53 protein-coding genes and 3 tRNA genes (1 of these 56 cut by a window edge) are annotated in these 56,275 nt (G+C 70.3%); 49 read left to right on the forward strand and 7 right to left on the reverse strand.

The genetic code is table 11. The features are described 5' to 3' along the window. Window positions 1-207: 207 nt before the first annotated feature. Window positions 208-282, reverse strand: a tRNA-Val gene (locus ACLFRB_RS02105). A 101-nt stretch (window positions 283-383) separates the two neighbouring features. On the opposite strand from ACLFRB_RS02105, the gene ACLFRB_RS02110 reads away from it, so the two are divergent. Beyond that, window positions 384-1,082, forward strand: a complete 699-nt coding sequence (locus ACLFRB_RS02110) for a uracil-DNA glycosylase family protein (RefSeq protein ID WP_411067409.1) — start codon at window positions 384-386, stop codon at window positions 1,080-1,082. 7 nt (window positions 1,083-1,089) lie between these two features. Here ACLFRB_RS02110 and ACLFRB_RS02115 read toward each other — a convergent pair whose 3' ends face one another. Both ACLFRB_RS02115 and ACLFRB_RS02120 read right to left on the reverse strand, forming a co-directional pair. Next, window positions 1,090-2,364 (reverse strand): HlyC/CorC family transporter, encoded by a 1,275-nt coding sequence (locus ACLFRB_RS02115; protein WP_411067347.1) that lies wholly within the window; start codon window positions 2,362-2,364, stop codon window positions 1,090-1,092. A gap of 24 nt (window positions 2,365-2,388) precedes the next feature. Beyond that, window positions 2,389-3,204 (reverse strand): inner membrane protein YpjD, encoded by an 816-nt coding sequence (locus tag ACLFRB_RS02120; RefSeq protein WP_411067348.1) that lies wholly within the window; start codon window positions 3,202-3,204, stop codon window positions 2,389-2,391. A 136-nt stretch (window positions 3,205-3,340) separates the two neighbouring features. On the opposite strand from ACLFRB_RS02120, the gene ffh reads away from it, so the two are divergent. The 8 genes from ffh (at window position 3,341) to xerD (ending at window position 9,994) form a co-directional block, all read left to right on the forward strand. Then, window positions 3,341-4,702, forward strand: coding sequence for a signal recognition particle protein (gene ffh / locus ACLFRB_RS02125; RefSeq protein ID WP_411067349.1), 1,362 nt, complete (start codon window positions 3,341-3,343; stop codon window positions 4,700-4,702). A 65-nt stretch (window positions 4,703-4,767) separates the two neighbouring features. Next, window positions 4,768-5,013: a 30S ribosomal protein S16 gene (gene rpsP, locus ACLFRB_RS02130; protein ID WP_411067350.1), complete on the forward strand. Its 246-nt coding sequence runs from the start codon at window positions 4,768-4,770 to the stop codon at window positions 5,011-5,013. A gap of 5 nt (window positions 5,014-5,018) precedes the next feature. After that, window positions 5,019-5,561 (forward strand): ribosome maturation factor RimM, encoded by a 543-nt coding sequence (gene rimM / locus ACLFRB_RS02135; RefSeq protein ID WP_411067351.1) that lies wholly within the window; start codon window positions 5,019-5,021, stop codon window positions 5,559-5,561. Between the two features lie 14 nt (window positions 5,562-5,575). Then, window positions 5,576-6,355, forward strand: a complete 780-nt coding sequence (gene trmD / locus ACLFRB_RS02140; protein ID WP_411067352.1) for a tRNA (guanosine(37)-N1)-methyltransferase TrmD — start codon at window positions 5,576-5,578, stop codon at window positions 6,353-6,355. Window positions 6,356-6,414: 59 nt separating this feature from the next. Continuing rightward, window positions 6,415-6,768 (forward strand): 50S ribosomal protein L19, encoded by a 354-nt coding sequence (gene rplS / locus ACLFRB_RS02145; RefSeq protein WP_411067353.1) that lies wholly within the window; start codon window positions 6,415-6,417, stop codon window positions 6,766-6,768. A 110-nt stretch (window positions 6,769-6,878) separates the two neighbouring features. Beyond that, window positions 6,879-8,606 (forward strand): tetratricopeptide repeat protein, encoded by a 1,728-nt coding sequence (locus ACLFRB_RS02150; RefSeq protein ID WP_411067354.1) that lies wholly within the window; start codon window positions 6,879-6,881, stop codon window positions 8,604-8,606. Further along, on the forward strand, window positions 8,587-9,093 hold the full coding sequence (locus tag ACLFRB_RS02155; RefSeq protein ID WP_411067355.1) for a methylated-DNA--[protein]-cysteine S-methyltransferase: 507 nt from the start codon (window positions 8,587-8,589) through the stop codon (window positions 9,091-9,093). Before ACLFRB_RS02150 ends, ACLFRB_RS02155 begins: the two co-directional genes overlap by 20 nt. Beyond that, window positions 9,083-9,994 (forward strand): site-specific tyrosine recombinase XerD, encoded by a 912-nt coding sequence (xerD, locus tag ACLFRB_RS02160; protein WP_411067356.1) that lies wholly within the window; start codon window positions 9,083-9,085, stop codon window positions 9,992-9,994. Before ACLFRB_RS02155 ends, xerD begins: the two co-directional genes overlap by 11 nt. A 47-nt stretch (window positions 9,995-10,041) precedes the next feature. Here the strand turns inward: xerD and ACLFRB_RS02165 are convergent. Further along, window positions 10,042-10,117 (reverse strand) — tRNA-Glu (locus ACLFRB_RS02165). 171 nt (window positions 10,118-10,288) lie between these two features. Between ACLFRB_RS02165 and pcnB the strand changes: the two genes are divergently transcribed. The 7 genes from pcnB to ACLFRB_RS02200 are packed head-to-tail and all read left to right on the forward strand — an operon-like array spanning window position 10,289 to window position 18,540. Then, window positions 10,289-11,605: a polynucleotide adenylyltransferase PcnB gene (gene pcnB, locus ACLFRB_RS02170; protein WP_411067357.1), complete on the forward strand. Its 1,317-nt coding sequence runs from the start codon at window positions 10,289-10,291 to the stop codon at window positions 11,603-11,605. Between the two features lie 18 nt (window positions 11,606-11,623). After that, complete coding sequence (locus ACLFRB_RS02175) at window positions 11,624-14,272, forward strand: CBS domain-containing protein (RefSeq protein WP_411067358.1); 2,649 nt, start codon at window positions 11,624-11,626, stop codon at window positions 14,270-14,272. Continuing rightward, window positions 14,265-14,792, forward strand: coding sequence for a 2-amino-4-hydroxy-6-hydroxymethyldihydropteridine diphosphokinase (gene folK / locus ACLFRB_RS02180; protein ID WP_411067359.1), 528 nt, complete (start codon window positions 14,265-14,267; stop codon window positions 14,790-14,792). Before ACLFRB_RS02175 ends, folK begins: the two co-directional genes overlap by 8 nt. Then, window positions 14,789-15,589: a 3-methyl-2-oxobutanoate hydroxymethyltransferase gene (gene panB / locus ACLFRB_RS02185; protein ID WP_411067360.1), complete on the forward strand. Its 801-nt coding sequence runs from the start codon at window positions 14,789-14,791 to the stop codon at window positions 15,587-15,589. Before folK ends, panB begins: the two co-directional genes overlap by 4 nt. Before the next feature lie 13 nt (window positions 15,590-15,602). After that, a complete protein-coding gene (gene panC / locus ACLFRB_RS02190) occupies window positions 15,603-16,469 on the forward strand; it encodes a pantoate--beta-alanine ligase (protein WP_411067361.1) in 867 nt (288 codons plus the stop codon). A gap of 6 nt (window positions 16,470-16,475) precedes the next feature. Further along, entirely contained in the window at window positions 16,476-16,853 is a 378-nt protein-coding gene (gene panD / locus ACLFRB_RS02195) for an aspartate 1-decarboxylase (protein WP_411067362.1), read from the forward strand. A 49-nt stretch (window positions 16,854-16,902) separates the two neighbouring features. Next, entirely contained in the window at window positions 16,903-18,540 is a 1,638-nt protein-coding gene (locus ACLFRB_RS02200) for an acetolactate synthase large subunit (RefSeq protein WP_411067363.1), read from the forward strand. A gap of 86 nt (window positions 18,541-18,626) precedes the next feature. Here the strand turns inward: ACLFRB_RS02200 and ACLFRB_RS02205 are convergent. Continuing rightward, window positions 18,627-18,713, reverse strand: a tRNA-Leu gene (locus ACLFRB_RS02205). A gap of 122 nt (window positions 18,714-18,835) precedes the next feature. Between ACLFRB_RS02205 and yajC the strand changes: the two genes are divergently transcribed. From yajC to secF, 3 genes are read left to right on the forward strand one after another with little or no spacing between them, the layout of a single operon-like run. Beyond that, the gene (yajC, locus tag ACLFRB_RS02210; RefSeq protein WP_411067364.1) at window positions 18,836-19,174 is read left to right on the forward strand and encodes a preprotein translocase subunit YajC; all 339 of its coding nucleotides are present in this window, start codon (window positions 18,836-18,838) and stop codon (window positions 19,172-19,174) included. Window positions 19,175-19,183: 9 nt separating this feature from the next. Then, a complete protein-coding gene (gene secD / locus ACLFRB_RS02215; protein ID WP_411067365.1) occupies window positions 19,184-20,995 on the forward strand; it encodes a protein translocase subunit SecD in 1,812 nt (603 codons plus the stop codon). Between the two features lie 3 nt (window positions 20,996-20,998). Further along, entirely contained in the window at window positions 20,999-21,952 is a 954-nt protein-coding gene (secF, locus tag ACLFRB_RS02220) for a protein translocase subunit SecF (RefSeq protein WP_411067366.1), read from the forward strand. A gap of 111 nt (window positions 21,953-22,063) precedes the next feature. Here secF and ACLFRB_RS02225 read toward each other — a convergent pair whose 3' ends face one another. Continuing rightward, a complete protein-coding gene (locus tag ACLFRB_RS02225; protein WP_411067367.1) occupies window positions 22,064-22,264 on the reverse strand; it encodes a DUF2905 domain-containing protein in 201 nt (66 codons plus the stop codon). Window positions 22,265-22,368: 104 nt separating this feature from the next. Continuing rightward, on the reverse strand, window positions 22,369-22,722 hold the full coding sequence (locus ACLFRB_RS02230) for a 4a-hydroxytetrahydrobiopterin dehydratase (RefSeq protein WP_411067368.1): 354 nt from the start codon (window positions 22,720-22,722) through the stop codon (window positions 22,369-22,371). A 138-nt stretch (window positions 22,723-22,860) separates the two neighbouring features. On the opposite strand from ACLFRB_RS02230, the gene ACLFRB_RS02235 reads away from it, so the two are divergent. The 30 genes from ACLFRB_RS02235 to ACLFRB_RS02380 form a co-directional block, all read left to right on the forward strand. Continuing rightward, window positions 22,861-24,387 carry an NAD(P)H-hydrate dehydratase gene (locus ACLFRB_RS02235; protein WP_411067369.1) on the forward strand — a complete coding sequence of 509 codons (1,527 nt, stop codon included), beginning with the start codon at window positions 22,861-22,863 and terminating at the stop codon, window positions 24,385-24,387. 12 nt (window positions 24,388-24,399) lie between these two features. After that, window positions 24,400-24,858 carry a CBS domain-containing protein gene (locus ACLFRB_RS02240; RefSeq protein ID WP_411067370.1) on the forward strand — a complete coding sequence of 153 codons (459 nt, stop codon included), beginning with the start codon at window positions 24,400-24,402 and terminating at the stop codon, window positions 24,856-24,858. Window positions 24,859-24,863: 5 nt separating this feature from the next. After that, the gene (tsaE, locus tag ACLFRB_RS02245; protein WP_411067371.1) at window positions 24,864-25,349 is read left to right on the forward strand and encodes a tRNA (adenosine(37)-N6)-threonylcarbamoyltransferase complex ATPase subunit type 1 TsaE; all 486 of its coding nucleotides are present in this window, start codon (window positions 24,864-24,866) and stop codon (window positions 25,347-25,349) included. Window positions 25,350-25,443: 94 nt separating this feature from the next. Beyond that, window positions 25,444-26,649 (forward strand): N-acetylmuramoyl-L-alanine amidase, encoded by a 1,206-nt coding sequence (locus ACLFRB_RS02250; RefSeq protein ID WP_411067372.1) that lies wholly within the window; start codon window positions 25,444-25,446, stop codon window positions 26,647-26,649. Between the two features lie 96 nt (window positions 26,650-26,745). Next, window positions 26,746-28,581, forward strand: coding sequence for a DNA mismatch repair endonuclease MutL (mutL, locus tag ACLFRB_RS02255; protein WP_411067373.1), 1,836 nt, complete (start codon window positions 26,746-26,748; stop codon window positions 28,579-28,581). A gap of 2 nt (window positions 28,582-28,583) precedes the next feature. Then, window positions 28,584-29,522, forward strand: coding sequence for a tRNA (adenosine(37)-N6)-dimethylallyltransferase MiaA (gene miaA / locus ACLFRB_RS02260; protein WP_411067374.1), 939 nt, complete (start codon window positions 28,584-28,586; stop codon window positions 29,520-29,522). Window positions 29,523-29,611: 89 nt separating this feature from the next. Continuing rightward, complete coding sequence (hflK, locus tag ACLFRB_RS02265) at window positions 29,612-30,877, forward strand: FtsH protease activity modulator HflK (RefSeq protein WP_411067375.1); 1,266 nt, start codon at window positions 29,612-29,614, stop codon at window positions 30,875-30,877. Next, window positions 30,874-31,749: a protease modulator HflC gene (gene hflC / locus ACLFRB_RS02270; protein ID WP_411067376.1), complete on the forward strand. Its 876-nt coding sequence runs from the start codon at window positions 30,874-30,876 to the stop codon at window positions 31,747-31,749. The genes hflK and hflC overlap by 4 nt, the downstream gene beginning before the upstream one ends. Window positions 31,750-31,761: 12 nt before the next feature. Next, window positions 31,762-31,956, forward strand: a complete 195-nt coding sequence (locus ACLFRB_RS02275; protein ID WP_411067377.1) for a DUF2065 domain-containing protein — start codon at window positions 31,762-31,764, stop codon at window positions 31,954-31,956. Between the two features lie 103 nt (window positions 31,957-32,059). Continuing rightward, window positions 32,060-33,781, forward strand: a complete 1,722-nt coding sequence (locus tag ACLFRB_RS02280) for a GspE/PulE family protein (RefSeq protein ID WP_411067378.1) — start codon at window positions 32,060-32,062, stop codon at window positions 33,779-33,781. Between the two features lie 45 nt (window positions 33,782-33,826). Further along, entirely contained in the window at window positions 33,827-35,002 is a 1,176-nt protein-coding gene (locus tag ACLFRB_RS02285) for a type II secretion system F family protein (protein WP_411067379.1), read from the forward strand. A 1-nt stretch (window position 35,003) separates the two neighbouring features. Beyond that, window positions 35,004-37,019, forward strand: a complete 2,016-nt coding sequence (locus ACLFRB_RS02290) for an O-antigen ligase family protein (protein ID WP_411067380.1) — start codon at window positions 35,004-35,006, stop codon at window positions 37,017-37,019. Next, window positions 37,006-37,383 (forward strand): hypothetical protein, encoded by a 378-nt coding sequence (locus ACLFRB_RS02295; protein WP_411067381.1) that lies wholly within the window; start codon window positions 37,006-37,008, stop codon window positions 37,381-37,383. Before ACLFRB_RS02290 ends, ACLFRB_RS02295 begins: the two co-directional genes overlap by 14 nt. Before the next feature lie 122 nt (window positions 37,384-37,505). Further along, the gene (locus ACLFRB_RS02300) at window positions 37,506-37,937 is read left to right on the forward strand and encodes a Tfp pilus assembly protein FimT/FimU (RefSeq protein WP_411067382.1); all 432 of its coding nucleotides are present in this window, start codon (window positions 37,506-37,508) and stop codon (window positions 37,935-37,937) included. 114 nt (window positions 37,938-38,051) lie between these two features. Then, window positions 38,052-38,588 carry a GspH/FimT family pseudopilin gene (locus ACLFRB_RS02305; RefSeq protein WP_411067383.1) on the forward strand — a complete coding sequence of 179 codons (537 nt, stop codon included), beginning with the start codon at window positions 38,052-38,054 and terminating at the stop codon, window positions 38,586-38,588. Continuing rightward, window positions 38,581-39,141: a prepilin-type N-terminal cleavage/methylation domain-containing protein gene (locus ACLFRB_RS02310; RefSeq protein WP_411067410.1), complete on the forward strand. Its 561-nt coding sequence runs from the start codon at window positions 38,581-38,583 to the stop codon at window positions 39,139-39,141. The genes ACLFRB_RS02305 and ACLFRB_RS02310 overlap by 8 nt, the downstream gene beginning before the upstream one ends. Window positions 39,142-39,143: 2 nt before the next feature. Next, window positions 39,144-39,989, forward strand: a complete 846-nt coding sequence (locus ACLFRB_RS02315; protein ID WP_411067384.1) for a prepilin-type N-terminal cleavage/methylation domain-containing protein — start codon at window positions 39,144-39,146, stop codon at window positions 39,987-39,989. Further along, window positions 39,979-40,422, forward strand: a complete 444-nt coding sequence (locus ACLFRB_RS02320) for a hypothetical protein (RefSeq protein WP_411067385.1) — start codon at window positions 39,979-39,981, stop codon at window positions 40,420-40,422. Before ACLFRB_RS02315 ends, ACLFRB_RS02320 begins: the two co-directional genes overlap by 11 nt. Before the next feature lie 295 nt (window positions 40,423-40,717). Further along, a complete protein-coding gene (locus ACLFRB_RS02325) occupies window positions 40,718-42,463 on the forward strand; it encodes a DUF6701 domain-containing protein (protein ID WP_411067386.1) in 1,746 nt (581 codons plus the stop codon). Window positions 42,464-42,630: 167 nt separating this feature from the next. Beyond that, on the forward strand, window positions 42,631-43,722 hold the full coding sequence (gene pilM / locus ACLFRB_RS02330; protein ID WP_411067387.1) for a pilus assembly protein PilM: 1,092 nt from the start codon (window positions 42,631-42,633) through the stop codon (window positions 43,720-43,722). Continuing rightward, the gene (locus tag ACLFRB_RS02335) at window positions 43,700-44,338 is read left to right on the forward strand and encodes a hypothetical protein (protein ID WP_411067388.1); all 639 of its coding nucleotides are present in this window, start codon (window positions 43,700-43,702) and stop codon (window positions 44,336-44,338) included. The genes pilM and ACLFRB_RS02335 overlap by 23 nt, the downstream gene beginning before the upstream one ends. Further along, window positions 44,338-45,006 carry a type II secretion system protein GspM gene (gspM, locus tag ACLFRB_RS02340; protein WP_411067389.1) on the forward strand — a complete coding sequence of 223 codons (669 nt, stop codon included), beginning with the start codon at window positions 44,338-44,340 and terminating at the stop codon, window positions 45,004-45,006. Before ACLFRB_RS02335 ends, gspM begins: the two co-directional genes overlap by 1 nt. A gap of 363 nt (window positions 45,007-45,369) precedes the next feature. Further along, on the forward strand, window positions 45,370-47,055 hold the full coding sequence (gene mshL, locus ACLFRB_RS02345; RefSeq protein WP_411067390.1) for a pilus (MSHA type) biogenesis protein MshL: 1,686 nt from the start codon (window positions 45,370-45,372) through the stop codon (window positions 47,053-47,055). 31 nt (window positions 47,056-47,086) lie between these two features. After that, window positions 47,087-47,977, forward strand: coding sequence for an ExeA family protein (locus tag ACLFRB_RS02350; protein WP_411067391.1), 891 nt, complete (start codon window positions 47,087-47,089; stop codon window positions 47,975-47,977). A gap of 288 nt (window positions 47,978-48,265) precedes the next feature. Continuing rightward, window positions 48,266-49,468, forward strand: a complete 1,203-nt coding sequence (locus tag ACLFRB_RS02355; RefSeq protein WP_411067392.1) for an ATP phosphoribosyltransferase regulatory subunit — start codon at window positions 48,266-48,268, stop codon at window positions 49,466-49,468. Window positions 49,469-49,485: 17 nt separating this feature from the next. Beyond that, a complete protein-coding gene (locus tag ACLFRB_RS02360) occupies window positions 49,486-50,781 on the forward strand; it encodes an adenylosuccinate synthase (RefSeq protein WP_411067393.1) in 1,296 nt (431 codons plus the stop codon). A 360-nt stretch (window positions 50,782-51,141) separates the two neighbouring features. Beyond that, window positions 51,142-53,379, forward strand: coding sequence for a ribonuclease R (gene rnr / locus ACLFRB_RS02365; RefSeq protein ID WP_411067394.1), 2,238 nt, complete (start codon window positions 51,142-51,144; stop codon window positions 53,377-53,379). A gap of 12 nt (window positions 53,380-53,391) precedes the next feature. Then, window positions 53,392-54,822 carry a cardiolipin synthase gene (cls, locus tag ACLFRB_RS02370; protein WP_411067395.1) on the forward strand — a complete coding sequence of 477 codons (1,431 nt, stop codon included), beginning with the start codon at window positions 53,392-53,394 and terminating at the stop codon, window positions 54,820-54,822. Next, the gene (gene rlmB / locus ACLFRB_RS02375; protein ID WP_411067396.1) at window positions 54,819-55,577 is read left to right on the forward strand and encodes a 23S rRNA (guanosine(2251)-2'-O)-methyltransferase RlmB; all 759 of its coding nucleotides are present in this window, start codon (window positions 54,819-54,821) and stop codon (window positions 55,575-55,577) included. The genes cls and rlmB overlap by 4 nt, the downstream gene beginning before the upstream one ends. 164 nt (window positions 55,578-55,741) lie before the next feature. Beyond that, on the forward strand, window positions 55,742-56,275 hold the 5' portion of the coding sequence (locus ACLFRB_RS02380; protein WP_411067397.1) for an ATP-grasp domain-containing protein. The gene runs 774 nt beyond the window's last position; the window shows 534 of its 1,308 coding nt (coding positions 1-534); the start codon lies at window positions 55,742-55,744; its stop codon lies beyond the right edge, outside the window.

Consider the following 56,275-nt stretch of genomic DNA (forward strand, 5'->3'; position numbering starts at 1 on the left):
CCTAGCCGGCCCCTGACGCAAAAAAGCCCGCCAGGGATTCCTGGCGGGCTTTTTTTATGCGGGCGCCCAGGGCGGGAGCCGGGCGGAACCTTTTCAGCCTGTTTCCTGGATTCCGTGCAACTGTGACCTGACTGTGACCTGATCGGTCTGAAGGCTGGTTGCCGGCTAGAGGGAGGTTTCCCAACACCCTGAAAACAGGCCATTTTTTGGTGGGCGGAGCTGGGATCGAACCAGCGACCCCTGCCGTGTGAAGGCAGTGCTCTCCCGCTGAGCTATCCGCCCAAAGAAGGCAGTATTCTGCCTGTGTTAGGATACGCAGGTCAACCCTTCGGACCGAGGAAACTGTCTTGGACGCCCGCAGCCAGCGGATCTATCTGAGCGCCATGGGGATCTCGCTTTACCGGCGCCGCGGCCGGCCGGGGGCCCCGGACAACCCTGACGCATCGGCCACGGAGCCGCCCACTCCGCTCCGGGGGGAGGAAGAGGGCGGCTTGGTCACCCCGGCCCCCGAGGCGGGTGGGGACGCCCTGGTGGCCCTGCGGGAGGAGGTGGCGGGGTGCACGGCCTGTTCCCTCCACGAGACCCGCACGCAGACGGTGTTCGGGGTGGGCGACCCCCGGGCCCGGGTCATGTTCGTGGGGGAGGCCCCGGGCGGGGAGGAGGACCGCCGGGGCGAGCCCTTCGTGGGGCGTGCGGGCCAGCTCCTGGACGCCATGCTGGCGGCCCTGGACCTGGACCTGGACCGGAAGGAAGGCGGCGTCTTCATCGCCAACGTGCTCAAGTGCCGTCCCCCCAACAACCGCGACCCCAAGCCCGAGGAGGTAGCCCAGTGCGCGGGGTATCTGCGTAGGCAGATCGAGCTGGTCCAGCCGCGCGTCCTGGTGGCCCTGGGGCGGGTGGCGGCCCAGCAGCTGCTGGACTCGCAGCAGCCGCTCGCCCGGCTGCGCGGCGAGGAGCACCACTTCCACGAAACCCCGGTCCTGGTGACCTACCACCCGGCTTATCTGCTCCGGAACCCCGCCGACAAGGCCAAGGCCTGGGAGGACCTCAAGGCGGTCCGGCGGCGGGCGGCAAAGGCCTGACCGCCGCCTAGTCCACCCAGCCCCGTTCCGCGTCGTCCGGGTATACCCGCACCACGGTCACGGTCTGCTGGCGGGTCTTGACCACCTCCATGGGGTGGCCGCCCACCTTGAGGCTGGTGTTCTCGCTGGGGATGGCCTCCAGCTCCTCGATGACCAGGCCGGCGAGGGTGCGGGGGCCGTCGGTGGGCAGATCCCACCCCAGCTGGCGATTGAGGTCGCGTACCTCGATCTGAGCGTCCACCAGCAGGCTGCCGTCCTTCTGCGGGCGGATGCCGCGCATGGGCAGGTCGTGCTCGTCCTGGATCTCGCCGACGATCTCCTCGAGGATGTCCTCGAGGGTGACCAGTCCCACTACGTCCCCGTACTCGTCCACCACCAGGCCCAGGTGCTGGCGGCGCCGCTGGAACTGGATCAGCTGGTCCTGAAGCGGCGTGGTGGCCGGGATGAAGTAGGGCTCCCGCACGAGGCCGGCGATGGTCTCCCGGGAAGGCTCGCCCTCCATGTCGTTCAACTGAAGCAGATCCTTGCCGTGGATGACCCCCACGATGTGGTCCGGGTCCCGCCGGTAGACGGGGAAGCGGGTGTGGGGCGAGGCCCGGAACTGGGCCAGGATCTCCTGCCAGTCCGCGTCGATGTTGATGGTGGCCATCTCGGTGCGGGGGACCATGACGTCCTCCACCGTCACCCGCGACAGCTCGAAGACGTTGAGCAGCATGCGCTGGCGGCGGGTGGAGAGCAGGGCGCTCTCCTCGACGATGACGGTGCGCAGCTCCTCCTCGCTCAAGCTGGTGCGCGCCGGTCCCTGGGTCAGCCGCAGGGCGTGCAGCAGGGTGTTGGCCACGGCGTTGATGGCCACCACCAGGGGATAGAAAACGAGGAGGAGGGGCCGGAGCACGGGCGCCGCCACGAAGGCCAGGCGCTCCGGATAGGTGGCCGCCAGGGTCTTGGGGGCCAGCTCGGAGAAGATCAGGACCACCACCGTGAGGATGACGGTGGAGAGGAAGAGGCCCGCCTCGCCGAGCAGATGGATGGCGATGATGGAGGAGACGCTCGCCGAGGCGATGTTGACGAAGTTGTTGCCGAGCAGGATCACCCCGATGAGCCGGTCAGGGCGCTCCAGCAGGCGGGCGGCGATGCGGGCCCCTCGGTGGCCCTGCTCCGCGCGGTGCCGCAGGCGGTACTTGTTGAGGGCCATCATGGCCGTCTCGGAGCCGGAGAAGAACCCCGAGAGGGCCAGCAGAACGCCCAGCAGGAGGAATAAAGTGCCTAGGGAGGTGTCCATTAGTGGGATAGCGGCCTTTTTGCTCTAGGCCTTGAGCTCGAGGATGAAGCGCACGCCGAAGTAGGCGAGCAGGAGCAGGCCGTAGCCGGCGAGCGTCCAGCGGACCGCGGTGCGCCCGCGCCAGCCGTAGTGGCTGTGGCCCCAGAGCAGGAGGGCGAACACCGCCCAAGCGATGAGGCTAAGCACCGTCTTGTGGTCGAAGGTGAAGGGCCGGTCGAAAATCTGCTCGGAGAAGATCACTCCGGTCAGCACCACCAGGGTAAGGAGGCCGAAGCCGATCCGCAGCAGGTGGAAGAGCAAACGCTCCATGGGCTGCAGGGGCGGCAGGATGCGGCTCAGCAGGCCGGTCCGCTTGCGGCGGAGCTGACGCTCCTGGGCCCCGAGCAGGACGGCCTGGACCGCGGCGATGGTCAGGGTGCCGTAAGCCAGCAGGGACAGGGTCAGGTGGCCGAGCAGGGCGGGCTGGCTCACGTCGATGCGGAGGGCGTGGCCGTTGGGAGCGAGGATCTCCACCCCCATGACCACCGCCGCCAGGGGGAACAAGACCAGACCGAAGAGGTCGATCTTCAGGAACGGCACGGCGAGCAGGAACTGCAGGACCGCCAGCCAGGTGAACAGCGACACGGCGTAGGCGAGCCCGAGATTCAGGGTCCCCCCGCCGGTGACTACCTGGCCGCCCACGGCCACGGTGTGGAGGATCAAGCCCGCCGCCCCCAGCCACAGGGCCGGGGCGAGGCTGTGGTGGCCGCGCTGGCGGACGGCCACCCACCCCTGGACGGTGGCGGCGGCGTAGCCAAGCGCGGCGAGGATCTGCAGCCAGAAGATGACCGCTGGGTTCATGGGATATGGTTACGCGAGGTCTGGATGGTCCCCTCGACCGTAGCGGCTGGGGGATCCTATCCGTTGGTTCCTGAGTGGATCCACCGTAAAATACGACGGTTTCGGCGCGAACTCAAATACGGAAGCGGCCAATACTATGTTCGAGAATCTTTCCGACCGACTGCAGGGCGTCTTCAAGGACCTCAAGGGCCAGGGCAAGCTGACGGAGAAGAACGTCTCCGACGCCCTGCGGCAGGTGCGCATCGCCCTGCTGGAGGCGGACGTCTCGCTGCCCGTGGCCAAGGCCTTCATCGAACGGGTGCGCGAGCGCGCGGTCGGTCAGGAGGTGCTGAACAGCCTGACCCCCGGGCAGGCGGTGGTGGGCGTGGTCAAGGAAGAGCTGGAGCATCTCCTGGGCGACGAGAACGACAGCCTGAACCTGGCGGTGCGCCCGCCGGCGGTGGTGCTCATGGCCGGCCTGCAGGGCTCCGGCAAGACCACCACCGTGGCCAAGCTGGCCCGCTACCTGCGCGAGCGGGAGAAAAAGGACGTGGTGGTCACCAGCGCGGACGTCTATCGCCCCGCCGCCATCGACCAGCTGGAGACCCTGGCCGGGGAGGTGGGGGCCACCTTCGTGCCCAGCGAGAGCAGCGAGGACCCCAAGGCCATCGCCGAGCGGGCGGTGGAGCAGGCGCGCATCCGCAGCGCCGACGTGGTGATCGTCGACACCGCCGGCCGGCTGCACATCGACGAGGACCTCATGCAGGAGATCCAGGGCCTCCAGACCGCCCTGGAGCCCGCCGAGACCCTGCTAGTGGCCGACGCCATGACCGGCCAGGACGCCGTGCAGACCGCCGAGGCCTTCAACGACGCCCTCGATCTCACCGGCGTGGTGCTCACCAAGACCGACGGCGACGCCCGCGGCGGCGCGGCGCTGTCCATCCGTCACGTCACCGGAAAGCCCATCAAGTTCCTGGGCGTGGGCGAGAAGACCGAGGCCCTGGAGCCCTTCCACCCGGACCGGCTCGCCTCGCGGATCCTCGGCATGGGCGACGTGCTGTCGCTGGTGGAGGAGGCTCAGCGCACCGCCGACGAGGACCAGGCGCAGAAGCTGGAGAAGCAGCTCAAGTCCGGCAAGGGCATAACCCTCGCCGACTTCCAGGATCAACTGCGTCAGATCAAGCGCATGGGCGGGCTCACCAGCATCCTCGACAAGCTGCCCGGCGGCGAGAAGCTCGCCGGCGGCGCGGCCGGCCTGGACGAGACCCAGATCAATCGCATGGAGGCCATCATCAACTCCATGACCCCGTGGGAGCGCCGCCACTCGGACGCCATCAAGGCCAGCCGCAAGCGGCGCATCGCTAGCGGCAGCGGTACCTCGGTGCAGGAGGTTAACCGCCTGCTCAAGCAGTTCGCCCAGATGCAGAAGGCCATGAAGCAGATGAAGAAGAAGGGCGGCATGAAGAAGATGATGGCCCAGATGGGTGGCGGCGGGGGCGACCAAGGCTTTCCGTTCTAGGCCAAATCCGGTATATTTCCGCGTTTTCACACGGTCCGAAGTAGTTCCTCAGGAGTCGAGACTCTATGGTCACTATCCGTTTCGCCCGCGGGGGCGCCAAGAAGAAGCCGTTCTACCAGATCGTCGTTACCGAGCACGCCAGCGCGCGTGACGGCAACTTCATCGAGCGCCTCGGCTACTACAATCCCACCTCCAAGTCCAAGGACTACAAGCTGGATGTGGAGCGGACCAAGGTGTGGCTCGAGAACGGTGCCCAGGTCTCCGGCTCCGTGAAGGGCCTGCTGCGCAAGGAAGGCCTGACCACCGCCTAACGATCATGGTCCGGGCCGAGCCTTCCCCGCGGGATTCCGCCGCCGACGCCGACTGGGTGACGGTGGGACGGATCCACGGCCTCTATGGCGTACACGGGGGGGTGCGGCTGTACTCCTACCTGGATCGGCCGGCGGATCTGTTGCGCTTCGATCATCTCTGGCTTTTGTTGGAGACGGGGCGGGAACGACGCCGGATCCACGACCGGGAGGAGAAGGGGCCCCGCTTGGTGGCCCGTATCGAGGGGGTGGACGGGCGGGAGGCCGCCCGGGCGCTTCTGGGCACCCCGCTGCAGGTGCCCCGGGCGGAGCTGGGCGGCGCCAGCGCGCCCGGGGAGTACCTCTGGGCCGATCTGCTCGGGCTGCCCGTCGAAACGATGGACGGCGTTCCGCTGGGCGCGGTGGACAGCCTGATCGAGACCGGGGCCAACGACGTGCTGGTGGTGGCGGGGCCCGACCGGGAGCGCCTGATCCCCTTCACCGAGGAGGCGGTCCCCGAGGTGGACCTGGCGGGGGGCCGGATCCGCGTGGACTGGGACCCCGATTTCTAGATTCCGGAGTCGCGGTGCGCTTCCATGTCCTGACCCTGTTCCCGGGGCTGTTCGAGGCGGTCCTTTCCTACGGCGTCCTGGGCCGGGCCGTGGAGCAGGGGCATCTGGGGCTCGAGCTGACCGACATCCGGGACTTCTCCCAGGACCGGCATCGGACCGTGGACGACCGGCCCTTCGGAGGCGGCCCCGGCATGGTCATGCGGCCCGAGGTGGCCGCGGCGGCCGTGGATCACGCCCGGGCCCGGATGCCGGCGGAGGCGCCGGTGGTGTACCTCTCCCCGCAGGGGGATGCCCTCGACCACCAGAAGGTGGCCGAGCTGGCCGCCCTGCCGGGTCTAACCCTGCTCTGCGGCCGCTACGAGGGCATCGACGAGCGGGCCCTGGAGAGCCGGGTGGACCGGGAGCTGTCCATCGGCGACTACGTGCTCTCCGGAGGCGAGCTAGCGGCGCTGGTGGTGATCGACGCCGTCTCCCGGCTGCAGCCGGAGGTGCTGGGCGAGCCCGCCTCGGCGGCGGAGGACAGCTTCGTCGAGGGTTTGCTGGACTGTCCGCACTACACCCGGCCCCAGGCGTTCGAGGGCCGGGCGGTTCCCGAAGTGCTGCTGTCGGGGGACCATGGTCGCATCCGGCAGTGGCGGCGGCAGCAGGCCCTGGCCCGGACCTGGGAGCGCCGGCCGGACCTCCTGCGGGAGCGCGGCCTCTCGGGGCCGGAGCGGAACCTTTTGCGCGAATACATACGGGAGGCCGGCGGCGACCCCGCCGCCCTGGACGAGCTTCCAGGCCGGGAGGAGTGAGGCGCCCGGATCCCCTGTCCGAAACGTTTTGGCCCGAATCCAGGAAGGGAGCAAGGACCATGTCCGACATCATCCAAGAGCTTGAGCGCGAGCAGATGAAGACCGATATCCCCGATTTCGGTCCGGGAGACACCGTGCGGGTGCATACCCGGGTGGTGGAAGGGAACCGGGAGCGGGTGCAGGCCTTCGAGGGCGTGGTCCTGGCCTACCGCAAGCGCGGCCTGCATTCCGCCATCACCGTTCGCAAGGTCTCCTACGGCGAGCCCGTGGAGCGGGTCTTTCCCCTGCACTCCCCGCGCATCGAGAAGATCGAGGTGCAGCGGCGCGGCCGCGTCCGGCAGGCCAAGCTGTACTACCTGCGCGAGCGCGAGGGCAAGGCGGCCCGCATCCCCGAGAAGCGGACCGTCAAGTAAGCGGACGTCTCGTGCGGGTATGGATCTCCGGTTCCGGGCGGGTGCCCGCTCGGCGCAGGCTGGGGACGGCGCGGCCCGGTAACGCGGAGGGTGGCCCTCCGCGTTTTTTTGTGGCCTGCGCCCTGGTGGTGGCGGGCATGGTGCCGGGGCTCGGCGGTTCCGGCGTGGCGTCCGCTGCCGATCTGGATGCCGCGGCCAGTCAGGTGGCCTCCGGGCTGGGCGGCCTCGCCCTGGAGACCCTGGCCGAGGAGCCGCCGGAGCCCGGGGAGGCCTCCTGGGAGCGCTGGGCCCGCCTGCGCGTCCGCGCCCTTCGCCAGCAGGGGGCGGTGGAGGAGCTCGCCCGGTTTTCCGAATCCGTGCCCGATTCCGCGACTTCAGAGTACGACCGCTGGGTGCGTCAGCAGGCGGCCGAGGCGGAGCTGGAAACCGGTTCGCCCGCCCAGGCCCGGCGCCGCCTGGTACGCCTGTTGGCCGCCTATCCCGAGGCCCCTGAAGTGCAGCGATGGCTGCGGCAGATCTACCGGACCTTTGCCGCGGAGGGGCGCTGGGAGGACGCGGCCACGGCCCTGCGGCGTCATCGGCAGGCGGAAGGGTCCGATTCCCCGGAGGAGGCTGCTGAGGCCAACGAACAGGCCCGCATCCTTATGCGGGCCGGGGACAAGGAAGACGCCCTTGCCCTGCTGGGCGAGGACCCTAGGGATGCGGAGGGCCGGACCCTCCGCATCCGGCTGCTCGCCTCCCTCGATCGGAAAGGGGATGCCTACGAGGAGGCCCGGGCCTGGGCCGAGGAATCCGCAAATCCGCAGGCGGGGCGGGCCTGGCGGCTGGTGGCGGACCTGGCTGGCGAGCAAGAGGGCTTGGACGTACGCGTGGCGGCCCTGGAACGGGCCCTGCAGGAAGGGGCGCCCCGGTCCGCAGCCGTGGTGGAGCGCACCTGGGAGGCCTACCTGCGGCTCGGTGAGCTCCTGGGGAGCGAGGAGGATCTGCCGCCGGGGGAGGACGCCGCCTGGATCGAGCGGGCCGATGCGCTCGGCGGTCCGGAAGGGCGGGCCCTGCTGGCCCGCGTGGCCCTGCTGGGGAGCTCCTCGGAGGCCCGGGCGGAGGCTCGCCTCGGCCTGGCCCGGGAGCTGGAGGATGCTGAGCGGGGGGGAGCCGCCTCGCTGCTTTACCGGGAGGGTCCGGCTTTCGAAGGTGGCGAGGCGCTCTCTCCATTGGTGCAGGTCCATCTGGGCCAAATCGCCCAAGGCGAAAAGCGGTTCGAGGACGCCCTGTACTGGATGAACCGGGTCGAGGATCTGCCCGATGAGGTCAAGCCGGCCCCCTGGTGGCTGACCCGGGCCCGATTGCGCGTCCAGCTGGGCCGGTACGCGGCGGGGGCCGCGGACCTGAAGAGGGTCCTCGACGAGCCCGATCGCCTGAGAGATTCCCAGTTCCGGCAGCGGTTCCTCCAGGTGGCCTTCGACCTCCAGCAGGCGGAACGCTACGACACCGCCCTGGAGGTGTTCCGGGGGGTCTACGACGCCGTGGAGGAGGACAAGGCGCGGCGCGAGCTGCTCTACTGGATGGGGGAATGCCGGGCGGGTCTGGGCGAGCACCAGCAGGCCGCGGACCTCTTCCTGCGCTCCGCCGCCCACCGGCCGGGCAGCGTGGCGGACCGCTGGGGCCGCACGGCGCGCTTCCAGGCGGCCCGGTCCCTTGCCAAGGCCGACTATACCGAGGAGGCCCGCCGGCTGTTCCGAAACCTGCTGGGCGGCGGCACGGACAGCCAGGATCGGGCCATCCAGCGCCGGCTGAACCGTCTCACGGGGGATACGGCCGATGCCCCCGGAAGTCCCTGAACCCCAAACGATCCTCCCCACCCCCGTAGGCTCCCTCCTCATCCACGGGGAGCCTCGGGGCATTTCCCGCATACGCTGGCTCCCCGGGGAGCCGGCCGCTCCGCCGCCGGTCGCCGGTACTCCCCCGATCCTGGACCGGACCCGCGTCGCCCTGGAGGCCTACCTCCGCGATCCCCGCACCCTTCCGGCCGGCGTGCCCCTGGCCCCCGTGCCCGCCACTCCCCATCAGCTCCGGGTCTGGCGGGCCATGCGGGCCATTCCCCCCGGGCGGCCTCTGACCTACGGCCAGCTGGCCGCCCTGCTGGGAAGCTCGCCCCGGGCGGTGGGCAATGCCGCCGCGGCCAACCCCTGGCCCCTGCTGGTGCCCTGCCACCGCGTCGTCGGTCGTGGGGGGGCCGGGGGCTATCTGGGCGAGGCCGAGGGGGCGGGCCCCCGGATCAAGCGCTGGCTCCTGGAGCGGGAGGGGTGGCGGGCCGATGGCGGCTGAGTCCCGGACGGGACAGCCCGGCGGGGGGCTGGTGGAGCGGTTCCTCGACCGCCTGTGGCTGGAGGCCGGTCTTTCGGACAACACCCTGGTGGCCTACGACCGCGACCTGCGGCGCTTCGCGGAATGGCTGGGGGAGGGAACCCCCCTGGACCGGGTGCGGCGGGAGCAGGTGCTCGGCTTCCTGGCCATGCAGATGCGGTCCGGCGTGAAGCCGCGCACCATCGCCCGGAGGCTCTCCAGCCTGCGGCGCTTCTACCGCCACCTCCTGGACGAGGGGCGCATTCACGAGGATCCCTGCCGGGAGGTGGAGCCGCCCCGGCTCGACGCGCGCCTGCCCAATACCCTAACGGAGGCGGAGGTGGAGGCCCTGCTTGGCGCCCCCGATCCCGCCGATCCCCTGGGGATGCGGGATCGCGCCATGCTGGAGGTGATGTACGCCACCGGCCTGCGGGTGTCGGAGCTGGTGGATCTGGCCCTTGGCCGGCTCCGCCAGGACGCCGGCTACGTGCTGGTCACGGGCAAGGGCGGCAAGCAGCGTCTGGTGCCCCTCGGCGAGGAGGCCCTGGGGTGGCTGGGCCGGTATCTGGACCACGCCCGGCCCGCCCTCCTGGAGGGCCGGACCAGCGACCGGGTGTTCGTGTCGCGCCGCGGGGGCGGGCTGACCCGTCAGGCCGTCTGGTACCGGATCCGGAAATACGCCCGGGAGCTGGGCATCGAAAAGCCTTTGTCCCCCCACACCCTGCGCCACTCCTTCGCCACCCACCTGTTGAACCACGGCATGGATCTGCGGTCTCTACAGATGTTGCTGGGGCACAGCGACCTTTCCACCACGCAGATCTACACGCACGTGGCGCGGGAACGGCTCAAGTCCCTGCACGCCAGCCATCATCCCCGGGGCTGAGACGAAAAAAGCCCCGGCGGTTGCCGGGGCTTCAATCTGCGCTTGGATGGCGCTCCCAAGGGGACTCGAACCCCTGTCTTCGGCGTGAGAGGCCGACGTCCTAGACCGCTAGACGATGGGAGCGTCGCAATGCGTGGGGAAGTATACTCAGAAGGCCTCGGGTCTTCAACCCTTTCGGGGGTCCGGAGGGCGGATTTTCCGCCCAGATTTTACGTTTCCCCTTCGCTCGGCTACCCTTTGACCATGACATATTTGCCCCATCCAGAAAACCCGGATGCGCCTATCGAGTTGCAGATGAACCAAAGCTCCGCCGCTCATTCCCCGACCGCGGACGCCGGGGGCCGGGACCCCGTCATTCCCCGCCCGGAGCACGAGGTCTCCCGCCAGCAGATCTGCCCCAACGCCCTCAAGGTCCTCTACCGGCTGCACGGCAAAGGCTATGGCGCTTATCTGGTCGGCGGCAGCGTCCGCGACCTCCTTTTGGGTCGCGAGCCCAAGGACTTCGATATCGCCACCGACGCCCGGCCCGAGGAGGTGCGGGAAGTCTTCCGCAACTGCCGGCTGATCGGGCGGCGCTTCCGCCTCGCCCACGTGCACTTCAAGGGCGACATCGTGGAGGTGGCCACCTTCCGGGGCTCCGGTTCGGACGCCAACGGGGAAGGGAAGGTGCGCACCGAGGAGGGCCTCATCCTCCGGGACAACGTCTACGGCACCCTGGAGGAGGACGCCTTCCGCCGCGACTTCACCGTGAACGCCCTGTACTACAACATCGACGACTTCTCGGTGGTGGACTACGTGGGCGGCCTGGAGGACCTGCGCGCCGGGCGGCTGCGCCTGATCGGTGACCCGGAGACCCGCTACTGCGAGGATCCGGTGCGCATGCTGCGGGCGGTGCGCTTCGCCGCCAAGCTGGGCTTCTTCATCGAGGCGGCCACCGCCGCGCCCATCACCCGCATGAGCCATCTGCTGGAGGACGTCCCCGCGGCGCGCCTGTTCGAGGAGGTGAACAAGCTCTTCCTCTCGGGCACCAGCGTGGCCGCCTACCAGCTCCTGCGCCGCTTCCGGCTCTTCGAGCGGGTCTTCCCCGAGACCGCGGACCTGCTCGCGGAGGAGGAGAACAACTTTCCCCACACCTTCCTCACCCACGTCTTCGAGGACACCGACCGCCGGGTAACGGACGACCTCCCGGTGACTCCCGCCTTCCTGTTCGCGGCCCTGCTCTGGCATCCCCTGCAGCGGGAGCGGGCCGTCCTGGAGGAGGAGGGGTATCCCCCGGAGGACGCCATGCAGAAGGCCGCCGGCCGCGTGCTGCGCCGGCAGACCCGCCAGGTGGCCCTGCCCAAGCGGTTCGCCGAGGGGGTACGCGAGATCTGGGCCCTGCAGGGGCGCATGGAGCGCAGCCGCGGCAAGCGGGCCCTGCGCCTGCTGGGTCACCCCCGCTTCCGCGCCGGTTTCGACTTCCTGGCCCTGCGCGGCCGCTCCGGCGAGGCGGATCCGGAGCTGGTGCGCTGGTGGAAGGACCTGATGGACGCCCCCGAGTCGCAGCGGCCCAAAATGGTGGGCCTCAAGGGGGGTGGCTCCAACCGCAACGGCAACCGGCAGTCCGCCTAACCCGGCCGGTCCCCCGTCATGCCCCGTCAGCGCCCCGCCACGGTGGCCACCAGCCACCCCAACGCCGATCTCGACGCGGTGGGCTCCATGGTGGCGGCCACCCGTCTGGTGGAGGGGGCCGTCCCGGTGCTGGCGCACGGCGCCGAGCCCGCCGCGAGCTGGCTGCTGGGCCGCCTGGGGGACGAGGCGCCCCGGGTCCTGGACGCCCGGGAGGTGGATTCGGAGGCCATCCGGACGCTGGTGGTTGTGGACACCCGGGATCTGGACCACCTGGGGCCCTTCGCCGGGGTGGCCCGGGACCCGGGCCGCCGTCTGGTGGTCTTTGATCACCACGGTGGGGGGGAGCTGCCCGCCCACGCCGAGGTGGCGGCCATCGAGGCCGGTTCCAATACCGCCGGCATGGTGGAGCGGCTGCGGGGGCAGGGCGCGACCCTGACCCCCGCCGAGGCCACGGTGCTTGCCGCCGGGGTCTACGAGGACACCGGCATGCTGACCTTCGCCGGGGTCACGGCGGCGGATTTCGAGGCCGCCCGCTGGCTCCGCGAGCAGGGGGCGGACCTGCCCCTCGTCGGCCGGCTCCTGCGCCAGGAGCTCTCCCCGGCCCAGATCCACCTCCTCGACCAGCTGCTGGAGGGGGCCCAGCCCGTCTCCGGCCTGCGCCCCGCCGTTCTCCTCTCCGCCGTGCGAGACGAGGAGGAGGTGCAGGATGCCGCCAACGTGGTGCAGCGGTTCATGGACAGCGTGGAGGCGGCGGCCTTCTTCGCCCTCATCCAGCAGGGGAGCCGGGTCTTCGTCATTGCTCGCGCCCGGTCCGACGGCCCCGATGTGGGGCAGGTGCTGGGCGAGCTGGGCGGGGGCGGCCATGCCCACGCCGCCTCCGCCTCCCTGCCGGGCGTGCCCCTGGCCGAGGCCCGGGAGCGGCTCGTGGAGGTGCTGCGTCGGCAGTACGGGCACCCGCACACCGTGGGCGAGCTGGCCACCCGGCAGGTGCACAGCCTGGCCGCCGACCAGACCGTGGCCGCGGCCGCCGCGCGGCTGGGCCGGTACCCCCTGGCCCGGATGCCGGTTGTGGACGCCGAGGGCCGGCCGGTGGGCTGGGTGGACCAGGCCATGCTGGCCCGGGCCCGGGCCCACGGCCTGGGCGAGCAGCCCCTCCCCGAATACGCGGCGCCCCTGCCGGCGCTCGCCCCCGACGACTCCATCCACGCCGCGGAGGGCTGGATCCTTGACCGGGACTACCCCATGGTGGCGGTGGTGGAGGAGGAGCGGCTGGTCGGGGTGCTAACCCGCTCCGACCTGATCCGCAGCTGGCGGGAAGAGAGCCCCGAGCTGCCGGAGCCTCTGGCCTCCGGCGGGCACGGGGGAAGCCGCCGCAACCTGGCCGGGCGCCTGCGGGAGATGCTGCCGGAGCGGACCGTGGGCGCCCTGCAACGGCTGGGGGAGCTGGCCGCCGAGGCGGGAGGGCGGGCCTTCCTTGTGGGCGGATTGGTGCGGGACCTTATCCTCCATCGCGCCAACACCGACGTGGACGTGGTGGTGGAGGGCGACGCCATCGCCGTGGGGAAACGCTTCGCCGAGGAGGCGGGCTGGCACCTGCACGCCCACCAGCGCTTCGGCACCGCCGTCTTGGTGGGGCCCGGGGGCCAGCGCCTCGACCTGGCCTCCTCCCGCATCGAGCACTACCCCTATCCGGCCGCCCTGCCGGAGGTGGAGACCGGCTCCATCAAGGCGGACCTGTTCCGGCGCGATTTCACCATCAACGCCCTGGCGGTGGAGCTCGAGGGCCCGCGCTTCGGGCGCCTGCTGGACCTGTTCGGCGGCCTGCAGGACATCCGGCAGGGCACCATCCGCGTCCTGCACAGCCTGTCCTTCGTGGAGGATCCCACCCGCATTCTGCGGGCGGTGCGCTTCGAGGCCGAGCTCGGCTTCCACATCGACGCCCAGAGCCTGCGCCTGATCCGCAACGCGGTGGACCTGGATCTGCCGGCCCGGCTGTCGGGGCACCGCCTGTTCCGGGAGCTCCGCTACCTCCTGGAAGCCCCGCGGGCGGTGGAGGGGGTGCGTCGCCTGGGGGAGCTGGGCATGCTGCGCTTCGTCCATCCCTCCCTGGAAGGCGAGCGGGAGGCCGTGGCCCAGCGGCTGGAGGAGGGCAGGGAGGTGCTGGACTGGCACCGCCTCCTCTACCGCGACGAAGCGCCGGCGCCCTGGAAGGTGATGACCCTGCTGCTGCTCTGGAAGCTGGGGCCGGAGGCCCTGCGCGACGTGCTGCTGGGCTTCGAGGTGCGGGCCCGCGACGCGGAGCGCCTGGCCGAGGACCGCGGCCGGGCCGCGGCCTTCGAGCGGCAGGTGGTCGAGGGGCGGCTGTCCCCGGAGGATTCCGGGGCGCTCTTCGATCGCCTGGAGGCCCTCTCCCTGGAAGGGGTGCTGGGCCTGATGGCGGCCACCGGTCACGGCGGGGTGCGCGCGGCGGTGAGCCGGTACGTGCAGCACCTCCGGGGGATCCGGAGCGCCCTCACCGGGGCGGACCTGATCGAGCTGGGCGTGCCCAAGGGCCCGGAGGTGGGCCGATGGCTGCAGGCCCTGGCGCGGGCGCGGGCAGCGGGGAAGGTGGCAACCGCGGAGGAGGAGCGGGACCGGGTTCGTGCGGGAGGGGCCGGCGATGGCTGAGGTCTTCGTGGGGCTGGGCAGCAACCAGGGCGACTCCCGCGAGCTTCTGCGTCGGGGCCTGGAGCGGCTGGAGGCCGTCGTGCCGGGGAATCTGGCCCGGGTGAGCTCCCTTTACCGGACCGGGCCCGTGGGCTACACTCAACAGCCCGATTTTCTCAACGCCGTAGCCCTGTTCCGTGGTGAGCCGCTGCCCGAGGCATGGCTGCAGCGGCTGTTGGACGTGGAGGCCGAGCTGGGGCGCCGGCGGGACGGGCCGCGCTGGGGTCCGCGCCGCCTGGATCTGGACCTTTTGGCGGTGGATGCCCGCACCATGGAGACCGCAGCCCTGACCCTTCCCCATCCCCGCCTCCGGGAGCGCCGGTTCGTGCTGGTTCCCTGGGCCGAGATCGCCCCGGATTTCCGCCTACCCGACGGGGAGCGCATCGCCGATCTGGAACGGGCCTGCAAGGATGCGGGGCGCGTCGAGGCGGTGGAAGGTCCGGAGTGGGCGGGGAGACCCCCGGAGAATGGCCGAGGATGAGCGCGCTAACCGTAGACGGGCTGCACAAGAGCGGCGGCGACCGGGAGCCTCTGGTGGCCGTCACCGCCTATGACTACACCTTCGCCCGCCTGGCGGACGAGGCGGGGGTGGACATCCTGCTGGTGGGCGATTCCCTGGGCATGGTGGTTCAGGGGGAGGCCACCACGCTCCCCGTGACCCTGGACCACATGGTCTACCATACGCGCTGCGTGAGCCGCGGGCGCTCCCGGGCCCTGGTGGTGGCCGACCTGCCGTTCCGGGCCTACAAGGCCAGCCCCGCCCAGGCCCTGGACAGCGCCGCCCGGCTCATGGCCGAGGGCGGCTGCGAGATGGTCAAGCTGGAGGGCGGCCGGGCCATGGTGGAGACCGTGGCCTTCCTCCAGGAGCGCGACATCCCCGTCATGGGGCATCTGGGGCTGACCCCCCAGTCCGTCCACCAGCTCGGCGGCTACCGGGTGCAGGGCCGCAGCCCCGATCGGGCCGCCGCCCTGGTGGAGGAGGCCTTGGACCTGGAGCGGGCCGGGGCCCGGGCCCTGGTGCTGGAGGCGGTGCCCCGCGATCTGGCCCGCCGGGTGACCGAATCCGTGGGCATCCCCGTCATCGGCATCGGCGCGGGCCCGGATTGCGACGGCCAGGTGCTGGTGCTCCAGGATGTCCTGGGGCTGTTCGAGGGCTTTCAGCCGCGCTTCGCCAAGCGCTACATGGACGGGGCCGGGGCGGTGCGCGACGCCCTGGGCGGCTTCTGCCGCGAGGTGCGCAGCGGCGCCTTCCCCGCCGATGAGCACAGCTTCGAGTAGCCCCGGCCCGTCCATGTACACCACCTACACCGTTGCACAGCTCGGGGAGGTCCTGGCGGGCTACCGCCGCGCGGGCGACCGGGTGGCCCTGGTGCCCACCATGGGCAACCTCCACGCCGGGCACATGGCCCTGGTGGAGCGGGCCCGGGAGCTGGCCGAGCGGGTGGTGGTGTCCGTCTACGTCAATCCCACCCAGTTCGGCCCCGGCGAGGACTTCGAGGACTACCCGCGCACCTTCGAGGCGGACCGGGAGCGCCTGCTCGCCGCGGGAGCGGACGTCCTGTTCGCGCCGTCCACCGCGGAGATGTACCCCGACGGCCCCACGGCGGTGACGGTGTCGGTGGACCGGGTGACGGAGGGCCTGTGCGGCGCCGGCCGCCCGGGACACTTCGACGGGGTGGCCACCATCGTCACCAAGCTGCTGTGCGCCGCGCGTCCCGACTGCGCCGTGTTCGGCAAGAAGGACTACCAGCAGTGGGTGGTGGTGCGCCGGCTGGCGCGGAACCTGCTGCTGGACGTGGCCATCGAGGCGGCGCCCGTCGTCCGCGAGGCGGACGGCCTGGCCCTGAGCTCCCGCAACGCCTACCTGGACCCCGCCGAGCGCCGGACCGCGCCCTGCCTGTACCGCTCCCTGCGAGAGGCGGTGCGGGCGGCGGGGGCCGGGGGCCGGAATCCGCGGGAGCTGGAGGGTCAGGCGTGGCGGCTCCTTGAGGAATGCGGCCTGGAGCCGGAGTACGTGGAGGTCCGGCGGCGGGACGACCTGGCGGAGGTCACGGACCTGGGCGGGCCCCGGGTCCTGCTGGCCGCCGCCCACCTGGGGGGCACCCGTCTGATCGACAACCTGGAATTCGGTCCGTCCGACGGCACGTTGGAGGAATAGGGGACCATGCAGCTGACCCTGCTGAAGAGCAAGATCCATCGCGCCACCGTAACCGACGCCAACCTCGACTACGAAGGCAGCTGCGCGATTGACGCGGACCTGCTTGAGGCCAGCGGCCTGCGTGAGTACGAGCGGGTGGAGATATACAATGTCACCAATGGCGAGCGATTCGCCACCTACGCCATCCGCGGGGAGCGGGGCTCGGGCGTCATCTCCATGAACGGCGCCGCGGCCCACAAGGCCTCCGTGGGGGATCTGGTGATACTTTGCGCATACGCCGGGCTGGCGGAGGAAGAGGCCGAGGAGCACCAGCCGCGGATCGTCTGGGTGGACGAGCGGAACCGGATCCGCCGCACCTCCGGAGTTCCCGGGCGGGCCGCCTGAGACGCCTCCCTCGACGGCCGGGCCGGCGGCGGACAATGGATAGGCCCCGATGAACAGCGCCGAATGCCTGGTCACGTGTCTCGAGAACGAAAATACGCGCTTTGTCTTCGGCCTGCCGGGCGAGGAGACCCTGGCCCTCTACGAGGCCCTCCGGGAGAGCCCCATCCGGGTGGTCACCTGCCGGCACGAGCAGGGAGCGGCCTTCATGGCGGACGTCCACGGCCGCCTCACCGGGCAGCCGGGGGTCTGCGTATCCACCCTGGGGCCCGGGGCCACGAACCTGATCACGGGGGTGGCCGACGCGGACCTGGACCGGGCCCCCCTGGTGGCCATCACCGGCCAGGCCAGCCTCGACCGCACCCACAAGGAATCCCACCAGTACCTGGACCTGGTCGCCCTGTTCCGCCCCATCACCAAATGGAACGCCCAGATCAAGCGGGGCGAGGTGGTGCCGGAGATGGTGCGCCATGCCTTCCGCGAGGCCGCCCTGGAGAAGCCCGGGGCCACCCACCTGGACCTGCCCGAGGACGTGGCCGATGCCCCCGTACGTGCCGACGCCACGCCCCTGCCTTCCCAGCCCCTGCCCCGGCCCGAGCCGCCCATGCCGGAGCTGGAGCAGGCCGCCGATTTCCTGTCCCGCAGCCGCAACGCCCTGATCCTGGCCGGCAACGGCGTGATCCGCGCGGGCGCCTCCGACGCCCTGCGCTACTTCGCCCGCAGCCTGAACATCCCGGTGGCCCACACCTTCATGGCCAAGGGCGTGTTCCCGTACAACGATCCCCTCGCCATCATGACCGCCGGCATCCAGGCGCGGGACTACGTGGCGTGCGGCTTCGAAGCCGCCGACGCCATCGTCTGCGTGGGCTACGACGCCACCGAGTACGCCCCCAAGAGCTGGAATCCCAACCGCGAAAAGCCCATCCTGCACATCGCCCAGACCCCGGCGGAGCTGGATTCCCACTACACCACCGAGGTGGAGGTGGTGGGGGATCTGGAAAGCGCCCTGAACTACCTGGCGGAGGCGGTGGCCCCGCGCGCCGACAACATCATTCCCCAGCTCCACGATCCGGTGATGCGGGAGCTGCGCGCCCACAACGAGGACACCTCGGTGCCCTTCAAGCCCCAGCGGGTGCTGTGGGACCTGCACCGGGTGCTCGATCCGCGCGACATCGTGGTCTCCGACGTGGGGGCGCACAAGGTCTGGGTGGCGCGCATGTTCCCGTCCTCGGTGCCCAACACCTGCTTGATCAGCAACGGCTTCGCCTCCATGGGGATCGCCCTGCCGGGCGCCATCGCCGCCAAGCTCACCCGTCCCGAGCGCCGGGTGGTGGCCGTGGCCGGGGACGGCGGCGCGCTGATGAACATCCAGGAGCTGGAGACGGCGGTGCGGCTGGGCACGCCCTTCGTGCTGCTGGTGTTCGCCGACGGCATGTACGGGCTGATCGAGTGGAAGCAGCAGCGCCGCTACGGCCACTCCACGGAGGTGGGGTTCGGCAATCCGGACTGGGTGCGGCTGGCGGAGAGCTTCGGCGCGCTGGGGGCGCGGGTCACCACCAGCGAGGAGCTGCGTCCGGCCCTGCAGTGGGCCGTGGACCAGGACCGGCCGGTGATCCTGGAGGTGCCCATCGACGCCCGGGAGAACCTCAAGCTCACCGAGCAGCTCGGTGAGCTGGTCTGCCCGATCTAGCCGGGAGCTTGCGCCTGCGGCGAAGGGCGGGCGCACGATGCGAGGGCGGGCCCGCCCGGGATCCCGGGCGGAGGCGCTTTCGAAGGTGGTACCGGGGGCCGGACTCGAACCGGCACGGGCTAGCGCCCAGCAGATTTTGAGTCTGCCGCGTCTACCAATTTCGCCACCCCGGCATGGGACGGCATTCTAGCACCCCCTCCGCAACGAGAGCCAGCCGGGCGCCAGGAAGGATTTGGAATCCGGGGCGTCGACCGCTACCATTGCCCGCTTGAGCGAACCAGCTAAGGAGTCGTCCATGGCGCAGACTTTCCAGTGGATCGGTACGGCCCACGCCCAGGCGGGCGGCGCCGCGGAGGGCCCCGGCTTCGTGGCCACCCTGGTGCCCCTGATCCTCATCTTCGTCATCTTCTACCTGCTGATCATCCGGCCGCAGAGCAAGCGGATGAAGCAGCACCGGGAGATGGTCCAGAACCTCGAGAAGGGCGACGAGGTGATCACCGGCGGCGGCTTCTACGGACGCGTGGTGCGGGTCAACGACGACACGGTGACCGTTGAGCTCGCCGAAGGGGTGCGGGTCAAGTCCCAGCGGGAGAGCATCCAGACCGTACTGCCCAAAGGCACCCTCAAGGACTGACCGCCCGTCATGAACCGATATCCCCTATGGAAGTACGCGGTAATCGCCGGCGCCATCCTGCTGGCGATCCTGTATGCCATCCCCACCTTCTACGGCACCGACCCCGGCCTCCTGGTGAGCTCCACCCAGGGCCAGTCCCGGGACGTGGATCTGGAGGAAGTGAAGGGCGCCCTCGACGACTCCGGTGTGGAATACCAGGGCATCCTGCGTCATGACCGGGGCGTGGCGGTACGTTTCGACGAGCGCGAGAGGCGCGAGGAGGCCCGGGACCTCCTCCGGGAGCGGCTCGACGACCATGCGGTGGGGCCCATGCGCCTGTCCGCGGTGCCCGGCTGGCTCCAGGCAATGGGTGGCAAGACCATGGCCCTGGGCCTGGACCTGCGCGGCGGGGTGCACCTCGTCATGGAGGTGGAGGTGGCCAAGGCCGTCGAGCGGGCCTACGAACGCTACGTGGATGACCTGCGCACGGCCTTCCGCGAGGCGGAGATCCGCTATCGCGATGTTCAGCTGGTGGAATCGGAAGAGGACACCCACCTCCGGCTCAAATTCGACAGTCCCGCGGAGGCCGAGAAGGCCGAGGATGTCGTCGGGAATCAGTACCGGGAGCTGAGCCTGTCCCCCAGCGAGCGCGGGGGCGAGTTCCTGCAGGCGCGGGTTACCTCCGAGGAGCGCAGTCGGCTCCAGGAGTGGGCGCTGGAGCAGAGCATCACCACCATGCGAACCCGCGTGAACCAGCTCGGCGTCTCCGAGCCGGTGATCCAGCAGCAGGGCGAGGATCGGGTGGTGGTCCAGCTGCCGGGCATCCAGGACACCGCGCGCGCCAAGGAGGTGGTGGGCTCAACCGCCCAGCTCGAGTTCAAGCTGGTGGACGAGGAGAACAGCGTAGAAAAGGCCCTCGATGAGGGAGCGCCGCCCGGCTCCGACATCTACTACGGCCGCCAGGAGGGCCAGCCCTTCCTGCTCGAAAAGCGGACCGCCCTGTCCGGGGAGTTCATTACCGACGCCCGGTCCGGGTTCAGTCAGCAGGACAACCAGCCGCTGGTGCACGTGAGCTTCGATTCCCGGGGCGCCCGCCTGTTCGGCCGCCTCACCGGGGACAACGTGGGGCAGCGCATGGCCATCCTCCTGGACGAGGAGGTGATCACCGCACCGGAGATCCAGGAGCGGATCGGCGGCGGCCGGGCCCAGATCACCGGCATGGAGAACTCCGAAGAGGCCCACGACGTGGCCCTGATGCTGCGGGCCGGGGCCTTGCCGGCACCGGCCCATGTGGTGGAGGAGCGCACGGTGGGGCCGACCCTGGGCCAGGACTCCATCGAGCAGGGCTTCAACTCCATCGTCATCGGCTTCCTGCTGGTGGTGGCCTTCATGGCCGTGTACTACCGCCTGTTCGGCCTGGTGGCGGACGTGGCCCTGGTCCTCAATCTGGTGTTCATTGTGGCCGTCATGTCCCTGTTGCAGGCGACCCTGACCCTGCCCGGCATCGCCGGCATCGTGCTTACGGTGGGCATGGCCGTGGACGCCAACACATTGATCTTCGAGCGCATCCGCGAGGAGGTGCGGGTGGGCAATACGCCCCACGCGGCCATCAACGCCGGCTACGGCAAGGCACTGTCCACCATCGCCGACGCCAACATCACCACCCTGATCGCGGCCCTGGTGCTGTTCCAGTTCGGCAGCGGCCCGGTGAAGGGCTTCGCCGTGACCCTGTCGGTGGGCATCCTCACCTCCATGTTCACCGCCATCATGGTGACCCGGGCCATCATCAATCCGTCCGTGGGCCGGCGCCGGCTCGCGCGGCTATCCATCGGGGAGGGCTGAGCCATGCACCTGGTACCCCAGGACACCCACATCCCCTTCCTCGGGCATCGCCGCAAGGCCTTTGCCTTCTCCCTTCTGCTCTTGCTGGTGGCCGTTGGCAGCCTGCTGATACGCGGCCTGAACTTCGGCATCGACTTCACCGGCGGCACCCTGGTGGAGGTGGGCTACAGCCAGGAGGTCTCGGTGGCGGAGGTGCGGGAGGACCTGCACGCGGCCGGGATCGACCGGGTCATCGTGCAGACCTTCGGGGCCCCCGAGGACATCCTGGTGCGGGTCCCCACCACCCAGGGCCGGGACTCGGGCACGGTCTCCAACGAGGTCCTCGAGGCCCTGCGTACCGGGGCCTCCGAGGGGGTCTCGGTGGAGATGCGCCGGGTGGAGTTCGTGGGCCCGCAGGTGGGGGAGGAGCTGACTCAGCAGGGCCTCCTGGCCCTGCTCTACGCCCTGATCGGCATCCTGATCTACGTTTCCTGGCGCTTCGAGCTGCGCTTCGCCGTGGGCAGCGTGGCCGCCCTGCTGCACGACGTCCTGATCACCCTGGGGGTGTTCTCCCTCACCGGCCTGGAGTTCGACCTGCCCGTGGTGGCGGCCATTCTGGCGGTGATCGGTTACAGCCTCAACGACACCATCGTGGTGTTCGACCGGATTCGCGAGAACCTGCGCAAGATGCGCAAGGCGGGGACCGAGGAGGTGATGAACGCCAGCGTCAACCAGACCCTGGCCCGGACGGTGGTTACCTCCTTGACCACCCTGCTGGTGCTGCTCAGCCTGTTCTTCCTGGGCGGTCCCGTGATCCACGGCTTCGCCGCCGCCCTGATCGCCGGCGTGCTCATCGGCACCTACTCCTCGGTCTTTGTGGGCGCGCCCCTGGCGCTGGTCCTCGGGGTGACCCGGAGCGACATGATGAGCCGCAAGCCCCGCGAGGAGCCGGAGGCCGGGGAGGTGCACGGCCCCTGAGCCGCCCGCCGTCCGCGTCCCATCGGGCCGTCCCTCCGGGGGCGGCCTTTTTTCGCTTCGCGGCCGGGACCGGCCATCATCCCCTCGCCGTCGCCGGGCGCTCGGGGTGTCCTATTTCCGGAACAGCCAGATCACCAGGCTGATCAGCAGGCTGATGAGGATGGAGGTGGTGAGGGGGAAGTAGAAGTGAAAGTTGTCCCGCTGGATGACGATGTCGCCCGGCAGGCGTCCCAGCCCCGACTTCTGGAGCAGGGGCCAGAGCAGTCCCAGGACGATGAGGACGATTCCGAGTACGATCAGGACGCGCGACATCCGGCTCCGCTCCTTGGCAGGGGTGGGGAGGAAATGTAGATGGGGCCGGAGGGTCCGTTTGGCAAGGGCGGGGAAGGGAGCCGGATGGGCGCGGGCTGGCCCTCTCAGGAGCGCAGGGCGTCGATCTTGGCGGCGAGGATGAAGTCGTTCTCGGAGAGGCCGCCGATGGCGTGGGTGGTCAGGCGGACCACCACCTTGCCGTAGCCCACCTCCAGGTCCGGGTGGTGGTTCTCCTCCTCCGCGACGTCCTTGATGCGGTTGACGAAGTCCACCGCCTCCACGAAGTTCTTGAGCTTGAAGCCCTTCTTGAGCTGGCGCTCGTCGGCGGTTACGGTCCAGGGGTTCTTCTGGGCCTCGGGGGAGGCGTTGAGCTCCTGGAGCAGGGACTGGGCCTCCTCGCCGGAGAGGGGCGGGGTGCCGCCCTCGCACGGGGCGCAACGTTTATCGGTCAATTCCATGGGGTCGGCTCCGTCGGGGTTGTCCGGCCGGGCGTACCGGCCAGGGTCCGTTGTATCCTGAAACAGGTATCATCGGCCCGGAGGCGGGTCAAACCGGGCCCCTTGCCGGCCCGGTGCCCAGCAGGCGAGGTATGGCGCATGGAAGATCGTCTCTACACCGCCGAGGAGGTGCGTCGCCTGGATCGCGCGGCCATGGACGCCGGCATCCCGGGTCTGGTGCTCATGGAGCGGGCCGGGGAGGGGGTGGTGGACGCCATCGCTGGCCGCTGGCCGCGGACCGGCGCGCTCCGCGTGGTGGTCCTGGCCGGTGGCGGCAACAACGGCGGGGACGGCTACGTGGTGGCGCGCCGGCTGCGCGAGCGGGGCTGCCGGGTGGACCTGATCGCCGCCTCGGACCCCGACGGCTTGCGCGGGGACGCGGCCCAGGCGGCCCGGCGCTGGCGGGAAGGGGGCGGCGAGGTCCTGCCGGCCACTGCCTCCCCGGCCGGGTACGACCTGGTGGTGGATGCCCTGCTGGGAACGGGTCTGGACCGGGAGGTCCGGTCCCCCTACCGGGGGCTCATCGAGGCGGTGAACGCCGACCCCGCTCCGGTGGTGGCCGTGGACGTCCCCTCCGGGCTCAACGCCGACACCGGGCAGGCGCTGGGTGCGGCCGTCCGGGCCGAGCTGACCGTGACCTTCGTGGGCCTGAAGCGGGGACTGTTCACCGGCGAGGGGCCCGGCACCGCCGGGGAGCTGCGCTTCGAGGGGCTGGGGATTCCCGAGGCTGTCCGGGCCGCCCGGCACCCCCCGGGCCGCCGCCTGAGCGCCGATACCGTACGGCTCGCCCCGCGTCCCGGAAACGCCCACAAGGGGGATTTCGGTCGGGTGGGGGTGATCGGCGGGGCCGCCGGGACCACCGGCGCCGCGGTCATGGCCGGCTGGTCGGCCCTGCGGGGCGGGGCCGGGTGGGTGGTATGCTGCCTGCCGGGGGAGGTTTGCCCGCAGGCGACGGCGGTCCGCCCGGAGCTGATGGCCGCGGCCTGGGACCCGGATGCGGGGCTGCCCGCGTCCGTCACCGCCCGGCCCGGGGTCCTGGCGGTGGGGCCGGGGATGGGGCGCTCCGCCCAGGCCCGCACCCTGCTGGAACAGGCCCTGGAGCAGCCCGTCCCGGTGGTGGTGGATGCCGACGGCCTGAACCTCCTTGCCGACCACCCCCACCTGGCCGAGGCCGCGGCCGGGCGGGAAGCGCCCACGGTGCTCACCCCCCACCCCGGGGAAGCCGCGCGGCTCCTCGGGACGGAGCCCGGCCGGGTGCAGGCGGACCGCTTCGAGGCCGCCCGGCGGATCGCGGAACGCTACGCCGCCGTGTGCTGCCTGAAGGGGGCCGGAACCATTGTCCAGGCCCCGGAGGGCCGCTACGCCGTGAGCACCACGGGCAACCCGGGAATGGCCATGGCCGGCCAGGGGGACGTCCTGACCGGGGTCGTGGCCGCCCGGCTGGCGGCGGAACGGTCCGAGCCCTTCCAGGCGGCCTGCCGCGCCGTCTGGGCCCATGGACGGGCCGCCGACCGGGTGGCGAGGGAGCGCGGCCCCTTCGGTTACACCGCCACGGAATGCGCCGATGCGCTGCCCGGGGTCTGGGCGGAGCTGACCGCTCCGGCCCGCCCGGCGGCCAACAACTAGAACGGAGAGAGCATGCCCAAAGCACGCGAGATCATGACCCCGGATCCGGTATCGGTCACCGAGGACACCGGAGTCCAGGAGGTGGCCGATCTGCTGCTGGAAACGCAGCACCACGGGGTCCCGGTGGTGGACGAGGACAACCGCCTGGTGGGTCTGGTCACCGATTCGGACCTGGTGGACAGCAACAAGCGCATCCATCTGCCCACCATGATCACCATCCTCGACACCCTGATTCCCATCTCCGGGGTCAAGCAGTACGAGGAGGACCTGCGCAAGGCCACCGCCACCACCGCCGGGGACCTGTGCACCCGGGACGTGGACTACGTGACCCCCGAGGCCGACCTCTCCGAGGTGGCCACCCTCCTGTCCGAGCACCACATCCACATCGTCCCCGTGCTCGATGAGGACCAGAAGCTCCTCGGGGTCGTCACCAACACCGACATTATCCGGGCCCTCAGCCACCGGGGATAGCCGCCTTGGAAGCGGAGCGCCGCATCGAGGGGGAACAAGCCCAGGAGGCGCTGGGGGAGCATCTGGCCGCCTCCCTGCGCCCCGGCATGGTCATCCACCTGCGCGGGGAGATCGGCGCGGGCAAGACCACCCTCGTGCGCGGACTGCTGCGCGGACTGGGGGTGGAGGGTCCCATCAAGAGTCCCACCTATACGCTGGTGGAACCGTACGAAGGGTACGCCGGCCCCGTTTACCATTTTGATCTGTATCGGCTGTCCGACCCCGAAGAGTTGCAATTTTTCGGGGCGGAGGAGTACTTTTGTCCGAGATGCATTTGTATCTTGGAATGGGCGGAACGGGCTGGGAATGTCCTGCCCCCTCCGGACGCAATTATTGAAACCAGCTACCTGGATGCCGAGGGCCGGAGGATCCGGTTGAAGGCGGGATCCGACGCTGGGCGCTCCCTGGTCGAGGGATTCACCGGCTATGGCGGGGATACCGATGCGGATTAAGATTCAGGGCCGTTTCCTGGGGATGGCCCTTATAATGGTAATTCTTTTCCCGTGGTCCCTTGCCGCTAGCGCAAATACCGTAAGGGATATCCGGATGTGGACGGCCCCGGACCATACCCGGGTGGTCCTGGACCTGGACGGCCAGGTGGACCATCGGCTGTTCCGCCTTAAGGACCCTGACCGGGTGGTGGTGGACCTGGAAGGGGTCGAGAACGAGGCGGACGCCAAGGGCCTGGACCTCCCCGACCCTGTCCTCGATGCCGTTCGCACCGGCCAGCCGGAAAGCGACACACTCCGCGTGGTGATGGACCTGCGTCAGGAAGTCAAGCCCAAGACCTTCCAGCTCGAAGCGCACGGCCGTCACGGCCATCGGCTGGTGATCGACCTCTACCGCGAGGAGGGAGGGGAGCACCCGGTGGCCGAGGCCCGGGAGCGCACCCGCGCGGACGAGGTGCTGGTGGCCGTGGACGCCGGGCACGGCGGCGAGGATCCCGGAGCCATCGGGCCCGGCGGGGTGCAGGAAAAGGACGTGGTGCTCGAGATCGCCAAGCGAGTGGCGAAAAAGCTCGATGAGAAGCCCGGGATCCGGACCTTCCTTGTCCGGGATGGGGACTATTTTGTCGAGCTGGAAGAGCGGACGAAGATGGCCCGCGAGGCCAATGCGGACCTGTTCTTGTCCGTCCACGCGGATGCCTTCCACAATCCCGATGCCCAGGGCGCATCCGTGTATGCCCTTTCGCGCAAGGGGGCTTCTGACGAGGCGGCGGCATGGCTGGCGCGCAGCGAGAACAAGGCCGATCTGGCCGGCGGGGTGGATCTGGGGCAGGTGGACGAGGTGGTGGCCTCGGTGCTCCTCGACCTGTCGCAGACGGCCACCATCAGCGACAGCCTGGACTTGGGAACGGGGATTCTGGACCAGCTGGACGGCCTGACCCGGTTGCACAGCGACGAGGTGGGCCAGGCCCCGTTCCGGGTCCTGAAGTCCCCGGATGTCCCGTCCCTTCTCATCGAGGCCGGCTTCATCTCCAATCGGGAGGAGGCCCGGCGCCTGCAGAGCGGGCAATACCAGAAGCGCATCGCCCGTGCGGTGGCCAACGGCAGCTCCCGCTTCCTGAAGGAACGGGACATGCGGCCGACGGTCGCCAGCGGGGAGGGTTCCGCCATCGAATACACGGTGCAGGAGGGAGACACCCTCTGGTCCATCGCCGAGCAGCACCAGACGAGCGTTTCGACCATCAAGGAGGCCAACGACCTCCAGGGCTCCACGGTCCTCGTTGGGAAGGTGCTGGAGATCCCCTGAGGGAGTAGAATGGCGCCTCCAGAGGGGCGCCACCCTGCAAGCCCACGGTGCCTTACGAGCCCACGGTCCCCGGACCCCTTCCCCGAATGTCCCCTTATGTCCATACGCCAGCTGCCTGAGCACCTTGCCAACCAGATCGCGGCCGGGGAGGTCGTGGAACGGCCGGCCTCCGTGGTCAAGGAACTGGTGGAGAACAGCCTGGACGCGGGCGCCGACCGCATCGCCATCGAGGTGGAGCAGGGCGGCGGGAAGCTGATCCGCGTGCGGGACAACGGGCAGGGCATGGACCCCGAGGACGCCCCCCGGGCCCTGGCCCCGCACGCTACCAGCAAGCTCCGGGACGTGGCGGATCTGAGCCGGATCGCCACCCTCGGTTTCCGGGGTGAGGCCCTGCCGAGCATCGCCTCCGTGTCGCGCCTGACGCTCACCACCCGCGAGGCCCGACGGGAGGAGGGCGTGAAGGTGGCCCCGGGAGCGGACGGGCTGGAGGTGGTGCCCGCGGCCCATCCGCCGGGCACCACCGTGGAGGTCCGGGACCTGTTCCACAACACCCCCGCCCGGCGCAAGTTCCTGCGCACCGAGAAGACCGAGCTCAGCCACGTGGTGGAGGCGGTCCGGCGCGCCGCCCTGGGCGCCATGGACACGGCCTTCACCCTGTCCCACAACGGCCGCAGCCACTTCCAGCTGCCGGCGGTGGAGACCTGGGACGACGCGGAGCGCCGGGTGGGGCGTCTGCTGGGGGAGCCATTCGCCGACAACGCGGTGCACCTGGTGCAGGACAGCGGCGACGGCCTGCGGCTGTCGGGCTGGGTCATCCTCCCCACCGCCGCCCGGGGGAAGCGGGACCAGCAGTACTTCTTCGTGAACCGGCGTCCGGTGCGGGACCGGCTGCTGGGCCATGCCGTGGCGGAGGCGTACCGGGACGTGCTCTACCAGGATCGGCACCCCGCCTACGCCCTGTTCCTGGAGGTGGATCCCGCGGAGGTGGACGTCAACGTCCACCCCACCAAGCACGAGGTGCGCTTCTCCGACGGCCGGCGCATCCACGCCTTCATCCGCCACGCCGTGGAGGAGGCCCTGGGGGCGGTGCGGCCCGGGGAGCCCACGGCCCGGCGGGAGCCGACGGCAAGCGTGCCGTCGCCGGGCCCCGCCGGCGGCGGGGCCGGGCGCCCGGGACCCGCCGGCCCCGCTCCGGCGGGTGGGCAGGTCCGGCTGGGCCTGCGGGAGGCGCCCGCCGCCTACGCGGAGCTTTACGGGAGCGCCGCCGGTCCGGTCGGGGAGGAGGCCCCGGTGGAGACGCCCGACGAGGAGCCGGGTGCGACCGGAGAGGCGGGGGAAACGGGCGGGACGCCGCCCCTCGGACACGCCCTGGCCCAGATCCACGGGGCCTTCATCCTCGCCCAGACCGAGAACGGGGTGGTGCTGGTGGACCAGCACGCCGCCCACGAGCGAATCACCTACGAGCGCCTGAAGCGGGCCTACCAGGAGGACGGGGTGGAGCGCCAGGCGCTGCTGGTGCCGGTGGCCGTCAACCTTGCCGAGCGGCACATGGTCCTGCTGGAGGAGGAGGCCGGGACCCTGGAGCGCCTCGGCTTCCGGGTGGATCCCGCCGGGCCACGCCGCGCCCTGATCCGGGAGGCCCCGGCCATGCTTGCGGAGGCCGACCTGGGGCTCCTCCTGGAGCGGACGCTGGACACCCTGGCCCGGTACGGCTCCGGGGCCCCCGTGGCCGAGGCGGCCAACGAGGTGCTCGCGGAGATGGGCTGCCACGGCTCCGTGCGGGTCAACCGGCGCCTCACCCGCGAGGAGATGGACGCCCTCCTTCGGGACCTGGAGCGCACCGAGCGGGGGGGACAGTGCAACCACGGCCGCCCCACCTACGTCCACCTGTCCATGCAGGCCCTGGACCGCTTCTTCCTGCGCGGGGAATAGCGGTGGGGGAGCGCTGCGCGCTGTTCCTCATGGGCCCTACCGCCGTCGGCAAGACCGATCTGGCCCTGGCCATCGCCGACGAGTTCCCGGTGGCCCTGATCAATGCCGATTCCGCCCAGGTGTACCGGGGCATGGACGTGGGCACCGCCAAGCCCTCCCCGGAGGTGCGGGCCCGGTATCCGCACGCCCTGATGGATTTCCGCGATCCGGCCGAGCCCTTCTCGGCGGGGGAGTACGCGCGGGCGGCCCGGCGCGAAGCGGAGGCGTGCCTGGGCCGGGGCCGGGTGCCGCTGCTCGTGGGCGGGACCGGCCTGTACTTCCGCGCCTTCGCCGAGGGCCTGGCGGAGCTGCCCACCGCGAATCGAGAGCTGCGGGACCGGCTGCGGTCGGAGGCCGAGCACGAGGGGTGGCCCGCCCTGCACGAGCGCCTGCGGCGTCTGGACCCGCAGGCCGCGGGCCGGATCCATCCCCGCGATGGCCAGCGCATCCTGCGTGCCCTGGAGGTCTGCGAAGCCACGGGGCGCCCCCTTTCGGAGCTCCAGAGGGAGGAAGGCCTTCCCTCTGCGGATTTTCCCATCCTGCGCCTGGCCCTGTGGCGGCCCCGGGAGGAGCTGTGGCGGCGCATCGAGGCGCGCTTCCGGGCCATGCTGGAAGGGGGGCTCGAGGAGGAGGTCCGCGCCCTGGTGCAGGCCGGGGTGGATCCGGACGCGCCCGCCCTGCGCTCCGTGGGCTATCGGCAGGTGCGCGAACATCTGGAGGGGCGGCGAAGCCGCGAGGAGCTTCTGGAGGCGGGTGTCGTGGCCACCCGGCGGCTGGCCAAGCGCCAGCTCACCTGGCTGCGGCGCGAGCCGGGGGTGGAATGGTACCGTCCCGAGGAGCGGGAGGCGGTGCTGGAGCGGGTACGCGAGTTCCTGCGTCCCCTGGGCTGGACAGGCCGGTGAGAAGGCTTGTCCTGTGCCCATTTCCCCCCTAAACTGCCCGTTTCCACGGTAACTGCAATGCACTTGACGGCCACTTCAGGAGGGCGAACGTGGCATGGAATGAGCCCGGCGGCCCCAACAAGGGAAACGACAAGAACCCCTGGGGGCAATGGGGCGGAGGCGGCAGCGGTGGCGGCGGCGGCCAGCAGCCCCCCGACCTCGATGAGATCATCCGCAAGCTCAAGGCCAAGTTCGGCGGCTCCTCCGGAGGTGGTGGGGGCGGCATCCTCGGCGGCGGTGGCCCGGGGTTCAGCGGCCGCGGCATCGCCATCGTGGTCGGCATCGCCCTGCTGTTGTGGCTGGCCAGCGGCATCTATGTGGTGAACCCCGACGAGCAGGGCGTGGTGAAGCGGTTCGGCAAGCACACCATCTCCACCGAGCCGGGCCTCCATTATCACCTGCCGTGGCCCATCGAATCCGTCCACACCCCCAAGGTCACCCAGGTGCGCCGCATCGAGGTGGGCTTCCGGGACCGCCCGGGCCGTGAGGAATCCATGCACATCCCCAAGGAAGCCCTGATGCTCACCGGGGACGAGGCCATCGTGGATCTGCAGTTCGCCGTGCAGTACCACATCTCCGATGCGGCCAAGTACCTCTTCGAGGTCAGCGACCCCGATGGGGCCGTCCGCGCCGCCGCCGAGACGGCCATCCGCGAGGTGGTGGGCCAGCGGCCCATCGACGACGTCCTCACCCAGGCCCGAGCCGAGGTGGCCCAGGAGACCTTGGACCTGATGCAGTCCATCCTTGACCACTACAACACCGGCCTGCAGGTGGACGATCTCGCCCTGCAGAGCGCCCAGGCGCCTGACCCGGTGCGGGCGGCATTCCGCGACGTGATCAGCGCCCGGGAGGACCGCACCCGTGCCGTGAACGAGGCCCAGGCATACTCCAACGACATCCTGCCCCGGGCCCGCGGACGCGGCGAGCGGATCCTCCAGGAGGCCGAAGGCTACCGGGCCCGCATCGTGAAAGCCGCTCAGGGTAGCGCCTCCCGTTTCCGGGACGTCTTCGAGGAGTACCAGAACGCTCCCGAAGTCACCAGCCGGCGCCTGTACCTGGAGACCATGGAACAGGTCCTGGAGCGTAGCGAGAAGGTGATGGTGGATATCCCCGAATCCGGCAATCTGCTCTATTTGCCCATCCAGGAGGTGCTGAAGCAGCGCAAGAGTGATTCCGGCAAGGAACAGGGCGGGGGGGCCGAAAAGGCCGATCAGGACGCCGGAGAGGACGACGGCCGGGAGACCCAGCGTACGGAACAGGTCCGGGAGAAGTTTGAACGACGTCTCGAGCGCATCCAGGAGGGAGAGAGCCGATGAACCGCATAGTCGGAATCGCCATCGCCGTGGTTCTGGTGCTCGGGGCCATCACGGCGGCCTTCTCCCTCTTCACGGTGGACGAGACCGAGTCCGCGGTGGTCCTGCAGTTCGGTGAGCCGCGGGCCTCCGTGACCGAGCCCGGGCTGAACGTCAAGCGGCCCTTCGTCCAGAACGTCAAGTACTTCGACGCACGCGTCCTGGACTTCGACGACGAGGCGCGAACCTACGTCACCAGCGACAAGAAGAACCTCATCATCGACTCCTACGCCAAGTGGCGAATCGACGACCCCCTTCGGTTCTACGTCAGCGTGACCAACCAGATGACGGCCCAAAGCCGGCTGGGGGACCTGATCCGTTCCCAGCTGCGCGAGGAGATCGGCCGGCGGGACCTCCAGCAGACGGTATCCGGCGAGCGCCGGCAGGTGATGGAGAACCTCACCAAGGTGGTGAGCGAGCAGGCGGAGAAACTGGGCATCGAGGTGCTCGACATCCGCATCAAGCGGACCGACCTGCCGGAGGAGAACGAGCAGGCCGTCTACGACCGCATGGCCACCGAGCGCGAGCGGGAGGCCCGCGAGTACCGGGCGGAGGGCGCCGAGCAGGCCGAGGAGGTGATGGCCAAGGCCGATCGCGAGCGCGAGGAGATCCTCGCCGAGGCCCGGCGCGAGGCGGAAGAGGTAATGGGCCGGGCGGACGCCGAGGCCACCGAGGTCTACAACTCCGCTTATACCAAGTCGCCGGAGTTCTTCGCCCTCTACCGCTCCCTGCAGAGCTACGAGAAGGCCTTCGACGACGGCGAGCTGATGCTGCTCAGTCCGGAGTCGGAGTTCTTCCGCTACTTCCAACAGTCGGAGGCGACGGAAACGGAATAAGAAGCTCGCACCGTGTGGCAGGAGCTGCTGTCGGCGATCGCGCTGGTGATGATCCTGGAGGGGCTGCCGTACTTCATCAGCCCCTCCGCCATGCGCCAGGCTCTGGCCCGGATCTTCACGTTGCCGGATCACGTCCTGCGGGGCGCCGGGCTGACCTTCATGGTTCTCGGTGTTCTCCTTCTGTTCCTGGTTCGCCGGACATTGTAGCCCCTGGAACCACAAGGGCATCGAGATAAGCCACTAGCCTTCGGAAGGGGGGTCCGATGGGGCTTCCATGGACACCACCATCCGTTCGTGAGGGCACGTTCCCGTGGCGAAGCTCAAGAAAATCCGTCTGGGCGACCTGCTGGTCAAGCACGGCGTCCTCTCCGAGGCCCAGCTCGGGGAAGCACTCCGCATCCAGCAGGAAAGCGGCAAGAAGCTCGGCGAGATCCTGGTTGAGCAGGGCCTGATCAGCGAGGAGGATCTGCTGGAGCTCCTCGCCGACCAGCTCGACGTGGAGGTCGTCGATCTCGGCCAGTACAGGGTGGATCCCGATGCCGCCCATGCCCTCTCGGAGTCCCTGGCCCGCCGGTTTCGGGCCCTCCCCCTCAAGCGCAAATCCGACGGCACCTATCAGGTGGCCATGGCCGATCCCACCGACGTCATGGCGTTGGACCACCTCGAGCAGTTCCTGGGCGCGGAGGTGGAGCCGGCGGTAGTGTCGGAGGCGGCGCTGCTACGGGCGCTGGACCGCGTGTACACCCGAAGCCACGAGATGAGCTCCCTGGCCGACGAGATCGACGCGGAACTGGGGGACGATTCTCAGCGCGGCCTCCCCGAGGTGGACCCGGGGTCCGAGGAGGCCCCGGTGGCCCGGCTCATCAACAGCCTGTTCACCCAGGCCGTGCGGATGGGGACCTCGGACATCCATGTGGAGCCCGACGAAAACTCCCTGCTGATCCGCTGCCGGATCGACGGGGTGCTGCAGGAGCGGATGCGGGCCGAGCGGCAGGTGGCGGAAACGGTGGTCTCGCGGCTGAAGCTGATGGCCGAGCTCGACATCGCCGAGCGCCGCCTCCCCCAGGACGGCCGCTTCCGGATCACGGTGAAGGGCCACCGCATCGACGTCCGGTTGTCCACCATGCCCACCCAGAACGGCGAGGCCGCCGTCATGCGCCTCCTCGATCAGTCCGCGGGCCTCATCGGGCTGGAGGAGCTGGGCATGGAGGAAGATGTCCGCCGTCGTTTCGAGCGCCTCGTGCGGGTCCCCCACGGCATGGTGCTTGTGACCGGCCCCACCGGCTCCGGCAAGACCACCACCCTGTATGCCGCCCTGAACCGGATCAACGACACCGGGCAGAAGATCATCACGGTGGAGGATCCGGTGGAGTACCGGCTGCCCCTGGTCAGTCAGGTCCAGGTGAATCCCCGCATCGATCTCACCTTCGCCCGCGTTTTGCGCTCCATCCTGCGCCAGGATCCGGACACCGTCATGGTGGGGGAGATCCGGGACCAGGAGACGGGCAGCATCGCCATCCGGGCCGCCCTGACCGGTCACCTGGTGTTCTCCACCCTCCATACCAACGACGCCCCGGGCACGGTCACCCGCCTGATCGACATGGGCCTGGAGCCCTTCCTGGTGGCCTCCAGCCTCCGCGGCGTGGTGGCCCAGCGCCTGGTGCGCCGCATCTGCCCGACCTGCAAGGTGGAGCACCGGCCTTCCCCGACGGTCCTCCAGGGGCTGGGTCTGGACCCCGTCGAGGCCGAGGGTACCGTCTTCTATCGCGGGGAGGGCTGCGCGGAATGCAACAACACGGGCTTCCGAGGCCGGGTGGGGATCTACGAGCTGATGGAAGTGGACGCCGGGGTGCGTGAGGCCATCGGTCGCAACGATCGCGCGGAGGTGGAGCGCGCCCTGGAGGCCCAGGAGGCCCACCGCACCCTGCGCGAGTCGGGCCTCGAGAAGGTCCGGGCCGGCGTCACCAGCCTGGAGGAGGTGCTGCGGGTCACCGCGGAGGACCAGGAATACGCCCATCTGGGTACGCCCTGAATGCCGACCTTCCGCTATCGGGCCAAAAACGCCCAGGGACAAGACTTGACCGGCACCCTGGAGGCCGAATCCCCCCAGGACGCGGCCGCGCGGCTTTCGGCCGACCACGCCGTTCCCCTGGAGATCGTCGAAGCGCGTGGGGGGCAGGGTCCGGATCGTACGGCCCTGCGGGATCGCCTGTTCCCCCGTAAGGTCCCCCTGGAGGCACTGATCCTCTTCAGCCGCCAGATGGCCACCCTGCTGCGGGCGGGGGTGCCCCTGCTGCGGGCCCTGGCGGGGCAGGTGGAGTCGGTGCCCAATCCGCGCCTGGGCGAGGTCCTGCAGGGGGTGCGGGAGACGGTGGAGGCCGGCCGGACCCTGGGCGACGGTCTGGAGCGGTATCCCGATGTCTTCCCCGAGCTCTTCGTGCACATGGTGAGCGTCGGGGAGGCGAGCGGCGAGCTTGCGGAGGCCTTCGAGCGGCTCGCCGGCTATCTGGAGCACGAGAAGGACACCCGCGACCGGGCCAAGCAGGCCCTGCGCTATCCGGCCATGGTGGTGACGGCCATCGCGGTGGCCCTGGTGGTCCTCAACGTGGTGGTCATCCCCAAGTTCGTGAGCCTGTTCGCCGATCTGGACACCGAGCTGCCCCTTCCCACCCGGCTCCTGATCGGCTTCTCCGACTTCACCCGCAGCCACGGGTGGCTGGTGGCCCTGCTCGCCATCGCCGCCGTCCTCGCCTTCCGCCGCTACATCGCCACGGAGCGGGGCCGGCGCCAATGGGACCGCTGGAAGCTGCGTCTGCCGGTGGTGGGGGACATCCTCTACAAGGTGGCCATGGCCCGCTTCACCCGTACCTTCGCCACCACGGTCGCCGCCGGGGTGCCGGTGGTGGAGGGGCTGACGGTTGCCGGCCGCGCCGTGGGGAACCGCTATGTGGAGGAGCGCGTGACGGCCATGCGGGCGGGGGTGGAGCGGGGCGACTCCCTGCACCGCGCCGCCCGGCGGGAAGGGCTGTTTCCCCTGACGGTGCTGCAGATGATCGAGGTGGGCGAGGAGGCCGGGGCCGTGGACGAGATGATGGACCGGGTGGCCGACTACCACGAGCGGGAGGCGGATCTGCGCATCGATACCCTGTCGAGCCTCATCGAGCCGGTGCTCATCGCCGTCATCGGCGCCATGGTCCTGGTGCTGGCCCTGGGGGTGTTCCTGCCCATGTGGGACATGGCGGCGGTTCTCTAGCGTGGGGGGAGGGAGCGACGCAGCGGCCGCGAGCCGTAATGCCGGCGCCCTGGGCGCCCGCGGGGTGCTCGTCCTGGGCCTGCTGGGGGCCGCCTTCGGGCTGGCCCTGTTCTTCAACGGCCTCCACATCCCGCTGCTGGCCGCCAGCGGCGTCCTGCTGGTGGCCGCCCTGGCCGTGGCCCTGGGCCAGGGCATCCACGCCGGCTGGCGGGTTCCGCGCTCGCCCGCCGCTGGGTGGCTGGTGGCGTGGTGGGTCTTCCTGGCGGTCAGCCTGGCGTGGTCCACCGTGGTCTACACCAGCAGCCTCTACTACTGGTGGCTGAGCGCCCTGCCCCTGACGTTTTACGCCCTGGTTCTGGCGCCGCGCCCGCAGGCCTGGGCCCGGACGGCCCTGACGGGCTACCTCCTCGCCGCCGGGGGCCTCGCCCTGTGGGCGCTGGTGCAGTTCTTCGCTCTGCCGGACACCTACGGCTACCGGGCCCACCACCCCCTGATCAACCCCAACAATCTCGCTGGCCTGCTCAACCTGGCCCTGCTGCCGGCGGTGGCCGGGTACCTGCGCACCGGCGATTCCCGCGCGGCCGCCTGGCGGCTGGGCGGCGTCCTGCTGCTGCTGGCCGGGGTGGTGGCCACTCAGAGCCGGGGCGGCTACGTGGGGCTGGGGCTGGGCCTCCTGGTGCTGCTGGCGGCGTGCCGCGGGGCCCCGGGGGCGGCCTGGCCGCGCCTGGCGGCGCTGGCCCTGGGCGGCGGCGCCGTTTTCGCCTTCATGAACGCCTGGGCGGGCGGGGAGGTGGGGCAGCGCCTGGAGACCCTGGGGGCGGCTGGGGCGCAGACCAGCCTCCTGACCCGCTTCGCCATCTGGGAGGGGACCTGGCACATGGTCCTCGACCGGCCCTGGCTGGGCTTCGGCCTGGGCACCTTCTTCCTCTTCTATCCCCGCTACCGGCTGCCCGCTGACGGCGGTTCGGGGGGCTACTACGCCCACATGGACCCCTTGCAGCTCTGGGCCGAGGTGGGGATCGGCGGGCCGGCGCTGCTCTACCTGTTCCTGACCGCGGTGCTGGTGCAGACGGTGCGGGCGGTCCGCGCGGAGGGTGTCGGGCCCGCCGGGCGCCTGCGGGTCCTCGGGCCCTTCGCCGGTCTGCTGGCGGTGGCCGTGCACACCCACATCACCTTCCACCTCTACATCCTGCCCCTTTTGATCGCCGCCGGCGTGGTCCTCGCCGCCTGGCAGGTGCAGTGCGAGGCGGCCCGGGGCCGGCAGCGGGCGTTGGTGCGGCTGCCGCGGGGCGCCCATCCGCGCGTCTGGCGGGCGGTGCTGGCGGGCGTGGTCGCCCTGGTGGTGCTGGACTTGGGCGCGGCGGCTGCCGGCGACCGGTTCATCCGCTGGGGGAAGGCGGCGGTGGAAGCCGGCGACACCGACGCGGCCCTGTCGCATTTCCACAATGCCCGGGCCGTGATCCCCAACAGCGACACCCCCTGGGCGCTGGGCGCCGAGATCCGTCTGGCCGCCCTGGGGACACCCCAGACCGCCTTGGACGCCGACCAGCGCCGGACCATCTACGGCGAAGCCCACCACCACCTCGACCGGGCCCAGGTCCGCAACCCGGCCCGGGCCCGGCTGGACCACCTGCGGGCCCGGCTCTACCTGGCCGCCCCGGAGGGTGTCGAGGAGGCGCCCAGCCGGCGGGCCGAGGACGCCTTCCGCCGAGCCCTGGCCAAGGACCCGAGGCTGGTGAAGGCCCGGCAGGGTTTGGCCGAGCTGCTGCTAGGCGACGGCCGCGAAAAGGCGGCCCGGGCGGTGCTGGAGGAAGGGCTGCAGTGGCCGTACCCGGGCCCGCGTGGACTGGCCCTCTATCTGCGCGCGGGAGAGCTGCGGGAGCGGGCGGGCGACGCCGCGGGCGCCCTGACCCTGGCCCGCTCGGCCCTGGAACGGATTCCGGCGGAGGCCGGAGAGGCCCGGTCCACCCTCCGGGCCCGGATCCGCGAGCTGGAGGCCGGGCTTGGAGCGCCTTGATCGGCGGTCCCATAGCGCACGTGCCCTGGAATGGGCCCTGGTGCTGCTGTTCATCCTCATCCTGAGCGGGGTGGTGCTGGATCGCTACGAGGCCCTGGAGGAGCGGAGCCTGGCCACGGTGGCCCGCCACGAGCACCGCCTCCTTGAGCTGCGCATCCAGATCCACCGCTACCGGCACGGCGAGTGGCCCGGGAGCCTGCGCGAGGTGCTGGGCGAGGATCCCCGAGACACCATCGGCGGCGCCCTGGAACCCCGGCGGGACGTCCTGGTGGACGACCGGGGCCGGGTGCTGGACCCCTTCGGTCGCCCCTACCGCTACGACCCGGAAAGCGGCGAGCTGGCCGCGCCCCGGGCCCCTGAATGACCCCTCCGCGTTTGACGTCTTTTGACAAACGCGATTTAATCTGTCCGCAATTCGAAGTGTTCTACGGGACGGCGGGGGGGCGATCCCGTTCCAAAGCGACGCGCGAAAGGAGCGGAGAGCCCATGCAAAAGGGACATGGGGGGTTTACCCTCATCGAGCTGGTGGTGGTGATCGTGATCCTGGGCATTCTGGCCGCGGCGGCCCTGCCCCGGTTCGTGGATCTGACCGATGACGCCGAAGAGGCCGCCGCTGAGGGCCTGAAGGGTTCCTTGGCGAGTGGGGTCAACATGGTCCGGAGCAAGGCCATGGCGCAGGGGAAATCGGGTGGGAGCTATCAGTCGGTGACCATCGACGGTACCTCCGTCGCCATCAACGATTCGGGCTGGCCATACAGAGATTCTACCAACCTGCTCGACGCCCTGATCCAGGAGCGCCCGGAAGGATGGTCTGTCAATCAAGAATCGACCAAGGACGGAAAAGGTATTTATTACAAGGATCCCTGGAAGATCGAATACGACCCGAACAACGGGAGCGTGTCCATCACCGAGTCCTGAAGGGCTTGGTTCTCAATTGAAAAGAGGGGGCCGAAAGGCCCTCTCTTTTTTTGAAAACAGGATTCCCCGTCTCCTATCCCTTTTTGGCTCAGGATTCAGGACGAAGGAGCTCAATTGGCCGTTCCCTGGAGCGCGAAACGAGGGATCCCCTCCGCGCAATATGGCTCCGGGCGCACCGAAGCGGGCTTCACCCTGGTGGAACTGGCGGCGGTCCTGGTGATCCTCGGCGTTCTGGCGGCGGTGCTGTTGCCGCGCATGCCGGGGTTGGGCGGTTTCCAGGTGCGGGCCGGGGGCGACCGGCTGGCTTCCGGGCTGCACTTCGCCCACCAGCAGGCCATGTCCCGGGCGCGCTTCGTCCGGGTCCAGCCCGGGGAGCCCGAGCCGGGGGCGTTCCGAATCGAGCGGTGCGCGGGCGCGGCGAAGCGTCCCGCCGACTGCGCCTGGGAGACGCTTTCGCCGCCCGACGCCGCGGGCGCGGACTGGACCCTGGGGCCCGGCCTGGCCTTCGGCGCGGCGGACCCGGTGTACTTCGATCCCCTCGGCCGCAGCGTGGACGCGGACGGAGGGGTAACCGATCGGAGTCTGTCGGCGGGCGGGGGCCGGGTGGCCGTGACCGTCCTCGGCGAGACCGGCCATGTCCGGGATGGCTAGGCCGGAGGCGGGCTTGACCCTGGTGGAGCTGGTGGTGGCCATGGTGGTCATCGCCGTGGGCGCCACCGCCGTGCTCCTGCTGCTCGGCCAGGGCTTCCGCTCCAGCCCCGACCCCCAGCTGCGCATCAAGGCGGTGGAGCTGGGCCAGTCCTACATGGAGGAGGCCTTCACCAAGGCCTGGGACGAGGCCACGCCCCCCGGCGGCGGCTGCGTAGACGCCGGCGACACCGCCTGCCCCGGGGGGCCGGCGGCGGTCTGTCCCGGTTCCTGCGGTCGCGATGGCGGCGAAGATCGCGGTACGGAGAACGACGTGGACGACTTCCACGGCCTCGCGGAGGGGGAGGCCTGCGGCCACGCCGCCCCCCTGCGCGATGCCTCCGGCAACAAGCGTCCCGGGCGCTACGCCGGCTACTGCGTGGAGATCTCCGTGGCCACGGGGGTGGGGGACGAGTTGCCGGATGTGGCCGCCGACGACGCCAAGCGTCTGGACGTTACGGTCACCGATCCGCGCGGGCTGGCCACCACCTTCACCGCCTACCGGTTGAACTTCTAGCCATGCCCGCCGCGCGCGAGACCGATCCCCGCGGCTTCACCCTGGTGGAGCTGGTGGTGGTCGTGGTGCTGGTGGGGATCCTGGGCTACGTGGGGGTTACCCTCCTCGGGGGCATGGTCCGAGGCTACACCGACGCCGGGGCTCGGCAGGAGCTGGCGGGAACCGGCCGGATGGCCGTTGAGCGGGCGGTCCGCGAGGTGCGGCGCGGCGTTCCCGGCTCCTTCCGCTGCGATGACGGCGCCTGCGACGGGGCGGGGCGCATGAGCTTCCTTTCCGCCGGCGCGGGGGGGCGCTACGTGGCCACCGGGCCCGCCGACTCACGCCTGCAGGTCCGCCGGGACGGCGACACCTTTACCGCCTATGGGCTGGAAGGGCTGGATCCCGACTGGCAGCTGGTGGTGTATCCGATGGACGCCGACGCCCTTCACGGCGGGGCCGGATCCGGGCCGCGCTCCCGGGTCGCCGCGGTGGACGACCGCTCCTCCGGCGAGACCATCGAGCACCGCATCACCCTGGCCGACTCCGATTCCTTCCCCCGTCACCCCCCGGCGCGCCGCGTCTACGGCGTGGACCGGCAGGTCACCCTGTGCTGCGCCCCCGCGGAGGGGGAGCTGCGGCTGGCGGTGTCCGGCCCGCCGGGCGACGCGGACGCGCTGGACAACCCCACCGACCACTGCGGCGCCCACGGCGTGGTGCTTGCCGAGGGGGTCGCGGAATGCCGCTTCACCCACAAGCCGGCCACCCCCACCCGCAGCGCCCTCGTGCGACTCTATCTGGCCCTGGAGCATCCCGGCTCCGGGGAGACGCTGGATTTCCTCCAGGAGGTGCAGGTCCGCAATGCGCCCTGAGCGACAGAGCGAGCGGGGGGTGGGACTCATCGCCGCGATCTTTGTCATCGTGGTGCTGGCCATGCTGGGCACCGCCCTGCTGCGGCTGGTGACCACCGAGCAGCGTGCCGTGTCGCGGGAGATGGCCTCGGTGCAGGCCCTGCACGCGGCGGAGACGGCCGGGCAGTGGGGGCTGTACCAGGCCATCGCCCGGGGCCGGTCGGATCTGGGGCCGGAAACGGACCTCCTGGCCGGGGCGGCGGGCGGCCTGGAGCCGTGCTCCCCGACCCGGATCGGCGCCAGCGATCCCGACGGCCTGGAGCGCTTCGGCACCGTGACCGCGCCGGGCGGGGAGGTTCCCCTGTTCCGGCTGGAGGCCATCGGCGTGTGCTATCCCGGCGATGGCCACATGCTCACCCGGCGGCCTGTGGAGGTGCGCTTTGGGGATCCGTAAGCCAAAGGGGGCCAGGCGCTACCAGCTTTCATCCGGTGGGTGTCCGGTTGAGGCTCCCGGCCAAGGCCCTGGTCGGTCCCAGGTGACCCCGGTTTGGCTTGGGGAGTTGGGGGCATGGGGCCGGTGGGTGGGCGGCGCGGGAGCTATAGTGGCCTTGTTGGTGGCCTCTCCACCGGTACCGGGCCAGCCCTCTGGTAACCCGGGGCAAGGGGGCGGTGGAGGGGGGGGAGGCACCTTCGACGCCGTGGAAGAAGGGGAGGCCGCTGGCGGGCCCCTGTACACGAAGGTGGCGGGGATGGACTTCACCGTAGACCTGGTTCATCTCAACCAGAACGGAACTCCCCAGAACTTCGACGGGGAGGTGGCCCTTGAGCTCGTGGAACCGGACAGCGCTGCGGCATGCGCGGAACTGGCCACCCTTGCCAACCTCGGTTCGGCTGTCTTTAACGACCAGGAGCGGCTAACTGTCACCGGGCTGACGCACGGGGACGCCATTCCCGCCGCCCAAATCCGGGTCACGGAGGTTAACCCGCCGGGGAACAGCGACCCGCAGCAGGGCTGCAGCAGCGACCCCTTCACTATCCGCCCTCACCATCTTTCTCTAACCGCCTCCCAGGGGGACTGGGAGAGCCCGGGTACGGACCAGACCCTCGACGCCGGCTCCGCCACCGAAGGGCCTGTCCACAAGGCGGGGCATCCCTTCACCCTCCAGGGAGAGGCCCTGAACGAGGGCGGCGATCCGGTCACGGGCTTCGATGAAACCGGGGTGCTGGACTGGTCCCTGGCCGATCCCCCCCACGAACCGGACCATGTCCTGGGTGACTACGTACCGGATGCCGCGGGCTTCCCCGGCGATGCCAGCGGCTTCCGGACCGATTCCGCCGAATATTCCGAAGTGGGGGTCCTGGAGCTGACCCTGACCGACGAAGGCAACTTCGCCGCCCGCAGCGACGACCGCTCTGCTGGTCACTGCGTTACCGGGAGCAGCAGCAACACCCCGGACGGCGAGGGCCGCTATGGCTGCCGGTCGGCCACCGAGGGACCGGCCACCGTGGGCCGGTTCGTGCCCGCCGATTTCAGCCAGACGGTCTCCGATCCGGGGAGATGGGAGGGCCGCTGCTCGGGGGTGTTCTCCTATCTCGGCCAGCCCTTCGGGTACGCCCCGGGCAGGGAGCCGGAGCTGGCGATCGAGGCCCGGAATGCGGAAGGGGGGACCACGGCGAATTACACCGGGCCCTTCGCCCAGCTGGAGCCCGCCGATGTCGCGCGTACCCCGCCCGGCGAGGACGGGAGCCAGGAGGGACGGGACGGAGCCCCCCTGGAGGTGGACACCGTGGCCTTCGAAGCAGGGGACCTCACGGACAACGGCGACGGCACCCTCACCTACACCTTCTCCGTCGATGACGAGCTCGCGTACGTCCGGGATCTGGACCGGGACGACGACGGCGCGATCGACACCCGGGTGGCCCCCTTCCAGGCCGATCTGACCGTCTCCGTGGACGCCGTGGAGGATGCCGACGGCGTGACCGCCACTTCGCTCGAGGATCCCCATCCCGAATCGGCGGAGATCCGCTTCGGCCGGCTGGGCCTGGAGAATGCCCACGGCCCGGAACTGGCGAGTCTGGACGTCCCGGTTCGTGCCGAGCACTTCGACGGCGAGCGCTTTGCCGGTAACGGTGCGGACGATTGCACCTCCCTGAGCAGGAGCGGGGCCGCCGACGCCGTGCGGCTGGAGCTGGACGACGGCGGAACCTGGGTGGACGCCGGAACCGAGGTCGACCTGGTGGGGGGCACCGGCGGAACCACCGAGGGGACGGGGGTCTCCGGTCTGGACGCGGGGCAGGGGGCGCTGACCCTGGCCGCCCCCGGGGAGGGCAGTACCGGCTATGTGGACCTCCGCGCCAACCTGGCGGATCTCCCCTGGCTGCGGGTGGACCGTGACGGCGACGGCTCCTTTACCGAGCACCCCCAGGCGCGGGCCACCTTCGGGCGCTATCGGGGGGACGACCGGATCCTGTATTGGCAGGAGGTTTTTCCTTAAAGAATTCTCCTTAGACCCGGTGGAAGTTTTGGTTTAGGATTGGTTCCCGTCTGTGCCGGGGGGGATTCCAGCTGCGGATCTTTCCGGGCCCTGGGGGGAGGCTGGAAAGGCGTTCCGGAACATTTTTCGGGGATATCCGGCCAACCACCAGGACACCGGCTCTGCAATTGCCCATTTTCAAGAAGAAGCGCCCCTGCGAAGGCCTCAGCGTCGCGGTGGACGTGCGTCGGGATGCCCTGATCCTCGTCACCCTCCGCGGCGGTGCCCCGGCCCCCCTGGCCGCCTCCCTGGCCCGCATCCCTCTGGAAGGTCCCGGCCGACCCGCCCCGCAGCGATTGACCGAGCTGCTCGCCCCGGAGGTGGAGCGTCGCGGCCTGCAGGGCTGTTCCTCCACATCTCTTTTGTACCGTCCCCAGTTCAATCTCGTCCTCACCGAGGCCCCCGACGGGGTGGCCGAAGAGGATCTGCCCGCGGCCATGCGGTGGCGCGTCCGGGATCTCATCGATTTCCCGGCCGAGGAGGCGGTGGTGGATGTCCTGCCCATTCCCGTTCCGCCCCTGCCGGGTGAGGGCGATCCGCTGCTCGTGGTGGCGGCCCCTCGGGAGACCGTGCGGGCACGGGTCACCGCCTTCCTGGAGGCGGGTCTGGACCTGCAGGTGGTGGACATCCCCGACATGGCGCACCGCAACCTGGTCCGCCTCCTGCCCGATGAGGGTTCCTCGGGGGTCTGCCTGGTGGTGCTGAGCCCCGAGGACCCCCTGATCACCATCAGCCGCCACGGGGAGCTGGTCTTCAGCCGCCAGCTGGGCGTAAACGTCCGGGAGGAGCTGGGGGCCCTGGCGGTGGAGGGCGGAGAGGCCCCCGAGACTTCCGGGGTGGAGGGCCTCGCGCTCGAGGACGAGCCGGCCGGGGGGGAGGAGGCCTTCCAGCGCGCCCGCACCGGCTACGCCGAGCGCCTGGCCCTGGAGATCCAGCGCTCCCTGGACTACTACGATTCCCGCTTCCGGCAGGGCGGCGTGCAGCGGATCCACCTGGCGGGCGAGGGCGCCCTGGTGGAGGGCTTGATGGAGGAGCTCGAAGAAGTCCTGGGGCGCGATTTCCGGTTCCTGGACCCCCGGGATTTCCTGACCATTTCCACGGAGTCCGAACCGGAAGCGGAAGTGGGGGACCTGCGTGTCCAGGAGGCCATCTACGCCCTGGGCGCCGGCCTGCGGATGGTGGATGCGGAGGGGCCCGATGCGCCAGATCAACCTCAATAAGCCCGAGTTCTGGCCTCGCCCCGCCCCCTTCGCGGCGCGCCGCATGGCCCAGGCCTTGGCGGGCGTGGTGGTCCTGCTGACGGCCGGGCTCGCGACGGTTCTTTCCCTTGCCCACCTGCAACGCCAGGACCTGGAGGCGGCCCGCGAGGAGCGGGCGGCGGTGCGGGAGGAGCTCGCGCCCCTGCGGGAGGCCCGGCAGGATCGCCGCGCCGAGCTGGACCGCCTCCGTGACGAGATCGCTTCCCTGCAGGAGGAGCTGAGCTCTTTCCGGGCGGCGCGGGAGGCCCTGCGGGATCGCCTGCGGGCCACCGGCAACAAAGCGGCGCTGATGCGGGATCTGGGTCTGGCCCGGGCGGAAATTAGCGACCTGTGGCTGACCCGGTTCCGGCTCGAAGGAGTGGAGGAGGTGGCCCTGGTGCTGGAAGGGCAGGCCACCACCCCCGAGCTCATACCCCGCTACCTGCAGGCGGTAGCCGACCGGGTTGGTTTCCCGGGAGGGGAGTTTCGCAATCTGTCGGCCCAGTCCCTCGATGGCCGGGACGGGGCCCTGCTTGAGTTCACGGCCGATACCCGGTTCCCCTTGAGGGGGAGCGCAGACGTTGGGGACGAGCCGTGATGGCGGCCTGGAAGCGGCTGGCGGACACCCTTGACGCCCGCACCCTGCGGGAACGGGTGCTGATCTTCGCTGCGGCGGTAGCGCTTCTGCTGGTGGCTGGCTACCAGCTGGCCCTGGCCCCGGCTTGGGCCCGCTGGCAGGAGCTGCGGGCGCAGACGGAAGGCGCGCAGGCGGAGGCTGCCGAGCTGCGTGCGGAGATGGAGCGCCTGAACGATACGGCGCTCCGCGAGGAACGGGACTCGCTGAAGGCGCGACAGCAGGAGCTGAGGGATCGGCTTCGCAAGGAGCGCGAGTCCCTGCGCGAGCAGGTGGGCAGCTTCATCCGGCCCGCCCGGCTCTTGGGCTTCTTCGAGGAGCTTTTGAACTCGCGGACCATCGGGAACTGCGAGGTGAAGCGGGTAACCGGGCTGGAGCGGGAAGAGCCCGATTTGGGCAGTTCGACGGATGGGCGGTCCTCGGCCGTGTCCCTTGGCCGCAAAGGGGTGGAGGTGGTGGTGGAGGCGGACTACCCTAACGCCCTGCGCTTTCTGGAGGAGGTGGAGGAGCTGCCCTGGGCCGTGCAGGTCACCAGCCTCGACTACGAGGTGACCGAGTTCCCGCGCGCTCGCATGAAGCTCCAGGCCCATACCTTTTTCCTCGGCGAGGCGGAGGACGGGAATGGGGAGTAGCCCGTTCCGGATCGTACCCCGGGCCGGATCGGCCGCGGTGATTTTGGCCCTTGCCGCGTGGGCGTCCGTTGCGGCGGGGGAGGCGCCCCTGCCCGATCCTACCCGCCCTCCGGGCGTCTCCGGTGGGCCATCGGCCTCCCAGGAGAGCGAGAAGCCCAAGGCGGAGCTGAATCTGCAGTCCCTCCTGCACGGCGGGGAGCGGGCACTGGCGGTTATCAATGGTCGGAGCCTGCAGGAAGGGGACAGCATCCATGGCTATACCGTGACGCGAATCGCGCGGGACCAGGTGGTGCTCCGAGGGGGGGGAGGCACCCGGGTTCTGCGGCTGATCTCCACACCAGGAATGGAAAAGGTTCCCCACAATTGAGCCCCCGTATCTTCATACTGTTTCTCGCGGCGGCCCTGGTGGCCGGCTGCGCCACCTCGCAACCTACCCGGGATCAGCCCGATGATCCCTCCGGGCCGGAAGGCTCGCAGGCCGATGCCGAAGATCAGGAATCGTCGCGGGATCGGGCCTCGAGCCCGGAGCCGGACCGGGAACCGGCCTCCGATAGGTCGCGGGATTCCGGCCGGGAGGACCGTAACGCCCAGGAGGACGAGCGCTTCGACGTTTCGGCGCGCGAAGCGCCCATCCGGGAGGTGCTCCTGGGGCTGGTGGACGACACCGACTACAGCGTGGTCATTGATCCGGAGGTAAGCGGCGAGGTGAGCCTGGACCTCCGGGAGGTGACGGTCCCCGAGGTCCTGGACTTCCTGGCACGGAGCTACGGCTATGGGGTGGAGCGGGTCGGGCAGCGGTTTCTGGTCCGTCCGGCGGACTTTCAGACCCGCACTTTCCGCGTGAACTACCTCACCATGGACCGCAGCGGCTCCAGCCAGACCCGGGTCAGCTCCGGGCAGGTGACCCAGTCCGGCGGCGACCGCTCCGGCCAAACGGACAACGGGGGCGAAAGGGTAAAGGGCAGCCGCATCGAGACCGACTCCGAGGAGGACTTCTGGGAGCAGCTGCAGGAGGGCCTGGAAGCCATCCTGGCCGACAGCCCCGGCGATGAAAACCGCCTGGTGATGCATCCCGGGTCCGGGGTGGTCCTGGTGCGGGCCATGCCCGGGACCCTTCGGGAGGTTGGGGAATACCTGGAAGCGGTGGAGGGTGGGGCCCATCGCCAGGTGGTCATCGAGGCCAAGATCCTGGAGGTGAGCCTGGACGATTCCTTTGAAAGCGGCATAAATTGGGCCACCCTGGGGAGGGCCGGGGAGGCCGAGATCGCCACTCGCATGGCGCCGTCGGAGGACGGCGGGGCAACGGTGGGTGAGGCCCTTGTGGAGGGCGGGGAAGGCCAGGGACTCCTGCCCCAGCTCCAGGGCCTTGAAACGGAAGGGGTATTCTCCGCCGCGGTGGCCATGGACAACTTCTCCTCCGTTTTGTCTTTGCTAGAAACCCAGGGGGACGTCAACGTGCTGTCCAGCCCCCGGGTGGCGACGGTCAACAACCAGAAGGCGGTGATCAAGGTCGGCCAGGACGAATTCTTCCTGACCGACGTGGAGCTCCGCGATACCTTTACGTCCGCCGGGAATCGGCAGAACTTCGACGTGGACCTGGACCCGTTTTTCAACGGCATTGCCCTGGATGTCACGCCTCAGGTCAGCGGGGAGGGCATGGTGACCCTGCATGTCCACCCTTCGGTGACGGAGGTGACCTCTCAGGAGAAGGAGTTCAGCCTCGGCGAGGACCGGGTCTTCCGGGCCCCCCTGGCGCGCAGCGACGTGCGGGAATCCGACTCCGTGGTGCGGGCGCGGGATGGGGAGATCGTGGTTATCGGTGGTCTGATGTCGGAATCCTCCACCGAAAACCAGAACAAGGTCCCCGTGCTGGGGGACATCCCCTTGCTGGGCGCGCTATTCCGTCATGAGGAAACGGTCAAGACCAAGCGCGAGCTGGTCATCCTGTTGCGCCCCCGGGTCGTTTACGGAACCCCGCAGGACGGCGACCGCAGGGACGACCTGCGCCGCATGTGGGAAGGGGGAATGGAGCAGGAGCCGCGCCAGTGAACGGGGGTATACGGAAAAAGGGGGAGGGTCGGTGTACAGGGAATTCTTCGGGCTGCGGGGTGAGCCGTTCGCGCTGACGTCGGATACGGAGCTCTTCTTCAATGACCCGGTCCGGCGGGAGGCCATCAGCACCCTGGCAAAAGGCGTTCGCTCCGGGGACGGGCTCATCAAGGTCGTCGGGGAGGTGGGCACGGGCAAGACCACCCTGGCCCGGCGCTTCCTGCGGATCATGGATGGCGAGGCAACCACGGCCTACATCCTGGATCCCGTCCTGCGCGGGGAGGAGCTGCTGGGCGCCCTGGCGCGGGAGCTGGGGGTCGACCCCCAGGGGCGCGACCCCGCCGCGCTGCTGGAGGCCGTGCAGGGAAGGGTGCTGGAGGCGTGGGACCGGGGCCGTCCGGTGGTGCTCGTGCTGGACGAGGCCCAGGCCCTGCCCAGGGCGACCTTCGAACAGCTGCATCTCCTGGCCGGCCTGGAGACGGCCCGGGCCAAGCTCCTGCGCATCGTGCTCATGGGCCAGCCGGAGCTGGATTTCCGGCTGGAGGACCCCGCCCTGCGGCCCCTGCAGCGGCGGGTGGCGCATTCCTTCCGGCTTGGGCCGCTGCGTCGGGAGGATCTGGGGAGCTACCTGGAGCACCGGCTGCGCGCGGCGGGCCGCCGCGGCGATCGGGTGTTCCGCCCGGACGCCGTACAGGCCCTGTATCGGCGCACCCGGGGGATCCCCCGCAAGGTCAACATCCTCGCCCACAAGGCCCTGCTGGCTGCCTACCAAGAGGGCGACCGGCAGGTGCGCAAGCGCCATGTGCGAGCGGCGGACCAGGAGCCCGAGCCGGGACCGGCCCTGGGCGGGGCGTGGGCGCCGCCCTTCGTGCTCTCCGGGGAGATGGTGCTCCGTGTTGCGGGGATGACCGGCAAGGCCTAGGGGAAGGGGCTTGCGTCCCGGCCGCGATTGACACCGCCTCCCAGGCGTGGTTTCGTTTGCGTCTTCAATACGCCATCCTAGCAGGACACACTGGCGGTTCGGGATGGGGCGGCGCCCTGTCTCGTCCTCTTGCGTAGTCCTAGTGGATGGGAGGCCGCTAGCCCGCGCCTCCGCCAGCCTCCCCGGAACCGCGGCGGAGGCGGTTCCCCGCCCGACCATGGCCAGGAAACCAGCCGCGCCGGACCCTCGATCGGGGGCCGGGGCATCCGGAAAGGAATGACCGCGCCTATGAACCGTTGGCTCCTCCCGCAGGGGATCGAGGACGTTCTCCCCGACCGGGCCGAGGCCATTGAAAGCCTCCGCCGGAGGGTGCTGGATCTCTACCACCGGTGGGGCTACGCCCTGATCATGCCGCCGGAGGTGGAGTTCCTCGACTCCCTCCTGACCGGGGTCGGTGGCGACCTCAGCCTGCGCACCATGAAGGTGGTGGACCAGGCCAGCGGCCACCTCATGGGATTCCGGGCGGACATGACCCCTCAGGTGGCGCGCGTGGACGCCAGCCGGCTGGAGGGCGACGGCCCCCGCCGGCTGTGCTACGCGGGCACGGTGCTGCGCGCCCAGCCGGACAACTACGGACGCTCCCGCGCCCCCCTGCAGGTGGGGGCGGAGGTCTTCGGCGTGTCGGGCCCGAGCGCCGACGCCGAGGTGATCGGCCTGATGGCGGCCACCCTGAGCGAGGTGGGCATCCGCGACTTCACCCTGGACCTGGGGCATGTGGGGCTGTATCGGGCCCTGGTGGAGGGCCTGGAGCCGGACGCGGACCGGGAAGCGCTGCTGCGCGATGCCGTCCGCCGCAAGGACGCGGACGCCGTGGAAGAGGCCCTGGAGGGACTCGGTGCGGACCCGGCCCGCCGGGAGGCCCTGAAGACCCTCCCGGCCCTGCACGGCAGCGAGGAGGTCCTCGAAGCTGCGGCCGCATGCGCCGTGACGCCCGGGGCCGAGGCTGCGCTGGAGGAGCTGAAGACCCTCGTGGATCACCTGCACCGCCGGGATCTCACGGAGCACCTCTGCTTCGATTTGGGCGAGGTCCGCGGCTACGACTACCACACCGGCCCGGTGTTCGCCGCCTACGTGGCGGGGCAGGGCGAGGCGGTTCTCTACGGCGGCCGGTACGACGGCATCGGCGCCGCCTTCGGCAAGAGCCGGCCGGCCACGGGGATCAGCGGTGACCTCAAGCTCCTGGCCGACCTGATGCCCGCCGAGGAGGGCGCCCCCGTGGGCGTGCTCGCCCCCGCCGAGGGCCCCGACGACCTGCAACGGACCATTCAGAGCCTGCGCGCCCAGGGCATTCGCGTGGTGCAGGTGCTGGAGCCCCTCGGAGGGGAGGCCTTCGAGGCGGAGGCCCGGCGCCTGGGGTGCGCCCAGGTCCTGACCCACGACGGCGAGCAGGGCTGGCGGACCCGGCCCGTCGAGCCGCAAGAAGACGCATAACCCGGGAAGCGATACGAATGGATAGGAACGTCCTGGTTGTAGGCACCCAGTGGGGGGACGAGGGCAAGGGCAAGATCGTGGACCTGCTCACCGAGCAGGCCGATGTGGTGGTCCGCTTCCAGGGAGGGCATAACGCCGGCCACACCCTGGTGATCGGCGGGGAGAAGACCGTGCTGCACCTGATCCCCTCCGGAATCCTTCACCCCGGCGTGGAGTGCCTGATCGGCAACGGCGTGGTCCTGGAGCCGGAGGCCTTCCTGGCGGAGGTGGAGCAACTGGAGCAGGCGGGACAGGACGTTCGGGGCCGGCTGTACGTCTCCAATGCCTGCCCCCTGATCCTCCCCCACCATCACCTACTCGACCAGGCGCGGGAACGGGCCCGCGGCAGCCAGAAGATCGGCACCACCGGCCGCGGCATCGGACCCGCCTACGAGGACAAGGTGGCGCGTCGGGCCATCCGGGTGGCGGACCTGTTCCACCGCGAGGTGCTGGCGGCCAAGCTGGGCGAGGCCCTGGACTACCACAATTTCGTCCTGGAGCACTACTTCCGGGCCGAGACCGTGGACTTCCAGAAGGCCCTCGGCCGGCTGGTGGAGCTGGCCGAGCGCCTGGCGCCCTTTGTGGATGATACGGTGGAGCGTCTGGAGGGCCATCGCGCGGCCGGCAAACGGATCCTGTTCGAGGGGGCCCAGGGCACGTGGCTGGACGTGGACCACGGCACCTACCCCTTCGTGACCTCCTCCAACACCGTGGCCGGCGGGGCCAGCCCCGGGGCCGGGGTGGGGCCGAGCGCCCTGGGGACCGTGGTGGGCGTGACCAAGGCCTACACCACGCGGGTGGGGGAGGGACCGTTCCCCACCGAACTGGACGACGAGGACGCGGAGCACATCGCCGCCCGGGGCGGCGAGTTCGGCGCCACCACCGGGCGCGCCCGGCGCTGCGGCTGGTTCGACGCCGTGGCCCTGCGCCGCTCCGTGGCCGTCAACGGCGTCCACCAGCTGTGCGTCACCAAGCTGGACGTGCTCGACGGCCTGGACCGTATCCGGGTCTGCACCGGCTACCGCTGCAACGGCACGGTGCAGTCCACGCCGCCGGTGGGGGCCGAGGCCCTCTCCGAATGCGAGCCGGTCTACGAGGACCTGCCCGGCTGGAGCGGCTCCACATCCGGGGTGCGCACGTTGGAGGAGCTGCCGCAGGCCGCCCGGGACTACCTGTACCGCCTGTCCGAGCTCACCGGTGTTCCCATGGTGATGATCTCCACGGGCCCCGAACGGGACGAGACCATCGTGCTGGAGCACCCCTTCGGGGACTGATCTCGGGGGGACGGACACAAGAAAGCCCCGCGGAGCCGCGGGGCTTGCTGCTTGGGAGATGGTGCCGGGGGGCCGGGGCGGGCCGGAAGGGGAGAAAAGCCCGACCGGACACTGAATCGAGCGTGTCTGTCCGCTCCGCCTCCTCGGCTCCGCATCGCCGGGCCTGTGGTTCGAGGGGCCGCTGGAGCGCAGGCCCCTCGGCAACGATCTGTCCGCCCAGGGGGCCCCGGACCGGGCCCAGGGAGGCTGGCTAATGGACCGCGTGCGGCCTCGCTGGAGCCCCGCCGGGCCGATCCGCGAGGCCGCTGTGCCCCCTGGCACAAGGCGGGCGATTTAATACCACCGATCAAGGTTGGGTCAATGGCCAAATTCGAAGAAGATCCCCAGCACGAGCAGGAAGCGGAGCGCTACGAGCGGCCCATTCCGAGCCGTGAGTACATCCTCGACTTCCTGCGCGAGCACACCAACGCCCCCGTGAGCGAGGAATACGTCGCCGACGGGCTGGAGCTGGAGGACGAAGAGCAGCGCACGGCCCTGAACCGGCGGCTCCGCGCCATGGAGCGCGACGGCCAGCTCATCCGCACCCGGCGCAATCTGTACGGCCTGCCCGAGCGCATGGACCTGGTGCGCGGCAAGGTCACCGCCCATCCCGACGGCTTCGGCTTCCTGGTCCCCGAGGACAAGGACCAGAAGGACCTTTTCCTGTCCCCCCGGGAAATGCGCCAGGTGATGCACGGCGACAAGGTGGTGGCCCGGCTGGTGGGCTACGACAAGCGCGGCCGGCCCGAGGGCGCCATCGTCCGGGTCGTGGAGCGCGGCCAGGACCGGGTGGTGGGCCGCCTCGATGAGGAGGACGGCATCTCCTTTGTGGTGCCCGACGAGAAGCGGCTCACCCAGAACATCCTGGTACCGCCGGGGGAGGAGGGCGGCGCCCGTCCGGGCGAGATCGTCACCGTGGAGATCATCCACTATCCCACCCCGAAGAAGCAGCCCACCGGCAAAGTCATCGAGATCGTGGGCGAGCACCTCACGCCGGAGGTGGAGGTGGAGATCGTCATGCGCAAGCACGGCATCCCCCACGCCTGGCCGGACGAGGTGCTGGAGGAGGCCAAGCAGGTGCCGCAGAGCGTGGGGCCGGAGGACATCGGCGACCGCGAGGACCTGCGCGCCCTGCCGCTGGTGACCATTGACGGCGCCGACGCCAAGGACTTCGACGATGCCGTGTTCGCCGAGCGGGCCGGCGAGGGCTACCGCCTGATCGTGGCCATCGCCGACGTCTCCAGCTACGTGAAGCCCAACCGGCCCCTGGACAAGGAAGGCTACCACCGCGGCAACTCCACCTACTTCCCGCAGCGGGTGGTGCCCATGCTGCCCGAGGCCCTGTCCAACGGCATCTGCTCGCTGAACCCGGGGGTGGACCGGCTCACCCTGGCCTGCGAGATGCACGTCACCAGCAACGGCCACGTGGACCAGTACCGCTTCTTCGAGGCGGTCATGCACTCCCACGCCCGGCTCACCTACCACCAGGTGGCGGCCATGATGGAGGACGGCGACGAGTCCGTCCGGGCGGAGTTTCCCCACGTCGTGCCCCACCTGGAGACCCTCTACGAGCTCTACCGGGTGCTGCACAAGGCCCGGGTGGAACGGGGCGCCATCGAGTTCGAGGGCCTGGAGACGCAGATCGTCTTCGGCGAGAACAATCAGATCGAGATGATCGTGCCCTACGAGCGGCGCGAGGCCCACCGCCTCATCGAGGAGTGCATGCTGGCGGCCAACGAGAGCGCCGCGCGGCTGTTCGCGGAGAAAGAGGAGCCGGCGCTGTTCCGCGTCCACGAGCCGCCGGCGGAGGAGAAGCTGGAGAATCTGCGCGACTTCCTGAAGACCATCGGCCTCGACCTCGGTGCGGAAGATCCGCCCTCGCCCAAGGCCTTTGGCCAGGTGCTGAACCAGGCCCGGGAGCGGCGCGACGCCCACCTGATCGAGACGGTCATGCTGCGCACCATGAAGCAGGCCCAGTACCGGCCCGACAACCACGGCCACTTCGGCCTGGCCTACGACCACTACACCCACTTCACCTCACCCATCCGGCGCTACCCCGACCTGGTGGTGCATCGGCGCATCAAGGACATCCTGGCCGGACGCCGGGTGAAGGAGGGCAAGAAGGAGGCCTTCAAGGCCAACCTGGCCGAGATCGGCGAGCACACCTCCGCCACCGAGCGCCGCTCCGAGCTGGCCGAGCGGGAGACCGTGGACTGGCTGAAGTGCCAGTACATGCAGGAGCACCTCGGCGAGGAGTACGACGCCGTGATCGCCGGGGTGACCGGTTTCGGGGTCTTCGCAGAGCTGACCGGGGTGTACGTGGAGGGGCTGGTGCACATCACCAACCTCGAGGACGACTACTACCATTTCGATCCGGTCCATCATCTGCTGCGCGGCGAGCGCACGGGCCGCATCTATCAGCTCGGCGACCCCTTGCGCGTCAAGGTGACGCGGGTGGACGTGGACGACCTGAAAATCGACCTGGGCCTGGTGAAGAGCCCGGCGGAGATGGGCGCGCACCAGGACGAGGAGGCGGAGCCCTCCGGCGCCGAGGAATAGCGGGGAGCAGCCATGTGGGAGTGGCTGGGCAGCGGGCTCCGGACCGAGCTCTATGCCATCGTCGGCCACGTGCTGACCGGGGTCTTCATCCTGCTCATCCTCTCCTCCCGGGAGGAGACCCAGTCCCCCTTCGGCTGGCTGCTGGCCGTGGTGTTCATTCCCTGGATCGCCGGACCGGCCTATCTGATCTTCGGCGGCTACCGGGTGCGCCGGGTGGCCAGCCTGCGCCTTCTCCGGGACTGGCAGTTCATCCGGGCCCTCCCCTCGCGGCTGGGCGGGGCGTCGGAAGAGGCGTCCCCCACCGGCCCCGAGCCGGTGTTCCGAAAATCCGCGCTGGACGATTACCCCAACGCCACGGGCAACCACGTGGAGGTGTTCGGCCACGGCGAGGAGAAGTACGCCCGCCTGGAGGAGGACATCCGCGCCGCCACCGACCATGTCCATCTGGCCTACTACCTGTGGGCCAACGACCGCACGGGGATGTGGCTGCGCGACCTCCTCACCGAGAAGGTGCGGGAGGGGGTGGAAGTGCGGGTCCTGTACGACGCCTGGGGGGCCACCACCGCCGGCTGGCTGTTGCGTCCCCTGCGTTGGGCGGGGGGCCGGGTGCGCGCCTTCGCGCCCCTGCTTTCCCCTTCCACCGTCCTCGGGGCCAACCTCCGCAACCACCGCAAGATCGTGGTGGTGGACGGCCGGGTCGCCTACACCGGGGGCATCAATATCGGTGAGGACTACCGGGGACGCGAGGGACCCCGGCTCTGGAAGGACCTCCACCTCCGTGTCGAAGGCCCGGTGACCCGCCAGATCGCCACCATCTTCGCCAAGGACTGGCACTACGTGGTGGGGGAGGCGCTGGTGGACGAGCGCTTCTATCCGCGCCTGCCGGCGGACGGCCCCAGCGTGGCCCGGGCCCTGCCCTCCGGCCCGGGGCAGTACTGGCGGGCCTTTCACGAGACGGTGTTCAACGCCATCACCTCCGCCCAGGACTGGGTCCAGGTGGTCACGCCCTACTACGTCCCCGACCAGAGCATCCAGATGGCCCTGGCCAGCGCCGGCCGGCGTGGGGTGCGGGTGCGGATGCTGGTGCCGCGCCACAACAACCATCCCATGGTGGCCCTGGCCAGCAACGCCTTCTACGAGGAGCTGCTCAAGGCCGGCGTGGAGGTCTACCGCAGCGGGCAGGGCATGGTGCACGGCAAGCAGGTCACCGTGGACGGCCGCTGGGCCACCGTGGGGTCGGCCAACCTGGACGCCCGCTCCTTCTACCTGAACTACGAGCTCAACGTGATCCTGAAGGACCAGGGACCCATCAACCGGCTCTCCACGCTGTTCGAGGAGGAGCTTCGCTCCGCCAGCCCCATCACCCTGGAGGACTACCAGCAGCGTCCGGCCTGGCGCAGCGGCCTGGAGGGGCTGGCCCGCACCCTGAGCCCCATGCTATGAGCGATCGGGACGACTACCTGTTCGGCATCCACGCGGTAACGGCGGCCCTGGAGTCCGGCACCGCCCTGGTCGAGGTGCGCATCGCCAAGGACTTCCACGGCAAGCGCCTGGGACGCCTGGAGAACGAGGCCAAGCGCCGCGGCGTCCGGGTCCGCCATGTGCCGCGGGAGGACCTCGACCGCCGGGCCGAGGGGGGGCGCCACCAGGGGGTGGTGGCGCGGGTGGAGCCGGTGGCCCTGTGGGGCGAGCGCGACCTGCACGCCCACCTGGACACCCTGGCCGAGGAGCCGCTGCTCCTGCTCCTCGACGGCGTCACCGACCCCCGCAACCTGGGGGCCTGTCTGCGCACCGCCGACGCCGCGGGCGCCCACGCCGTGGTGGTGCCGCGCGACCGCTGCGCCCCGGTGAACGCCACCGCCCGCAAGGTGGCGAGCGGCGCCGCCGAGACCGTCCCCGTGGCGGCCGTGCCCAACCTGGCCCGCGCCATGGACGCCCTCAAGGAGCGCGGCGTCTTCCTGCTGGGCACCAGCGATCAAGCCGCCGAGCCCTGGCACCGGGCCGATGGCACCGGCGCCGTCGCCTGGGTGCTCGGCGCCGAAGGGGAGGGCATGCGCGACCTCACCGCCAAAAAGTGCGATTCCCTGTACGCCATCCCCATGGCGGGCCATGTCACCAGTCTCAACGTCTCCGTGGCCACGGGGGTGGTGCTGTTCGAGACGGTGCGGCAGCGGCGAGTGGCCAGCAGCCAGCCCTGAGCAACCGTTTCCTTCCCACATTTTGATGTCCCCTCCCCCGGACCTCCGGTCCCGAAAGCGTGACGGGGGTATTGATCCGTCTGCCCATTGCCCCCATCTCTTCCTCCGAGCGCTGTCCGTGTCCTGGGACACATCCGGGTTGGGACGACCGAGGGAGGGTGGTGATGGCGGCATCCCAGCGCAACATCTTCGTGGTCGCCCTTAGCGACTACCAGCGTCGGCTCCTGGAAAGACTGCCCCGGTCCGGGGACTACGCCTTCCACGAACTCCTGCCGCAGGACCGCCTGCGGGGGGTGTCCGACTTCCACGTGGGGGCGCTTCTGGAGCAGGCCCGGCAGCGCCTGCGCGCCTTCGATGGACCCGTCCACGGGGTGACCACCTTCATCGACTTCCCGGCCCTGGAGCTCTCCGCCCTCCTGGCCGCCGACATTGGCCTGCCCGGTCCCGGCCTGGAGAGCCTGCTGGGGTGCAGCCACAAGTACTGGAGCCGGTGTCTCCAGCGGCAGGCCGTTCCCGAGCACGTGCCCCCCTTCGCCGCCTTCGATCCCTTCGACCCGAATGCGGCCGAGGACTTGGAAAAAGACCTCGGGTATCCGTTCTGGATCAAGCCGGTGAATGCCTTCCGCTCGCACCTCGGCTACCGCATCGACAACCGTTCCGAACTGGAGGCCCGGCTTCCCGAGCTGCGGGCCGGCATC

The sequence above is a fragment of the Thiohalorhabdus sp. genome, assembly GCF_046545655.1.
Lineage (GTDB): Bacteria > Pseudomonadota > Gammaproteobacteria > Thiohalorhabdales > Thiohalorhabdaceae > Thiohalorhabdus.

Excerpts from the sequence above, each read along its gene's own strand:
- ACLFRB_RS02110 (WP_411067409.1), top strand. The coding sequence starts at position 384 with ATGGGGATCTCGCTTTACCGGCGCCGCGGCCGGCCGGGGGCCCCGGAC.
- ACLFRB_RS02115 (WP_411067347.1), bottom strand. The coding sequence starts at position 2,364 with ATGGACACCTCCCTAGGCACTTTATTCCTCCTGCTGGGCGTTCTGCTG.
- ACLFRB_RS02120 (WP_411067348.1), bottom strand. The coding sequence starts at position 3,204 with ATGAACCCAGCGGTCATCTTCTGGCTGCAGATCCTCGCCGCGCTTGGC.
- ffh (WP_411067349.1), top strand. The coding sequence starts at position 3,341 with ATGTTCGAGAATCTTTCCGACCGACTGCAGGGCGTCTTCAAGGACCTC.
- rpsP (WP_411067350.1), top strand. The coding sequence starts at position 4,768 with ATGGTCACTATCCGTTTCGCCCGCGGGGGCGCCAAGAAGAAGCCGTTC.
- rimM (WP_411067351.1), top strand. The coding sequence starts at position 5,019 with ATGGTCCGGGCCGAGCCTTCCCCGCGGGATTCCGCCGCCGACGCCGAC.
- rplS (WP_411067353.1), top strand. The coding sequence starts at position 6,415 with ATGTCCGACATCATCCAAGAGCTTGAGCGCGAGCAGATGAAGACCGAT.
- ACLFRB_RS02155 (WP_411067355.1), top strand. The coding sequence starts at position 8,587 with ATGCCCCCGGAAGTCCCTGAACCCCAAACGATCCTCCCCACCCCCGTA.
- xerD (WP_411067356.1), top strand. The coding sequence starts at position 9,083 with ATGGCGGCTGAGTCCCGGACGGGACAGCCCGGCGGGGGGCTGGTGGAG.
- pcnB (WP_411067357.1), top strand. The coding sequence starts at position 10,289 with ATGAACCAAAGCTCCGCCGCTCATTCCCCGACCGCGGACGCCGGGGGC.
- ACLFRB_RS02175 (WP_411067358.1), top strand. The coding sequence starts at position 11,624 with ATGCCCCGTCAGCGCCCCGCCACGGTGGCCACCAGCCACCCCAACGCC.
- folK (WP_411067359.1), top strand. The coding sequence starts at position 14,265 with ATGGCTGAGGTCTTCGTGGGGCTGGGCAGCAACCAGGGCGACTCCCGC.
- panB (WP_411067360.1), top strand. The coding sequence starts at position 14,789 with ATGAGCGCGCTAACCGTAGACGGGCTGCACAAGAGCGGCGGCGACCGG.
- panC (WP_411067361.1), top strand. The coding sequence starts at position 15,603 with ATGTACACCACCTACACCGTTGCACAGCTCGGGGAGGTCCTGGCGGGC.
- panD (WP_411067362.1), top strand. The coding sequence starts at position 16,476 with ATGCAGCTGACCCTGCTGAAGAGCAAGATCCATCGCGCCACCGTAACC.
- ACLFRB_RS02200 (WP_411067363.1), top strand. The coding sequence starts at position 16,903 with ATGAACAGCGCCGAATGCCTGGTCACGTGTCTCGAGAACGAAAATACG.
- yajC (WP_411067364.1), top strand. The coding sequence starts at position 18,836 with ATGGCGCAGACTTTCCAGTGGATCGGTACGGCCCACGCCCAGGCGGGC.
- secD (WP_411067365.1), top strand. The coding sequence starts at position 19,184 with ATGAACCGATATCCCCTATGGAAGTACGCGGTAATCGCCGGCGCCATC.
- secF (WP_411067366.1), top strand. The coding sequence starts at position 20,999 with ATGCACCTGGTACCCCAGGACACCCACATCCCCTTCCTCGGGCATCGC.
- ACLFRB_RS02225 (WP_411067367.1), bottom strand. The coding sequence starts at position 22,264 with ATGTCGCGCGTCCTGATCGTACTCGGAATCGTCCTCATCGTCCTGGGA.
- ACLFRB_RS02230 (WP_411067368.1), bottom strand. The coding sequence starts at position 22,722 with ATGGAATTGACCGATAAACGTTGCGCCCCGTGCGAGGGCGGCACCCCG.
- ACLFRB_RS02235 (WP_411067369.1), top strand. The coding sequence starts at position 22,861 with ATGGAAGATCGTCTCTACACCGCCGAGGAGGTGCGTCGCCTGGATCGC.
- ACLFRB_RS02240 (WP_411067370.1), top strand. The coding sequence starts at position 24,400 with ATGCCCAAAGCACGCGAGATCATGACCCCGGATCCGGTATCGGTCACC.
- ACLFRB_RS02250 (WP_411067372.1), top strand. The coding sequence starts at position 25,444 with ATGTGGACGGCCCCGGACCATACCCGGGTGGTCCTGGACCTGGACGGC.
- mutL (WP_411067373.1), top strand. The coding sequence starts at position 26,746 with ATGTCCATACGCCAGCTGCCTGAGCACCTTGCCAACCAGATCGCGGCC.
- hflC (WP_411067376.1), top strand. The coding sequence starts at position 30,874 with ATGAACCGCATAGTCGGAATCGCCATCGCCGTGGTTCTGGTGCTCGGG.
- ACLFRB_RS02300 (WP_411067382.1), top strand. The coding sequence starts at position 37,506 with ATGCAAAAGGGACATGGGGGGTTTACCCTCATCGAGCTGGTGGTGGTG.
- ACLFRB_RS02310 (WP_411067410.1), top strand. The coding sequence starts at position 38,581 with ATGGCTAGGCCGGAGGCGGGCTTGACCCTGGTGGAGCTGGTGGTGGCC.
- ACLFRB_RS02315 (WP_411067384.1), top strand. The coding sequence starts at position 39,144 with ATGCCCGCCGCGCGCGAGACCGATCCCCGCGGCTTCACCCTGGTGGAG.
- ACLFRB_RS02320 (WP_411067385.1), top strand. The coding sequence starts at position 39,979 with ATGCGCCCTGAGCGACAGAGCGAGCGGGGGGTGGGACTCATCGCCGCG.
- ACLFRB_RS02325 (WP_411067386.1), top strand. The coding sequence starts at position 40,718 with ATGGACTTCACCGTAGACCTGGTTCATCTCAACCAGAACGGAACTCCC.
- ACLFRB_RS02335 (WP_411067388.1), top strand. The coding sequence starts at position 43,700 with ATGCGCCAGATCAACCTCAATAAGCCCGAGTTCTGGCCTCGCCCCGCC.
- gspM (WP_411067389.1), top strand. The coding sequence starts at position 44,338 with ATGGCGGCCTGGAAGCGGCTGGCGGACACCCTTGACGCCCGCACCCTG.
- ACLFRB_RS02355 (WP_411067392.1), top strand. The coding sequence starts at position 48,266 with ATGAACCGTTGGCTCCTCCCGCAGGGGATCGAGGACGTTCTCCCCGAC.
- ACLFRB_RS02360 (WP_411067393.1), top strand. The coding sequence starts at position 49,486 with ATGGATAGGAACGTCCTGGTTGTAGGCACCCAGTGGGGGGACGAGGGC.
- rnr (WP_411067394.1), top strand. The coding sequence starts at position 51,142 with ATGGCCAAATTCGAAGAAGATCCCCAGCACGAGCAGGAAGCGGAGCGC.
- cls (WP_411067395.1), top strand. The coding sequence starts at position 53,392 with ATGTGGGAGTGGCTGGGCAGCGGGCTCCGGACCGAGCTCTATGCCATC.
- rlmB (WP_411067396.1), top strand. The coding sequence starts at position 54,819 with ATGAGCGATCGGGACGACTACCTGTTCGGCATCCACGCGGTAACGGCG.